Annotated in this window: 61 protein-coding genes (2 of these 61 only partly in view); 25 read left to right on the top strand and 36 right to left on the bottom strand. The window is 68.3% G+C overall.

Features of this window, described 5'->3' with window-relative positions; genetic code table 11:
• The 4 genes in view from AB4Z46_RS14145 to iaaH are tightly spaced (at most 39 nt apart) and all read right to left on the bottom strand, a layout consistent with a single transcriptional unit that may run on beyond the window.
• Positions 1-1,063, bottom strand: the 5' portion of a protein-coding gene (locus tag AB4Z46_RS14145) for a branched-chain amino acid ABC transporter ATP-binding protein/permease (protein ID WP_442284131.1). Its footprint begins 698 nt before the window's first position; the window shows 1,063 of its 1,761 coding nt (coding positions 1-1,063); it begins with the start codon at positions 1,061-1,063; its stop codon lies beyond the left edge, outside the window.
• A gap of 19 nt (positions 1,064-1,082) precedes the next feature.
• The gene (locus AB4Z46_RS14150) at positions 1,083-1,937 is read right to left on the bottom strand and encodes a branched-chain amino acid ABC transporter permease (RefSeq protein WP_442284132.1); all 855 of its coding nucleotides are present in this window, start codon (positions 1,935-1,937) and stop codon (positions 1,083-1,085) included.
• Positions 1,938-1,944: 7 nt separating this feature from the next.
• Positions 1,945-3,096, bottom strand: coding sequence for a substrate-binding domain-containing protein (locus AB4Z46_RS14155; protein ID WP_442284133.1), 1,152 nt, complete (start codon positions 3,094-3,096; stop codon positions 1,945-1,947).
• 39 nt (positions 3,097-3,135) lie between these two features.
• Positions 3,136-4,545, bottom strand: a complete 1,410-nt coding sequence (gene iaaH, locus AB4Z46_RS14160; RefSeq protein ID WP_442284134.1) for an indoleacetamide hydrolase — start codon at positions 4,543-4,545, stop codon at positions 3,136-3,138.
• 164 nt (positions 4,546-4,709) lie between these two features.
• Here iaaH and AB4Z46_RS14165 point away from each other — a divergent pair, with 164 nt between their 5' ends.
• On the top strand, positions 4,710-5,498 hold the full coding sequence (locus AB4Z46_RS14165; protein ID WP_442284135.1) for a helix-turn-helix transcriptional regulator: 789 nt from the start codon (positions 4,710-4,712) through the stop codon (positions 5,496-5,498).
• A gap of 4 nt (positions 5,499-5,502) precedes the next feature.
• Here the strand turns inward: AB4Z46_RS14165 and AB4Z46_RS14170 are convergent, their stop codons facing one another.
• A complete protein-coding gene (locus AB4Z46_RS14170; RefSeq protein ID WP_442284136.1) occupies positions 5,503-5,796 on the bottom strand; it encodes a hypothetical protein in 294 nt (97 codons plus the stop codon).
• 61 nt (positions 5,797-5,857) lie between these two features.
• Entirely contained in the window at positions 5,858-6,742 is an 885-nt protein-coding gene (locus tag AB4Z46_RS14175; protein WP_442284137.1) for a LysR family transcriptional regulator, read from the bottom strand.
• Between the two features lie 125 nt (positions 6,743-6,867).
• Here AB4Z46_RS14175 and AB4Z46_RS14180 point away from each other — a divergent pair, with 125 nt between their 5' ends.
• From AB4Z46_RS14180 to AB4Z46_RS14210, 7 genes are all read left to right on the top strand, one after another.
• Complete coding sequence (locus tag AB4Z46_RS14180; protein WP_442284138.1) at positions 6,868-7,845, top strand: tripartite tricarboxylate transporter substrate binding protein; 978 nt, start codon at positions 6,868-6,870, stop codon at positions 7,843-7,845.
• Between the two features lie 7 nt (positions 7,846-7,852).
• On the top strand, positions 7,853-9,028 hold the full coding sequence (locus tag AB4Z46_RS14185) for a M20 aminoacylase family protein (protein ID WP_442284139.1): 1,176 nt from the start codon (positions 7,853-7,855) through the stop codon (positions 9,026-9,028).
• A 262-nt stretch (positions 9,029-9,290) separates the two neighbouring features.
• Positions 9,291-10,160, top strand: a complete 870-nt coding sequence (locus AB4Z46_RS14190) for a hypothetical protein (RefSeq protein ID WP_442284140.1) — start codon at positions 9,291-9,293, stop codon at positions 10,158-10,160.
• Between the two features lie 77 nt (positions 10,161-10,237).
• A complete protein-coding gene (locus tag AB4Z46_RS14195; protein ID WP_442284141.1) occupies positions 10,238-10,534 on the top strand; it encodes a putative quinol monooxygenase in 297 nt (98 codons plus the stop codon).
• 240 nt (positions 10,535-10,774) lie between these two features.
• Complete coding sequence (locus AB4Z46_RS14200; RefSeq protein WP_442284142.1) at positions 10,775-11,131, top strand: hypothetical protein; 357 nt, start codon at positions 10,775-10,777, stop codon at positions 11,129-11,131.
• Positions 11,132-11,279: 148 nt separating this feature from the next.
• On the top strand, positions 11,280-11,726 hold the full coding sequence (locus tag AB4Z46_RS14205; protein WP_442284143.1) for an SRPBCC family protein: 447 nt from the start codon (positions 11,280-11,282) through the stop codon (positions 11,724-11,726).
• 81 nt (positions 11,727-11,807) lie between these two features.
• A complete protein-coding gene (locus tag AB4Z46_RS14210) occupies positions 11,808-12,287 on the top strand; it encodes a VOC family protein (protein ID WP_442284144.1) in 480 nt (159 codons plus the stop codon).
• Positions 12,288-12,333: 46 nt separating this feature from the next.
• Here the strand turns inward: AB4Z46_RS14210 and AB4Z46_RS14215 are convergent, their stop codons facing one another.
• Positions 12,334-12,747, bottom strand: coding sequence for a PPC domain-containing DNA-binding protein (locus tag AB4Z46_RS14215; RefSeq protein ID WP_442284145.1), 414 nt, complete (start codon positions 12,745-12,747; stop codon positions 12,334-12,336).
• A gap of 83 nt (positions 12,748-12,830) precedes the next feature.
• Between AB4Z46_RS14215 and AB4Z46_RS14220 the strand changes: the two genes are divergently transcribed.
• Positions 12,831-13,487 carry a DUF2238 domain-containing protein gene (locus AB4Z46_RS14220; protein WP_442284146.1) on the top strand — a complete coding sequence of 219 codons (657 nt, stop codon included), beginning with the start codon at positions 12,831-12,833 and terminating at the stop codon, positions 13,485-13,487.
• Here AB4Z46_RS14220 and AB4Z46_RS14225 read toward each other — a convergent pair.
• From AB4Z46_RS14225 to fliE, 25 genes are all read right to left on the bottom strand, one after another.
• A complete protein-coding gene (locus AB4Z46_RS14225; protein WP_442284147.1) occupies positions 13,457-14,569 on the bottom strand; it encodes a porin in 1,113 nt (370 codons plus the stop codon). The genes AB4Z46_RS14220 and AB4Z46_RS14225 overlap by 31 nt on opposite strands.
• A gap of 79 nt (positions 14,570-14,648) precedes the next feature.
• Positions 14,649-15,383, bottom strand: coding sequence for an RNA polymerase sigma factor FliA (locus AB4Z46_RS14230; protein ID WP_442284148.1), 735 nt, complete (start codon positions 15,381-15,383; stop codon positions 14,649-14,651).
• Positions 15,384-15,425: 42 nt separating this feature from the next.
• Complete coding sequence (locus AB4Z46_RS14235) at positions 15,426-16,298, bottom strand: MinD/ParA family ATP-binding protein (RefSeq protein ID WP_442284149.1); 873 nt, start codon at positions 16,296-16,298, stop codon at positions 15,426-15,428.
• A 10-nt stretch (positions 16,299-16,308) separates the two neighbouring features.
• Positions 16,309-18,801, bottom strand: a complete 2,493-nt coding sequence (flhF, locus tag AB4Z46_RS14240) for a flagellar biosynthesis protein FlhF (RefSeq protein WP_442284150.1) — start codon at positions 18,799-18,801, stop codon at positions 16,309-16,311.
• Complete coding sequence (gene flhA / locus AB4Z46_RS14245) at positions 18,798-20,900, bottom strand: flagellar biosynthesis protein FlhA (RefSeq protein ID WP_442284151.1); 2,103 nt, start codon at positions 20,898-20,900, stop codon at positions 18,798-18,800. Before flhA ends, flhF begins: the two co-directional genes overlap by 4 nt.
• Positions 20,897-22,036 (bottom strand): flagellar biosynthesis protein FlhB, encoded by a 1,140-nt coding sequence (gene flhB / locus AB4Z46_RS14250; RefSeq protein ID WP_442284152.1) that lies wholly within the window; start codon positions 22,034-22,036, stop codon positions 20,897-20,899. The genes flhA and flhB overlap by 4 nt, the downstream gene beginning before the upstream one ends.
• Before the next feature lie 119 nt (positions 22,037-22,155).
• Positions 22,156-22,797, bottom strand: a complete 642-nt coding sequence (gene cheZ / locus AB4Z46_RS14255; RefSeq protein ID WP_442284153.1) for a protein phosphatase CheZ — start codon at positions 22,795-22,797, stop codon at positions 22,156-22,158.
• Positions 22,798-22,802: 5 nt separating this feature from the next.
• Positions 22,803-23,192 (bottom strand): chemotaxis response regulator CheY, encoded by a 390-nt coding sequence (gene cheY / locus AB4Z46_RS14260; protein WP_442284191.1) that lies wholly within the window; start codon positions 23,190-23,192, stop codon positions 22,803-22,805.
• A 32-nt stretch (positions 23,193-23,224) separates the two neighbouring features.
• Positions 23,225-24,250: a protein-glutamate methylesterase/protein-glutamine glutaminase gene (locus AB4Z46_RS14265; protein WP_442284192.1), complete on the bottom strand. Its 1,026-nt coding sequence runs from the start codon at positions 24,248-24,250 to the stop codon at positions 23,225-23,227.
• 56 nt (positions 24,251-24,306) lie between these two features.
• A complete protein-coding gene (cheD, locus tag AB4Z46_RS14270; RefSeq protein WP_442284193.1) occupies positions 24,307-24,969 on the bottom strand; it encodes a chemoreceptor glutamine deamidase CheD in 663 nt (220 codons plus the stop codon).
• Positions 24,970-25,015: 46 nt separating this feature from the next.
• Positions 25,016-25,885: a CheR family methyltransferase gene (locus tag AB4Z46_RS14275; protein ID WP_442284154.1), complete on the bottom strand. Its 870-nt coding sequence runs from the start codon at positions 25,883-25,885 to the stop codon at positions 25,016-25,018.
• 63 nt (positions 25,886-25,948) lie between these two features.
• Positions 25,949-27,298, bottom strand: coding sequence for an EAL and HDOD domain-containing protein (locus tag AB4Z46_RS14280; RefSeq protein ID WP_442284155.1), 1,350 nt, complete (start codon positions 27,296-27,298; stop codon positions 25,949-25,951).
• Between the two features lie 75 nt (positions 27,299-27,373).
• Positions 27,374-29,419, bottom strand: coding sequence for a chemotaxis protein CheA (gene cheA / locus AB4Z46_RS14285; RefSeq protein WP_442284156.1), 2,046 nt, complete (start codon positions 29,417-29,419; stop codon positions 27,374-27,376).
• Positions 29,420-29,473: 54 nt separating this feature from the next.
• Complete coding sequence (gene motB / locus AB4Z46_RS14290) at positions 29,474-30,400, bottom strand: flagellar motor protein MotB (RefSeq protein WP_442284157.1); 927 nt, start codon at positions 30,398-30,400, stop codon at positions 29,474-29,476.
• Between the two features lie 18 nt (positions 30,401-30,418).
• Entirely contained in the window at positions 30,419-31,279 is an 861-nt protein-coding gene (gene motA, locus AB4Z46_RS14295; RefSeq protein WP_442284158.1) for a flagellar motor stator protein MotA, read from the bottom strand.
• Positions 31,280-31,347: 68 nt separating this feature from the next.
• The gene (flhC, locus tag AB4Z46_RS14300; RefSeq protein ID WP_442284159.1) at positions 31,348-31,956 is read right to left on the bottom strand and encodes a flagellar transcriptional regulator FlhC; all 609 of its coding nucleotides are present in this window, start codon (positions 31,954-31,956) and stop codon (positions 31,348-31,350) included.
• Positions 31,953-32,300, bottom strand: coding sequence for a flagellar transcriptional regulator FlhD (gene flhD / locus AB4Z46_RS14305; RefSeq protein WP_442284194.1), 348 nt, complete (start codon positions 32,298-32,300; stop codon positions 31,953-31,955). The genes flhC and flhD overlap by 4 nt, the downstream gene beginning before the upstream one ends.
• A 333-nt stretch (positions 32,301-32,633) precedes the next feature.
• Positions 32,634-32,912 (bottom strand): EscU/YscU/HrcU family type III secretion system export apparatus switch protein, encoded by a 279-nt coding sequence (locus tag AB4Z46_RS14310; RefSeq protein WP_442284195.1) that lies wholly within the window; start codon positions 32,910-32,912, stop codon positions 32,634-32,636.
• An 8-nt stretch (positions 32,913-32,920) separates the two neighbouring features.
• Positions 32,921-34,225 carry a flagellar hook-length control protein FliK gene (gene fliK / locus AB4Z46_RS14315; protein WP_442284160.1) on the bottom strand — a complete coding sequence of 435 codons (1,305 nt, stop codon included), beginning with the start codon at positions 34,223-34,225 and terminating at the stop codon, positions 32,921-32,923.
• 17 nt (positions 34,226-34,242) lie between these two features.
• The gene (locus AB4Z46_RS14320; RefSeq protein ID WP_442284161.1) at positions 34,243-34,575 is read right to left on the bottom strand and encodes a flagellar protein FliT; all 333 of its coding nucleotides are present in this window, start codon (positions 34,573-34,575) and stop codon (positions 34,243-34,245) included.
• Positions 34,576-34,604: 29 nt separating this feature from the next.
• Positions 34,605-35,027 (bottom strand): flagellar export chaperone FliS, encoded by a 423-nt coding sequence (gene fliS / locus AB4Z46_RS14325; protein ID WP_442284162.1) that lies wholly within the window; start codon positions 35,025-35,027, stop codon positions 34,605-34,607.
• Between the two features lie 22 nt (positions 35,028-35,049).
• Positions 35,050-36,501: a flagellar filament capping protein FliD gene (gene fliD / locus AB4Z46_RS14330; RefSeq protein WP_442284163.1), complete on the bottom strand. Its 1,452-nt coding sequence runs from the start codon at positions 36,499-36,501 to the stop codon at positions 35,050-35,052.
• A 44-nt stretch (positions 36,502-36,545) separates the two neighbouring features.
• Entirely contained in the window at positions 36,546-36,905 is a 360-nt protein-coding gene (locus tag AB4Z46_RS14335) for a flagellar protein FlaG (RefSeq protein WP_442284164.1), read from the bottom strand.
• A gap of 152 nt (positions 36,906-37,057) precedes the next feature.
• Positions 37,058-38,713, bottom strand: a complete 1,656-nt coding sequence (locus tag AB4Z46_RS14340; protein WP_442284165.1) for a FliC/FljB family flagellin — start codon at positions 38,711-38,713, stop codon at positions 37,058-37,060.
• Positions 38,714-38,882: 169 nt separating this feature from the next.
• Positions 38,883-39,200, bottom strand: a complete 318-nt coding sequence (fliE, locus tag AB4Z46_RS14345; RefSeq protein WP_442284166.1) for a flagellar hook-basal body complex protein FliE — start codon at positions 39,198-39,200, stop codon at positions 38,883-38,885.
• Between the two features lie 90 nt (positions 39,201-39,290).
• Here fliE and AB4Z46_RS14350 point away from each other — a divergent pair, with 90 nt between their 5' ends.
• The 16 genes from AB4Z46_RS14350 to AB4Z46_RS14425 all read left to right on the top strand — a co-directional run bounded on the left by AB4Z46_RS14350 (position 39,291) and on the right by AB4Z46_RS14425 (position 51,907).
• Complete coding sequence (locus AB4Z46_RS14350) at positions 39,291-39,491, top strand: hypothetical protein (protein ID WP_442284167.1); 201 nt, start codon at positions 39,291-39,293, stop codon at positions 39,489-39,491.
• Entirely contained in the window at positions 39,488-41,236 is a 1,749-nt protein-coding gene (fliF, locus tag AB4Z46_RS14355; protein WP_442284168.1) for a flagellar basal-body MS-ring/collar protein FliF, read from the top strand. Before AB4Z46_RS14350 ends, fliF begins: the two co-directional genes overlap by 4 nt.
• Positions 41,226-42,224: a flagellar motor switch protein FliG gene (gene fliG, locus AB4Z46_RS14360; RefSeq protein ID WP_442284169.1), complete on the top strand. Its 999-nt coding sequence runs from the start codon at positions 41,226-41,228 to the stop codon at positions 42,222-42,224. The genes fliF and fliG overlap by 11 nt, the downstream gene beginning before the upstream one ends.
• A complete protein-coding gene (gene fliH / locus AB4Z46_RS14365) occupies positions 42,211-43,014 on the top strand; it encodes a flagellar assembly protein FliH (RefSeq protein WP_442284170.1) in 804 nt (267 codons plus the stop codon). The genes fliG and fliH overlap by 14 nt, the downstream gene beginning before the upstream one ends.
• A gap of 149 nt (positions 43,015-43,163) precedes the next feature.
• On the top strand, positions 43,164-44,588 hold the full coding sequence (gene fliI, locus AB4Z46_RS14370; RefSeq protein ID WP_442284171.1) for a flagellar protein export ATPase FliI: 1,425 nt from the start codon (positions 43,164-43,166) through the stop codon (positions 44,586-44,588).
• A gap of 17 nt (positions 44,589-44,605) precedes the next feature.
• On the top strand, positions 44,606-45,061 hold the full coding sequence (fliJ, locus tag AB4Z46_RS14375; protein ID WP_442284172.1) for a flagellar export protein FliJ: 456 nt from the start codon (positions 44,606-44,608) through the stop codon (positions 45,059-45,061).
• A gap of 20 nt (positions 45,062-45,081) precedes the next feature.
• Positions 45,082-46,443 carry a flagellar hook-length control protein FliK gene (locus AB4Z46_RS14380; RefSeq protein WP_442284173.1) on the top strand — a complete coding sequence of 454 codons (1,362 nt, stop codon included), beginning with the start codon at positions 45,082-45,084 and terminating at the stop codon, positions 46,441-46,443.
• Between the two features lie 104 nt (positions 46,444-46,547).
• A complete protein-coding gene (locus tag AB4Z46_RS14385) occupies positions 46,548-47,033 on the top strand; it encodes a flagellar basal body-associated FliL family protein (RefSeq protein ID WP_442284174.1) in 486 nt (161 codons plus the stop codon).
• Between the two features lie 21 nt (positions 47,034-47,054).
• On the top strand, positions 47,055-48,056 hold the full coding sequence (gene fliM / locus AB4Z46_RS14390) for a flagellar motor switch protein FliM (protein WP_442284175.1): 1,002 nt from the start codon (positions 47,055-47,057) through the stop codon (positions 48,054-48,056).
• Positions 48,049-48,483: a flagellar motor switch protein FliN gene (gene fliN, locus AB4Z46_RS14395; protein WP_442284176.1), complete on the top strand. Its 435-nt coding sequence runs from the start codon at positions 48,049-48,051 to the stop codon at positions 48,481-48,483. The genes fliM and fliN overlap by 8 nt, the downstream gene beginning before the upstream one ends.
• Positions 48,480-48,887, top strand: a complete 408-nt coding sequence (gene fliO / locus AB4Z46_RS14400; protein WP_442284177.1) for a flagellar biosynthetic protein FliO — start codon at positions 48,480-48,482, stop codon at positions 48,885-48,887. The genes fliN and fliO overlap by 4 nt, the downstream gene beginning before the upstream one ends.
• Before the next feature lie 59 nt (positions 48,888-48,946).
• Positions 48,947-49,639: a flagellar type III secretion system pore protein FliP gene (gene fliP / locus AB4Z46_RS14405; RefSeq protein ID WP_442284196.1), complete on the top strand. Its 693-nt coding sequence runs from the start codon at positions 48,947-48,949 to the stop codon at positions 49,637-49,639.
• A 10-nt stretch (positions 49,640-49,649) separates the two neighbouring features.
• A complete protein-coding gene (gene fliQ, locus AB4Z46_RS14410) occupies positions 49,650-49,919 on the top strand; it encodes a flagellar biosynthesis protein FliQ (RefSeq protein WP_442284178.1) in 270 nt (89 codons plus the stop codon).
• A 16-nt stretch (positions 49,920-49,935) separates the two neighbouring features.
• Positions 49,936-50,730 carry a flagellar biosynthetic protein FliR gene (fliR, locus tag AB4Z46_RS14415; RefSeq protein WP_442284179.1) on the top strand — a complete coding sequence of 265 codons (795 nt, stop codon included), beginning with the start codon at positions 49,936-49,938 and terminating at the stop codon, positions 50,728-50,730.
• 100 nt (positions 50,731-50,830) lie between these two features.
• Complete coding sequence (locus AB4Z46_RS14420) at positions 50,831-51,112, top strand: hypothetical protein (protein ID WP_442284180.1); 282 nt, start codon at positions 50,831-50,833, stop codon at positions 51,110-51,112.
• A gap of 66 nt (positions 51,113-51,178) precedes the next feature.
• Positions 51,179-51,907, top strand: a complete 729-nt coding sequence (locus AB4Z46_RS14425; protein WP_442284181.1) for an MgtC/SapB family protein — start codon at positions 51,179-51,181, stop codon at positions 51,905-51,907.
• Between the two features lie 18 nt (positions 51,908-51,925).
• On the opposite strand, the gene AB4Z46_RS14430 is transcribed toward AB4Z46_RS14425, so the two are convergent.
• The 4 genes from AB4Z46_RS14430 to AB4Z46_RS14445 all read right to left on the bottom strand — a co-directional run.
• Entirely contained in the window at positions 51,926-52,873 is a 948-nt protein-coding gene (locus AB4Z46_RS14430) for a DUF5996 family protein (protein WP_442284182.1), read from the bottom strand.
• Between the two features lie 250 nt (positions 52,874-53,123).
• The gene (locus AB4Z46_RS14435; protein ID WP_442284183.1) at positions 53,124-53,978 is read right to left on the bottom strand and encodes a nitroreductase family protein; all 855 of its coding nucleotides are present in this window, start codon (positions 53,976-53,978) and stop codon (positions 53,124-53,126) included.
• 305 nt (positions 53,979-54,283) lie between these two features.
• Entirely contained in the window at positions 54,284-54,526 is a 243-nt protein-coding gene (locus AB4Z46_RS14440; RefSeq protein WP_442284184.1) for a hypothetical protein, read from the bottom strand.
• Between the two features lie 134 nt (positions 54,527-54,660).
• Positions 54,661-54,871, bottom strand: the 3' portion of a protein-coding gene (locus AB4Z46_RS14445) for a hypothetical protein (protein WP_442284185.1). It continues 455 nt past the right edge of the window; the window shows 211 of its 666 coding nt (coding positions 456-666); its start codon lies off the right edge, out of view; its stop codon occupies positions 54,661-54,663.

Here is a 54,871-nt window from a genome sequence, read left to right on the forward strand (position 1 = left end):
TGCGAACACCCCCCTGGGCGGAATGGACCTGCTCGAAGGCGAGGCCGATGCCCTCTACCTGGCGGCGCATCACCGGCGCGGGCGTCGACGGCACGCGGGGGCCCCCCCCGGACTCGCGCCGCAGCAGCCGGTGTCCCAGCCCGGCCAAGCCCTCGGGCAGGAAGCGCACCACCGCGATGAAGATCGCGCCCACCAACACCTCCCAATAGGCGAAATGGTCGCGCAGCTCGGAGGATGCATAGCCGACGAACACCGCCCCGAGCAGCGCGCCCAGCGGGCTGGCCTTGCCGCCGACCGCGGCCCAGATCACGAACTCGGTCGACAGCACGAAGCCCATCGTGAGCGGCGTGACGATGCCCTGGTGCAGCGCGAACAGCGCCCCCGCGACGGCGGCCAGCAGTGCCGAGAAGGCATAGGCGAAGGCCTTGATGCGGTCGGTGGCGTAGCCGAACAGCTGCAGCCGGTCTTCGTTCTGCGCCACCGCGCTCCACAGCAGGCCCAGCGGCCGCCGCAGCACCACGCCGAGCAAGGCGGTGCTGCCGACCGCGCAGGCCGCCACCACCCAATAGAACCCGCTGTAGCGCTCGATGCCCGACAGCTCGGGAATGTCGGCCATGCCGTTGAAGCCGCCGGTGACCGCGCTCCACTGCTGCGCCGCGAGGAAGCCGAGCATCGTCATCGCCAGCGTGATCAGCGAGAAGAAGGGCCCGCTGCGATGACTGCGCGCGAACACCAGCCGCGCCGCCACATAGGCCACGGCGGCCGGCAGCAGCAGCGCCAGCGGCAGCGCGGCGTACCAGGCCGGTTGCTGCTGCGCCGCCTTCAGCGTGCCGCCCGCCAGGTAGGCGCCGAGACCGAAGAACAGCGCGTGCCCCAGCGGCAGGAAGCCCAGCCGGCCCCAGCACAGGGCCACGCCCTGGGTCGCGATGCCGTAGACCAGGAACAGCGCGATCTGGTAGGCCACGAAGTCGTTGGTGAAAAAAGGCAGCGCCACCAGGGCGGCGCCCAGCCACAGCGCTTCCGCGCCCGGCAGCCGCCATCGGCGGAGGCGGAGGCGGCGCACGGCCGCGGGAGGCGGGAGGTCAGCGGCGTCCAAGGAGTCCATTCGGCTTCAGCCAGAGAAAGAGGATCGAGAGAATCAGCACCACCGCGTAGCCGCTGGTCTGGCCCGCGATGCTGCTGACCACCGACTGGGTGCCGCCGATCAGGCCGACGCCGCCGGCGAAGCCGCCCAGCGTTCCGAGCCCGCCGACCACCAGCACGAAGAAGGAGTCGAGCAGGTAATCGACGCCGATGCCCGGCTCGATGCGCACCAGCGGCGCCAGCAGCACGCCCGCCGCGCCCGCCAGCACCACGCCGATCACGAAGGTCTGCGAGGCCAGGCGGCGGGTGTCGATGCCCAGCGCCTGCGCCAGCAAGGGGTTGCCGGTCATCGCGCGCACGCGCAGGCCCATGACGCTGCGGCGGTACCAGAAGGCCAGCGCGACCATCAGCAGGATCGCGAAGGCGATCAGCGCCAGCCGGTATCCGGGGTACTGGATGCCGGCCAGCGTGACCGGCGTCGCCAGGCTGCTCTCGACATTGCGGTAGCCGCGCCCGTAGACCGCCTCGACCAGCTTGCGCAGCACCATCGCCAGGCCCCAGGTGGCCAGCAGCGTGTCGAAGGGCCGGGCATAGAGCGGACGGATCAGCCAGCGCTCCACCACGTAGCCCAGCAGCGCGCAGACCACGATCGCCAGCGGCATCGCGGTGGCGATCGGCCAGCCCCAGGCCTGCACGGTCACGACCGCGTAGGCGCCCAGCATCACGAACTCGCCGTGCGCCATGTTCATGACGCCGAGCAGGCCGAAGACCACCGCGAGGCCGAGCGTGGTCAGGCCCAGCGTCGTGAGCTCGTAGGCGAGGTTCAGCGCATGCAGCAGCCAGCTCGTGTCCATCGCGGTCTCAGACCTTGCAGGTCTGGCCCGACGCGATGCGCGGGAAGGTCTTGACGACCTTGAAACCCTTGTCGTCGACATCGGCCAGGTAGATGTCCTGTTCCACATGGCGCGCGTGCATGGTGACCGCGCCGCGCGGGCCGTTGTAGCTCGCGCCCTCGCTGGCCGGGTCCATCTTCGCGACCTCGAGCGACTTGGCCTTGGTGGCGATCGCGTCCAGCATCAGGAAGCCCTCGTAGACCGATTCGGCCAGGCCGTTGAGCGCCGGCGCCTGGGCGCCGAATTTCTTGAAGTAGGCCTCGGAGAAGGCCTTCGCCGCCGGCGTCTGGATGTTCGCGAAGTAGCCCGCGCTCGAATAGAGATTGCGCGCGTTCGCCACGCCGATGCCCGCCAGCGTGTTCTCCTCCAACAGGGTGCCCAGGCGGATCGCCTTGTCGGCCAGGCCGAAGCTGGCGAAGGCCTTGTTGAAGCTCACGGCGGAGCCGCCGACCAGCGACACCAGCACCGCGTCGGCGCCGCTGTCGCGGATGCGGGCCAGGCTCGAGTCGAAGTTGTCGACCGTGAACGGCAGGTACTCGTCGCCGACCACCTGGGCGCCGGTCTTGCCGATGTAGTCCTTGGCCGCGGCGTTGGTGTTGCGGCCCCAGACGTAGTCGTTGCCGATCAGGTACCACTTCCTGGGCTTGCGCTCCGCGGCCAGCCAGGGGATCACGGGCGCCAGCTGCTGCGCCGGGGTCTCTCCGTTGACGTAGGTGCCCCGCGCGCATTCGCCGCCTTCGTAGACCGGGGTGTAGAAGTACGGCACCTGGCCCTTGAACAGGCCCACCAGCGCGCCGCGCACCGCGCTGTCGTGCATGCCGATCACCACCTGCGCGCCCGAGCCCTTCCAGAGCTTGAGCGCGGTCTGCGAGGCTTCGGCGGGCGGCAGGCCGGCATCGCCGACCAGGAGGTTGATGTTGCGGCCCAGCACGCCGCCGCGGCCGTTGAGCGTCTGCACGGCCAGTTCGGCGCAGGCCTTGGCCGATGGACCGAACAGCCCCGCGGGCCCGCTCAGCGGCAGCATCACGGCCACGTTCAGCGGCGCGGCGGCGCGCACGGCCGATGTGCCGAGCGCGGCAGCCGCCGCTGCGGCGCCATGAAGGAAAGTACGACGGTCCATGGAATCTCCTCTGTTGTGATCAAGGGGCTGGCGGCGCCTTCAGCGCTGCCAGGGGGCGGAATGCACGGCCGGCAGGACCGACTCGATCGCCGCGGCCAGCGCCAGCAGGCGGCGGTCGCTGCCGGCCGGTCCATCGAGGCCGAGGCCGACCGGCAGGCCCGCGGCCAGGCCGGCCGGCAAGCTGATGCCCGGGATGCCGGCGTTGCTGCCCGGGTCGGTGTTGCGGATGAAGGTCGGGAAGGTCGGGCAGGGCCGGCCGTTCAGCAGCACCGTCTCGTCGTGGCCCACCGGCGCCGCGGTCAACGGCGTGGTCGGCATCAGCAGCGCCTGCACGCCCGAGGCCGCAAAGGTCTCGGCGTAGAGCGCCTGCAGCTTGCGGCGCACCTGCAGCGCCTCCTGGTAGGCGGCCTCGGGCACCGCGCCCTCGCCCAGCAGCGGGCGCGCGATGGCCGCGACATCGGGGCTGCCGATGCCCTCGACCAGGCGCCTGAAATCGATGCCGCGCTCGGCGTCGCGCAGGTACGCGCTCATGTCGCGCACGAATTCGTACAGCGCGATCGGGAAGCCGGCTGCCGCATCGAGCTCGAACACCCCCGGCAGCGAGACGTCGACGATCTGCGCGCCCGCGGCGCGCAGGCGTTCGATCGCGGCCTCGGCCACCTCCCGCACGCCACCCTCGAGGTCTTCCCAGAACGGCGCCCGCGCAAGGCCCAGGCGGACGCCCGCGAGCGACACCGCGCCGGGCGGCCCGGCATCGCCTCCGGCGAGCACGCTGTCCAGCAGCGCGCAATCCTCGACGCTGCGGGCGATCGGGCCCGCCGTGTCGCGGGTGGTGGAGATCGGGGCGATGCCCTGGCCGGACACGCGTCCCACCGTCGGCCGCAGGCCGACCACGCCGCACAGCGCCGCCGGGACCCGCACCGAGCCGCCGGTGTCGGTGCCGATCGCCGCGGGCACCAGGCCGGCCGCCACCACCACGCCGCAGCCACCGCTGCTGCCGCCCGGGATCCGCGTCGGGTCCCAGGGATTGCGGGCCGCGCCCGTGACCTGGTTGTTGTTGGTGATGCCGAAGGCCAGTTCATGCATGTTGGCCTTGCCCGCGATCAGCGCACCGGCAGCGCGCAGGCGGCGCACCACCTCGGCGTCCCGGGCCGGGTGCAGGCCCTGCAGCGCGCCGGTGCCGGCGGCGCTCGGCAGCCCCGCGGCGTCGATGTTGTCCTTGAGCGCCACCGGCACGCCGAGCAGCGGCAGGTCCTCGCCGGCCGCAATGCGGGCATCCGCCGCCCGGGCCTGGGCGCGCAGCGCCTCGGGATCGAAGGCCACGTAGCCTCCGAGCCCGGCATGGGCCTGCGTGCGGGCGATCAGCGCGTCGGCGACGGCGGCGCTCGTGACGGCACGCCGCTGGAGTTGGCGCCGCAGTTCGGCGACGCCGAGTTGTGTGAGGTTCATGGCCTGCTCCTTGTCGTTCAAGCGAATCGTAGGAATCGAAAGGAGGCCGCACACCTATCACGATTGATAGGGGGCCTACGGGTCGGCACCGATTTACCGGCCGGCGCTGCGACGGCTAGCATCGTCCTTCCATCCGCTTCGCACGGTCCTTGCTTTACCCCTCCATGTATCTCGCCACGGCCCAGACCCGCGCACTCGGTGATGTCATGCGCCTGCTGGCCGAGGCCAGCGACGCGGATTCGTTGCGCGGCGACCTCGCCCTGCCGATGCTCGACCTGCTGCGGGCCGACACCTACGTCTCCTTCACCTGGGACAAGATCGCCCGGCGCTTCGACCGCGTGAAGGCGCTGAACATGTCGATCGAGAACCTGCGCAGCTGGGACGAGTACTACCGTTTCGTCGACCCGCTCACCTTCCCGATGATGGAGCGGCGCCATCCCACGCTGGCAACCCAGATCCTCTGCCAGAGCGACCTTTCGCGCACCGAATTCTTCAACGATTTCCTGGCCCGCGACCACATGCACTGGGGCGTCAACGTCTATGTCTTCGCGCATGGCGAATGCACCGGCGACATGCGGATCTGGCGGCGCCGGGAGCGCGGCAACTTCGACGCCAACGAGATCGAGGCGCTGCGCCTGGTCGAGCCCGCCTTCGCCGCCGCGCTGGCGCGCTTCCAGTGGGAGGCCGAGCCGCTGCTGTCGGCGCCCGCGCGCGAGAGCGTGACCGAGCTGCTGCAGCGCCGCTCGGCGCTGAGCCAGCGAGAGGCCGAGGCGGCCTCGCTGGTGCTTTCGGGCTGCCCCGACAAGCTGATCGCCAAGCGCATGGCGGTGGGCCTGCCCACGGTGCGCTTCCACCTCGCCAACGCGTTTCGCAAGCTGCGGGTCGAGAACCGGACTCAGCTCGCGGCCCGGGCCCAGGCGCTGGTCAACGAGCCGATCGCGGCGCCGAACTGAATCGCTAGCGACGGGCCCTGGAGGCGCGTCCCTCCCAGGCGAACGAAACCCCGACCAGCAGGGCCACCCAGACGACACCCGAGAACAGCGCGCCGCCCCAGTGCGTGCCGCTGTTGCAGTCCAGCTCGAAGTAGCGCCAGAGCGCGCTGTTGCCCTCGGGAACCAGCAGCGCCAGCTTGGACGGCAGAAAATAGACGAACTCCAGCCATGCCATCAGGTCCGAGAACGTGAACCGCCCGCCCGAACCCAGCTCGGCCGCCACCTCCAGGCGCTTGCACTGGTCAATGAATATCGCCACTTGATCCCTCCGAGCGCTGAACGCAGCGCAGGCCGATTCTGACCTGAGCAAGACACGGCGTTCAGTCGTGCATCAGGTCCTCCATCAGCTCGCGAACGATCGACAGCCCGGGCGCGGGCGTGCGCCGGCGCAGGGTGACCAGGCCGAAACGGGCGCTGCGTTCCATCGGCGGCTTCATCTTCAGCTCGACCAGGTCGGGCGCCGCCGCGCGGATCGCCAGCAGCACGGCGTCGCTGCGGCGCGCCACCTCGACCAGGCTCGCGACCTCCTCGCACTGCAGCGTCACGCACTGCGCCGGATGCGCCTCGGGCCCGTAGGTCTCGATCAGGCTGCGGGCCACCTCGTCGCTGAGCGGCGTCGAGGCGATCGGGTAGCGCTGCACGGCCGCGAAGCTCACGCCGCCGCGGCTGCGCGCCAGCGGGTGGCCGCGCCGGCACATGAAGACGCCGCGCATCTCGCGCAGCATGCCGACTTCGAGATCGGCGCCGGGCGCCAGCGAGCGCGCATCGAGCACCAGCGCATCGAGCGTCCGCGCCCGCAAGGCCTGCGTCAGCATCTCCGTGCCGCCGCGCGCCACCACCACGCGCACCTTCGGATGGCGGGTCGCCATGTGCATCAGCAGCGGCGTCATCAGCATGGCGCCCGGGCCGGAGCCCATGCCGATGCGGATGGCGCCGCCCTGCCCCTCGCGCATCTGCCGGCCGCTGTCGCGCAGCTCGCCGGCCTCGAACACCAGTTGCCGCGCGCGCTCCACCACGTCGCGTCCGAAAGGCGTGAGCTCGCTGCGGCGCCCGACCCGGTCGAACAGCGGCATGCCGAGCTCGTCCTCGAGGGCGCGGATGCTGCGGCTGAAGGCCGGCTGCGTGATGCACATCGCCTGCGCCGACTTGCTGAAGGACCCGCTTTCGGCCAGCGCGATCAGGTGCCTGAGTTGAACCAGCGTCATGCGGGAGGCCTCGGAGATCCATGCATTGAAGTAATCGTTTGGCTGACAACAATGCATTGGATGTTCTCACGCGGCGCTCCTACGATGCAAGCGCATCCCGCCCACAGCCCATCGCCAGGAGCCCCATGAAGACCTTCTTCCAACGTTCGATCGCCGGCCTGTTGCTGCTGGCCGCCGGCGCCGCGTTCGCCCAGACCTACCCGAGCAAGCCCGTGAACCTCATGGTGCCGTACCCCGCCGGCGGCCCCTCGGATGCCGCGGCGCGCATCTTCACGGTGCCGCTGGGCAAGGAGCTCGGCCAGCAGGTGATCGTCGAGAACCTCGGCGGCGTCGCCGGCGCGCTGGCGGCGCAGAAGGTGCTGGCGGCGCCCGCCGACGGCCACTACCTGTTCCAGGGCTCGCCCAACGAGGTGATCCTCGCGCCGCTGGCCAACGCCGCGGTGAAGCTCAAGGCCGAGGATTTCCGGCTGGTCCATCCGGTGACCGATGCGGTGATGGTGGTGGTGGCCCGCAAGGAACTGCCCGCCAACAACATCGACGAACTGATCGCGCTGGCACGCAAGTCGGGCGACAAGCCGCTGACCTACGGCAGCGTGGGCATCGGCTCGCTCTACCACCTGATCCTGGAAGACGTGCAGCATCGCACCGGCATCCGGCTGATCCACGCACCGTACAAGGGCAACGCGCCGCTGCTGCAGGACATCGGCGGCGGCCAGGTCGACTTCGCGGTGCTGGTGTACAGCGCCGGCATGGGCGCGATGGCCGACCAGGGTCGGCTGAAGGTGATCGGCCAGCTCGGCGCCCAGCGCTCCGAACTGCTGAAGAACGTGCCGACCGTCAGCGAAGGCAAGGAACTGAAGGATTTCTCGTTCCAGATCTGGAGCGGCTTCATGGTGCCGAAGAACACGCCCGAAGACGTCGTTCAGCGCCTGCACAAGGCGATCGGCGCGACCTTGAAGGACCCCGGCGTGCGCTCGAAACTGGCGGCACAGACGCAGCTGGCGGCGCCGCCGATGACCCTGGCCGAGTCGGCGAAGTTCTACGAGAACGAGACGGCGCGCTATCGGGCGATCGCCAAGTCGATCAACCTGCAACCGCAATAGGGACACCATGAGCGCACTCCTCGATCAACTGCACCGGCAGTCCGATGAATTCATCGGCCTCAGGCGCGACATCCACCACCACCCCGAACTCGCCTTCGACGAGCACCGGACCTCGGCCCTGGTGGCCGAGAAGCTGCAGGCCTGGGGCTACGAGGTCGAGCGCGGCCTCGGCGGCACCGGCGTGGTGGGCCGGCTGGTGCGCGGCAACGGCCAGCGCCGGCTCGGCCTGCGCGCCGACATGGACGCACTGCCGATCGACGAGGCCACGGGCCTGGACTACGCCAGCCGCAATGCCGGCGTGATGCACGCCTGCGGCCACGACGGCCACACGGCGATGCTGCTGGCGGCGGCCCGCCACCTGGCCGAGCAGGGCCGCTACTCGGGCACGCTGAACCTGATCTTCCAGCCGGCCGAGGAAGGCGGCGGCGGCGCGGTCAGGATGATGGACGACGGTCTGTTCGACAAGTACCCGTGCGACGCGATCTTCGCGATGCACAACATGCCCGGCGTCCCGCAAGGCCGCCTGGTGCTGCGCGAGGGCCCGACGATGGCCTCGTCCGACTACGCCACGGTCACCCTGACCGGTGTCGGCGGCCACGGCGCCATGCCGCACCGCGCCGCCGACCCGGTCGTGGCCGCGGCCAGCATCGTGATGGCGCTGCAGACCGTGGTGTCGCGCAACATCGACCCGCTGCAGATGGCGGTGGTCACTGTGGGCGCGCTGCATGCCGGCAAGGCCAACAACGTGATTCCGCAACAGGCGACACTGGAGATCAGCATTCGCGCGCTCGACCGCGACGTGCGCGCCACGCTCGAGCGGCGCGTGAAGGCGCTGATCGCCGCCCAGGCCGAGAGCTTCGGCGTCACGGCGCGCGTGGACTGGCGGCCGGGCTACGCGGTGCTGGTCAACACGCCCGAAGAAACCGCCTTCGCGCGCGAGGTGGCGCTCGAACTGGTCGGCGCCGACCGCGTCACGCTGCAGGGTCCGGCCTTGCCCGGCAGCGAAGACTTCGCCTTCATGCTCGAGCGGCTGCCGGGCAGCTACCTGTTCATCGGCAACGGCGACGGCGACAGTGCCGGCGCCTGCATGGTGCACAACCCGGGCTACGACTTCAACGACGACAACGTGGCGATCGGCTCGGCCTACTGGGCACTGCTGACGGAGCGCTTCCTGGCCGCCTGAGGCACCGGCACCTCACGCGCCGGTACAATGGCGGCCTCCCTGGTCCCGCCCATGCCGAACGTTTCGCACGCCCACCGCCGCAGCCATGCCCCGCATGGCGCAACGGCGCGCGCGTGCACGGCCTGCGGTTCGACCGCCCTGCTTTCCCACGCCGTGCGGGGAAAGCAGGAAGCAACCACTTCCTGATCTCCCCCGCACGGCCGCCTGCACGCCTGCGCCGCGAAGGTTCGCGGCGTTCACCTTTGCACGCCCGGGAAACGTCATGGAACTCACCAAGAATTTCGTCAAGGCCAAGCGCCCCTGCGCCGACGGCTACCGCTGGTTCATCCGCCACGGACAGGACAACACGGACTACCAGCATCTGCTCGATGCCCTGGTCGCGGACGGCCGCATCGACGACGCCTGCTGGCTGCTGACGCAGTTCGGCCCGACCGACGCCGTGCTGGCGCTCGACGCCCTCGAGGCCGATGCGATCGTCTTCGCGGGCTCGCTGCAGGTGCGCACCGGCATCGATGTCGCAGGCATCGTGCGCGCCGGCCGCCTGATCCGCGCCGGCGGCGGCATCCGGGCCGGCGGTGCGATCGTCGCCGGCGAGGACATCGAGTCCGGCGCCGGCATCTTCGGCGGCGCCGCGCTCGATGCTGGCGGCCACATCAAGGCCGCCTGGGGCGTCGAAGCCGAAGGCGCGATCCGGTGCGGCGGCAACCTTCGCGCCGGCTGGGACCTGCGCGGGGCCGATGCCGTCGAGATCGCGGGCAGCGCGCTGATCGGGCAGGACCTGATCGCGCAAGGCGCGCTGCGCTGCGGCAAGGGCATCCGCGCCGGCGGCGTCATCGACGGCCGCGAGACGGTGCGCGCCGGCCACGGCATCGAGGCCGGTGGCTCGATCGACTGCGGGCGCCACCTGGAGGCGGGCTGGGGCATCCGCTCGCGCGGCGCGATCGTCGCCGAGGGCGCGATCAAGGCCGGCGAAAGCCTGCATGCGGAGGAAGAGATTCGCGCCGGCGCGGGCTACGGGATCTTCGCGGGCCTCGATGTGAGGGTCGACGCCTGGGAGGCCAGCGCGAAGGTGTTTGCCGGCGCGAAGCCCGAAGGGCTCATGAGCGGGTGGTGGGAGGGGTCGGCCGCGTAGCCTTCGCGCGGCGACGACCGGCTCATGCGCAACTTCACGGGGACGCGACTCGAAGCATCTACACCAAAGGCAACACCTTGACACTCAAAGTCATCGCACAGGACTTCATGCAGCACGAGTTTCTGGACATCGTCCGCCCGCTGTACCGGGAACTGGTCGAGAAGACCCGACAGGAACCGGATTGCATCGCCTACGACCTGTACGTCGACCAGAAGAACCCGGGCCATTTCATCTTCGTCGAGGAATGGCCGGACCGGCAGGCGCTCGACGCGCATTGCAGGACCGAGCATTTCAGGCGGCTGGTCCCGCAGATCAACCAGCACCAGGAGAAGGATTGCATCGTGCTGCTCATAGACCCGATGGCCGAACGGTAGTTGCGCCCCCAACGCCGTGGCGCTGGAGCGGTTCACTTCTGCGCTGCAGCAGACCGGCCGCCTCCACAACTTTGTGGAGACTTCGGCCGCGGCAATGCCTGACCCCTGGTCGGACCTGTGTGGTCAGGGCGCCTGCTGTTGCATGATGCGGCCTGGAGCGGTCGGGCGACGCATCCGTGAAGAATGAGCGAGCGCTGAATCGCCGTCGCGCCACACGGAGTGCTCCGGTTGTCGCCAGACATGAACGATGCCAATCCCTATTGGGCAATTCTCGAAGCCGCCTTCTCCGATACGTCGGAGATCATCGTGCCCGAAGGCACGGATGAGGCTGCGTATTTCGAGCGGCTTCGCTCGAGGATCCGAGAGCACGCCACCTGCGCGGAACTGGTATCGGCCTCGGTCCGGAAGCCAGGATTCCCTCATCGTGGGCTTGGATCGACGGTCTTCGGGTACACGGTTGCGAGATCGAATCTGGATGGCTACTGGCTGGTCTTCCAGCCCGATGAAGGCCGGTTCTACTGCTTTTCAGGCACGGATCGAGACAACCTTGGCGCCTTCGGCGTCTGTGGAAGTCCACTTTATTGCTGGTGGGCTTGAGAATGTCGAAGCCGTCTCCCGACGGCCGCATGCGGGAACTGCATTGAAGCTTGGATTCCCCTTCGTCTTGCGGTATATCGCGATTTCCCGCAGGCTCGTTCGTCGTGTCAGTGGAGGGTCGTCCTCTGCACTTCAGGAGATCACAGCCATGGCTACCAACACCGTTCGTCTGCATCGCGTGCTGCGCACCTCGCCGGACCGGCTCTACCGTGCCTTCGTCGAACCCCGCGCTTTCGAGCGCTGGCTGCCGCCCTTCGGATTTACCGGCCAGGTCCACACCATGGAGCCCGTGGTCGGGGGCGCCTGGCGCATGTCCTTCACCAACTTCGGCAGCGGCCACAGCCACTCGTTCGGCGGCAAGTACCTGGAACTTGTCCCCGGCCAGCGCATTGCCTACGATGCAACGTTCGACGACCCGAACCTGCCGGGCACCATGAAGACCACCGTGACGCTGACCCCGGTGTCCTGCGGCACCGACATGTCCGTCGTGCAGGAAGGCATCCCCGAGGTCATTCCGACCGAAATGTGCTACCTGGGCTGGCAGGAATCGCTGCTCGCGCTGGCCCAGTTGGTCGAGCCGAATATTCCGGGTTGAAGAGTCCGCGTTCGCGCCGAGGAGCAGACTTCAGGACGCCACCGTGGCGAGCCGGCTGCTCAACGTTTCAGGAGACACGAAATGACCAGCAAGAACACGATCTGTCTGTGGTACGACGGCACTGCCGTTGACGCCGCAAACTTCTATGCCGCAACATTCCCCGACAGCGCGGTCGGTGCCGTCATCCGCGCACCGGGCGACTATCCCGACGGCAAGCAGGGCGACGTCCTGGTCGTCGAGTTCACCGTCGCCGGAATCCCCTGCATCGGGCTGAACGGCGGCCCGCAGTTCAAGCACAGCGAGGCCTTCTCTTTTCAGATCGCGACCGACGACCAGGCCGAAACCGATCGCCTGTGGAACGCGGTCGTCGGCAATGGCGGCCAGGAAAGCGCGTGCGGCTGGTGCAAGGACCGCTGGGGTTTGTCATGGCAGATCACCCCGCGCGCCCTCACCGCGGCGATGGCCGACCCCGACCGCGCGGCGGCCAAACGCGCGTTCGACGCGATGATGACCATGACAAAGATCGACATCGCCGCGATCGAGGCGGCACGGCGGGGCTGAATCCCGCTCCCTTGGAGCGGAGCAAGCCCTCGGGCTGCAGTCGACTTCAAGGCTTGTCCTTGACTTGCCGACGGCGCGCGACCAGTTCGAGAAACCCGGTCGCCGCATCGTGCTCGCGCAGCAACTCCCATTGGGCTGCCTGCACAAGAAGCAGTTCGGCGGTGGTCCTGACCACATTGCCATACACGACGTGTCCGCCCCTGACCTCGCCTTCTGAAGACGCGATGCTCATGTGCAGATGGGCGCCTTGACGGGTCACGGTACCCGACAGCGTGAGGATTTCGAACGGGCCCTCGTAACAAGCCTCCTCGCTCTTTCCGGCCAGTCGAAGTCTTGGATCGATGAGACTGCCGATTCCGCAAAGGACGAAGGCGCCATTCTGGAATTGATCACGGACCAGTGACTCCAGCGACTGCCTGAGATCGCAGCCGGGCGGAAGGCGGACGGGCAGTGGGCGCATTCGCGAAGCGTACACGGTCGACCGCCAGGCCAGGCGCGCTCCGCGATACTGGCAACTTCGGCCTCCGCCACCCGACCCCACCCATGCCCGCCCACCGCACCCCCGCCCTGCTTCTCGCCTCGGCCGCGCTCGTCGCCCTGCTCCTGCTCTCGGGTCTGCACCCGCACGACCGCGCCACCTGGTGGATGGAGGTGGCGCCGGTGCTGCTCGCGCTGCCGTTGCTGTGGGCCACCTACGGCCGCTTTCCGCTCACGAGGCTGCTCTACGCATTGATCTTCGTGCACTGCGGCGTGCTGATGCTCGGCGGCGCCTACACCTACGCCCGGGTGCCGCTCGGCTTCTGGCTGCAGGACCTGATGCATCTGGGCCGCAATCCCTACGACAAGATCGGCCACTTCATGCAGGGCTTCGTGCCGGCGCTGGCGGCACGCGAGATCCTGGTTCGCGGCCAGTATGTGCGGGGCCGCAGGATGCTGGCCTTCGTGGTCGTCTGCATCGTGATGGCGATCAGCGCCAGCTACGAGCTGATCGAATGGGGTGCCGCGCTCGCGATGGGGCAGGGGGCCGACGAATTCCTCGGCACCCAGGGCGACCCGTGGGACACGCAGTCGGACATGTTCATGGCGCTGATCGGCGCGGCGATGGCCCTGCTGCTCCTCTCGCGCGTGCACGACCGGCAGATGGCGGTGCTCGCGGCGCCCCCGGCCGATCAGAAGCTGTGGCGCAAGCCCAGGTCGTAGCCGTTCGCGCTGCGGTTGGGTTCCGTGACAGCGCCGTTCAATCCCACCGCCGAGCCGCCGCTGTTGTTGACGTGCGAGTAGGTGGCATAGGCCACGGTGCGCTTCGAGAAGCTGTACACGTACCCCAGCGACAGCTTGCTCGCCGCCGGGTCGCCGACGGCGTCGGTGCCGTAGCGCGACCACGCGAACTTGATCTGGTTGCCGCCGACCGGCACGATCATGCCGAGGACATAGCCCGTGGCCTTCACCGGCACGAAGCTGTCGACCTTGTCGCGGTAGTAGCCGGCCGAGACCTCGACGAGCTTGAGATCGTAGGTCGCGCCGACATTGGCCACGGTGATGTTGCCGTTGGTCGGCGTGCGCAGGTAGTCGGTGCGGCCCGCCGCGACGGCGATCGAGAACGGGCCCGATCCCCAGCCGATGCGGCCGCTGTAGCCGGTGCCATCGTCCGAGGTCGGCAAGTGCGAGACGTTGTCGCCCATGAAGTACTGCACCTCGCCGAAGAAGCCGCCCAGGCCCGGAGGCAGGTAGTAGCCGACCATGTTCGAGACCCGCGTGGAGGTGGGGCCGGCGATCGATCCGACCTGCGGCTGGATGGTGCCGACGCCGTTGTTGTCGAACGGGTCGACGTCGCTGCGGTTGCGGTAGTGCGCCGCGAAGTCGCGGCCCAGGCGCAGCTCGCCCCAGAAGTCGATCAGGCTGACCGTGGAGCGGCGGTTGAAGCTCAGCGCGTCGGCCGATGTGGCGCCGTTCGGCTGGTTGTTGGTGTTGCCTGCGACCCCGGTGCCGGTATCGATGGTGACGCCGGCTTCGAGCCAGAAGCCCGCCCCCAGGCCGCCTCCCAGGTCCTCGATGCCGCGGACACCGAAGCGCGAGGCCGAATTGCCGCTGCTGTACAGAGAGCTGCGGTGGGAGATGCTGCCGCTGCCGTAGCCCAGCACGGCATCGGCGACGCCGAACAGCGTGACGCTGCTGCCGGTGACCGGGCCTTGCACGGCGCTCGACTGTGCGGCGGCGAGGCCCGCAGCGCAGAACGCGCCCAGCGCGAGGGTCGCAGACGTGGCCGACGTGACTCGTCTCATCTCGTTGTCTCCTCTGCGCATTGCGCTGCCGCTCCGCGCGAGATGATAGGCGAGTCCGAGGCGAGCGCCGCGCCCTCCCCTACAGCAGATCCTTCAGGCGCGCCCGCAGCCGGCTGATCGCCTGGCTGTGCAGCTGGCAGACCCGGCTCTGGCTCACTTCGAGGATGGCGCCGATCTCGCGCAGGTTCAGTTCTTCCTCGTAGTAGAGGTTCAGCAGCAGCTGGTCGCGCTCCGGCAATGCCGTGATGGCATCGATCAGCTGATGGCGGAAGCCGCTTTCGAGCAATTGCTCGAGCGGGTCGTCGCTCGCGCCCTGCCCCTTGCGTGCCTCCTGCGCGTGCAGATCGAGAAAGGGATTCTCCGATTCGCCCTTCGCGAAGTCCTCGACGTAGACCAGCTGGCAGCCCTGGATCTCCTGCAGCAGCGACTGGTAGGCCTCCAGTTCGATCTTGAGCTCCTTCGCGATCTCGCCTTCGGTGGGCGAGCGGCCCAGCCGGTGCTCGAGCGCGTGGATCGCCTTCTCGACCCCGCGCGCCGACTGGCGCAGGCCGCGCGAGCCCCAGTCGCTGGCGCGCAGCTCGTCGAGCATCGCGCCCCGGATGCGCTGGCTGACGAAGGTCTCGAACTGCGCGCCCTTGTTGTCCTGGTAGCGGCTCGATGCGTCCAGCAGGCCCAGCATGCCGGCCTGGATCAGGTCGTCGAGCTCGACGCTTGCGGGCAGCTTGGCGATCATCTGCAGCGCGATGCGGCGCACCAGCGGCTGATGCTGCTCCAGCAGGTGGGACTTTTCAATGGTGCCCTGTGCGGTGTACACGTCCGGTCCTTTGTTGCATGTGCGTTGTTCGATTCATCGGGCTCAGGCGACGGCCGCGCGCTGCGCCGGCGTCGCCCTTACCCATGGCGGGTCGACGCGCGGGCCCTGCGGCGGCGCCGCGACGGACCGCACGGCGCGCGCAGCGGGCCGCCAGGGCCAGCCGCCCATGTCGACCGCGACGCGGCGGAAATCCACCGCCGCCGGGCTGGCCGGAAAGGCCTCCACCACGGTCTGCCGCAGCCGCCGCGCGTCCGCCAGGTGCGGATCGGCCCGCACCCAGCCGGCCGCCTCGAGCGACACCGCGAGGTAGCGGCTGCCGGTGTTGGCCAGGTTGGTGGTGATCCGCTGCGCCTCTTCGGCGCCGGCGACGCCATCGACGAGGAAGCGCAGCTGCTTCAAGCCATGCGCGTAGTGCAGGCGCTTGATGCCCGCGTAGGCCGAGGTGATGGATGCGGCGCTCGGCTGCAGCACCAGCAGCAGTTCGTCCGCCATCCGGGCCAATGCCGACAGCCGGCCCTCGGCGTCGATCTGCGCGGCGATCAGCACCACGCCGCCGCGGCACAACAGGCGCGGGTCGATCTCCGCGTGCCGATCGCCGAGCGGCGCCGGCAGCACGCCGACGCCGCAGCCGGCACGCGCGACCGCGCCCTCGCAGCTCAGCCGGCGGTCGGCCACGTCGGCCAGGTCGCCGAGCGGATCGATGGCCCAGGCGGCGCAGATCGCCGCCGCCGTGCCACCGTGCTCGTCGAGCACCAGCACGTCCTTGCCCTGGTGGACCAGGGCCGCGCCGAGGTTCATGGTGGCTGCGGCGGCATCCTCGCCGGGCCCCATGCCCGCGACGGCAATGACGCGCGTCGGCGTGTGCGCCAGCAGGCGCCGCAATCCGTCTGCCTGATCGGCAACCAGCTTGGTCATGTCTTGCTCCTCAACCGTGCTGCTCGAGCGCCCGGGGCTGCTGGGTCGGCGCGGTGGACTCGGTGCCGAGCGCCTCCAGCAGCATGAAGAGCTTGCCGACCCCGAGATACAGCGCGTTGCCGGTCAGCGGCCGGCTCGATCGCACCGGCCGCCCTGTGAGCTGGTTCAGCAGCATGCGGGTGCGATCGGCCCACTCTCCCTTCGCATGCAGCAGGCGCCAGACCGTGGTGGTCACCTGGCCGGCGATCAGCAGGCGCTTCATCATGTCCGGGTCGCCCAGCTCGCCCATGCCGCCCACCAGCTGCACGCCCTGCCGGATGAGGCGGAAGCAGGGGTCGGCCTCGGCCGCCCAGCCCTGCCATTGGGCCAGCTGGCGTGCCGGCACCTCGCCGCCGATGTTCGACAGCAGGTAGCCCTGGGCCAGGATCTTCTGGCCGCGCTCGTCGAGCACGCGCGTGATCACGCAGCGCAGCACCGGCAGCGCGTCCTTGTCGACGGCCGCCGTCGAGCCCAGGCGAAGCAGCACCTCGGCATGGGCCTCGCACTGCAGCGCGGGCTTGCCGCGGAACACGACCGCCCGCGCTTCGCCGAACTCGACAGGCAGCCGCGCCAGCGTGCTCGACGCCTCGGAGACCGGGTCGGTCACCGCGGTCGAGCCCGGCGCGCGCGCCAGCCATCGCTGTCCCTGGGCTTGCCATTCGGCCATCGATTCGACGCCCGGCAACCGGGGCAGCACGTGCACCAGCGTGCGGCCGAGCGACTGCTGGCGCAGCCACTGGACCTGCCGCAGGCCCGGCTTGCGCCTGGCGTCCGGGCCGCCGCGCACCGCCGCGGTCGACAGCCACTGATTGGGCGCCGCGAGCGGCAGGCCGCTGCGGTCGGACAAGAGCAGGCTGCTCTGGCATTCGTAGGCGTCGCCGCCTTCGTTCGAGCGCAGGCCGACCTGCCCCGACAGGGCCAGCACGTGGGTGTCGCACCCGGCCACGACCTCGCTGCGCGCCTGCACCAGCAGGTCGTCCAGCACCGACTTGTGGCCGATGGCCCCGTCGCCCGCGTTGCGCCACAGGCGGCGCGCGCTCTCGAAGCCGATCTGCGCCCCGGCCAGCGCGCCGGCGGCGGTCGCGAGCTCCTGGGCGTCGTGGGCCATGGCGCGGATCAGGTTCTGGTACTGCAGCCGCAGCCGGTCGGCCTCGGCCTGCGCCTGGACGACCTGGGCCTGTGGCGCCGCGCCTGCGGACTCCTCCTGCATGTCGACCTCGGCCGGCACGAACAGCGGGTTGTGGCGGCGCGGCTGGAACACGCTGTCGACCAGCTGCGAGCGGTCGGCCAGCATCAGGTTCTCCGGCACCTTCTGGCCGCTGGAGATGTAGTGCACCGGCAGCCGGTGGCGGATCACGGTGTCGATCAGCGCGCCCGGGTGCGTGGACTCGTCGACCTTGGTGAAGATGCAGCCCGCCAGGTCGTTGCCGGCACCGCCGTTGCGATAGGCGTGCACGACTTCGTTGAGCGTATCGCCGTGGCTGGTCGCGTTGAGCAGCAGCAGCCGCTTGACCGGACGGTGGCTGTTGCACAGCATCGCGATCTGGTCCGACACCGAACGGTCGCGCTGGCTCATGCCGACCGTGTCGATCAGCACCATGTGCTTGTCGCGCAGGTCCTGCAGCACCAGGTGCAGGTCGGCCGCATCCTTGACCGCGAACACCGGCACGTCGAGGATCTGGCCGTAGATGCGCAACTGCTCGTAGGCGCCGATCCGGTAGCTGTCGGTGGTCACCAGCGCCAGCTTGTCGGCGCCGAAGCGCATCACGCAGCGCGCCGCCAGCTTGGCGGTGGTGGTGGTCTTGCCGACGCCGGTCGGGCCCATCAGCGCGTAGACGCCGCCTTGCGCGAGCAGCGCGTCCTCGTCCTCGTGCACCGGCACCGCGCGGATCAGCTCGGCCCGCGCGAAGGCCATGCCCTGCGCATAGGTCTGGCCGGTCGGCAGTTTCTCCAGCATGGCCTTGGACAGGCGCGCGCTGAAGCCGGCGCCGAGCAGCGTGCGCAGCAGGCGGCCGCGCACCGGGTCCTGGCGCTGGCGGTCGTTCCAGACCACGCTCGCGAGCTGCTCCTCGAGCATGCCGCGCATCGAGTGAAGTTCGTTCATGACCACGTCGGTGGGTGCCACCGGAGCGGCGACCGTGGCGGCCGGCGCTGGAGCCGAAGTCGGAGCCGGCATTGCCGCAGGCATCGGCATCGGCATCGGCATCGGCGTCGCCGGTGCGACCGGTGCCGGTGCCGGTGCAGCGATCGGCGCCTTGGCGGCCACCAGCGGCGCGGCGCTCGCCACCGCCTGCGTCACTTCGCTGTCGGCCATGGCCACGATCTCGACTCCCTCGGGAATCACGCGATGGTTCAGCACGATGGCTTCGGCGCCGAGCGCCTCGCGCACCAGCCGAAGGGCCTCGCGGCTGGTGGCGGCAACGAATTTGCGGGCCGTGGCCCGCACGTCTGTAGAAATGCTCAAACTCTTCCTCCGATGGTGGCGGTGATCTTGATGTTGCGAGAGTCAGGAATCTCCGCGTGGGAGAGCACCTTCAACTGGGGCAGGCTGCGGCGCAGGAAGCGCGACAGCAACACGCGCAGCGCGTGCTGCACGACCAGCACCGGCGCCAGGCCCATCTGTTCCTGGCGCACGATGGCGGCCTGGGCCTGGCGCAGCAGGTTGTCGGCCAGGCCGGGCTCGATGCCGCTGCTGCTGGTCATGGCCTGCTGCAGCACGCTGTCGAGCGAGCCGTCCAGCCCGATCACCTGCAGCTCGGTGTCGCCAGGGAACAGCTGCTGCGTGATCGCGCGGCCGAGCGCCAGCCGGACCAGCGTCGTCAATTCGGTCGCGTCCTTCACGGTCGGCGCATGCTCGGCCATGACGTCGAGGATGGTGCGCATGTCGCGGATCGGCACTTCTTCCTCGAGCAGGTTCTGCAGCACCTTGTGCAGCGTGCTCAGCGTGATGACCTTCGGCACCAGGTCCTCGGTCAGCTTCGGCGCGGTCTTGGCGATCTGGTCCAGCAGCTGCTGCACTTCCTGCCGCCCCAGCAACTCGGCGGCATGGGTCTGGATCAGGTGATTCAGGTGGGTGGCCATCACGGTGCAGGCGTCGACCACGGTGTAGCCGTGGATCTGTGCCTGCTGGCGCAGGTTGCCGTCGATCCACACCGCCGGCAGGCCGAAGGCCGGGTCCTGCGTCAGCGTGCCGGGCAGGCTGCCCGTGACCTGGCCCGGGTTGATCGCCATCCATTGGTTCGGGAAAGCCTCGCCGCGACCGATCTCGACGCCCTTCAGGCTGATCACGTAGGTGTTGGGCTTGATCTCGAGGTTGTCGCGGATGTGCACCACCGGGACCAGGAAGCCGATCTCCTGCGCGATCTTCTTGCGGATGCTCTTGATGCGGCCCAGCAGTTCGCCCTGCTGCGACTGGTCCACCAGCGGGATCAGCCGGTAGCCGACCTCCATGCCGAGCGGATCGACCAGCGAGATGTCGTCCCAGCTGGCCTCGGCGGCCTCGGCCACCGGCCCGGCCGCAGCCTGCGCGGCCTGGGCCGCGGCCGCTTGCGCCGCCTCCTGCCGCGGCTTGCGCTTGAGAAGGCCTCGGCCCAGCCACGCCAGGCCGCCCGCGATCAGCAGGAAGGCCAGGTTCGGCATGCCCGGGATCATGCCCATCAGGCCGATGATCGCGGCCGTCAGGAACAGCACCTGCGGGTTGGAGAACAGCTGGCCCGTGAGCTGGCTGCCGACGTCCTCGTCGGTGGTCACGCGCGAGACGATCACGCCGGCCGCGGTCGAGATCACCAGCGCCGGGATCTGGGCCACCAGGCCGTCGCCGATCGCCAGCAGCGTGTAGGTCTTGCCCGCGGTCGAGAAGTCCAGCCCGTGCTGCACCACGCCGACCACCAGCCCACCGATGATGTTGATGACCATGATCAGCAGGCCGGCGACCGCGTCGCCGCGCACGAACTTGCTGGCACCGTCCATCGAGCCGTAGAAGTCGGCTTCCTGCGCGACTTCGGTGCGGCGCTTGCGCGCGATGTCCTCGCCGATCAGGCCGGCGTTGAGGTCGGCGTCGATCGCCATCTGCTTGCCGGGCATGGCGTCGAGCATGAAGCGCGCGCCGACCTCGGCGATGCGCCCCGCGCCCTTGGTGATCACCATGAAGTTGATCAGCACCAGGATGATGAAGACCATCACGCCGACCGCGAAGTTGCCGCCGACCAGGAAGTGGCCGAAGGCCTCGATCACCTTGCCCGCCGCATCGGGCCCCGTGTGGCCGTGCATCAGCACCACGCGGGTGGAGGCCACGTTGAGCGACAGCCGCAGCAGCGTGGAGAACAGCAGCACCGCCGGGAAGGCGGCGAAGTCCAGCGCCTTCATCGTGTACATGCTGACCAGCAGCACCATCACCGACAGCGCGATGTTGAAGGTGAACAGCAGGTCGAGCAGGAAGGGCGGCAGCGGCAGCACCATCATGCTCAGGATCATGATGATGAGGATCGGGCCGGCCAGTCCCTTGAACGGGCTGCCGGAGAAGAACTGCGTCGGCAGACGCATCAGATTGGTCATCGCGTTCATGGAGCCACCGTGTATTGAAGTTCTTCGGGAACGGCGACGTCGGTCGGCGTGCGCGGCGCCTCGCCGCCTTCGGTCTTCCAGCGCTTGAGCTGGTACACCCACGCCAGCACCTCGGCCACCGCGGTGTAGAGGCCGGCGGGAATCTCGTCGCCCAGCCGCGTGTGTTTGTAGAGCGCCCGCGTGAGGGGCGGCGCCTCGAGGATCGCCACCTTGTTGGCGACCGCGATCTCGCGGATGCGCTGCGCGATCAGGTCGGTGCCCTTGGCCACCACGCGCGGCGCGCGCATGTCGCCGTCGACGTACTTGAGCGCGACCGCGAAGTGCGTCGGGTTGGTGACCACGATGTCCGCCTTCGGGACCTCGGCCATCATCCGGCGTTTGGCCATCGCCTGCTGCTGGCGGCGGATCTGCGCCTTGATGTGCGGGTCGCCTTCGCTTTCCTTGTGCTCCTGGCGCACGTCCTCACGCGACATGCGCAGCTTCTTGTAGTAGGTCCAGAGCTGCCAGGGCACGTCGACCAGCGCCACCAGCAGCAGCGCGGAAGCGATCAGGGCGCAACTGCGCGCCACCAGCATGATGGTGTGCGGCAAGGCGGTCGTTTCGGGCTGGCCCAGCAGCGCCATGACCGCCTCGAGGTCATCCATGATCACCAGGTAGGCGACGCCGCCGATCAGCAGCGACTTGGCCAGCGCCTTGACGAGTTCGGCCAGCGACTGGGAAGAGAACATGCGTCCGATGCCGGCGAGCGGGTCGAGCTTGCCGAAATTGGGCGAGACCGCCTTGCCCGACAGCAGCCAGCCGCCGAGCATCATCGGCGCCACCACCGCGGCCACGACCATCATCGCGAACAGGGGCGCGAGCGCCATCAGGGTCTGCATCCCCATCCAGGCGGTGCGGGCCAGCATCTGCGTGGGTTCGTAGGCGATGCCGCGCTCGAACTGCAGGCCGCGGCGCATGGCGGCGCTCAGGGTGCCGCCGAGCGACTCGGCGGTGAACCAGAGGCCGCCGATGGCGGTCGCCAGCATCACCAGCGTGGTCAGCTCGCGGGAGCGGGCCACATTGCCTTCTTCGCGCGCCTTTTCGAGGCGCCGCTCGGAGGCCGGTTCCGTTTTTTCGAGATCGCTTTCCTCAGCCATTCATGCTCCTGGAGCAGCAGGCGAGGAACGCCTGCACATGACTGATTATTCGATTCGAAGGGCCGGAACAATCGCCCGATCAAGAGCGCTAACGCCCTCCTTCTCGCCCAATGGGCAGGTCAGAAACCGAGGCTCTCCAGCAAGTCGTCGACCTGCGACTGGTCGGCCACCGCATCGGGGTGCCCGGCCACGATCTGCGGGCCGTTCTGCAGGCTGTTGTTGACGATTTCCTGCCGCTTCTCGAGCGGCGTGTTGTCGAGCAGGACCTGGAGCAGCTCGGTCTCCATGCCGTTGACCACTTCCATCATCTTCTTGATGACCTGGCCCGTCAGGTCCTGGAAGTCCTGCGCCATCAGGATCTCCATGAGCTGCGTGTTGATCGCATTGGCCTTCACCGGCACGTCCGCCAGGTAGCCCCGCGTGTCCATCACGAGTTCGCGCGCATGGTCGAGCTCGATCGGATTGGCGAACCATTCGTCCCAGCGCTTGCTCAGGCCCTTGGCATCGGTGGCCAGCCCTTCCTGCAGCGGCTGCGCGACGTCGATGGCGTTGAGCGCGCGGTGCGCCGCCCGCTCGGTGGTCGCGGCCACGTAGGCCAGCCGGTCGCGGGCATCGGGGATCGCCTGGGCCGCCTTGGCCACCTCCTTGTCGAGCCCCAGTTCGCGCAGGCCTTCGCGCAACTGACGCGTCAACTGCCCGATGCGGCCCAGCAACTCTTCGGCGGTGTTCCCCTGTTCGGCGTCGATCGCGTTCTTGCTCATGGTGCTCAACCTTTGCTGAGTTTCTCGAAGATCTTGGTGATCTTCTCTTCGAGCGTGGCGGCCGTGAAAGGCTTGACCACATAGCCGTTCGCGCCGGCCTGCGCCGCCGCGACGATGTTCTCCTTCTTGGCCTCGGCCGTCACCATCAGCACCGGCAGCTTGCTGAGCTCGGGGTCGGCGCGGATGGTCTGGAGCATGGTCAGGCCGTCCATGTTGGGCATGTTCCAGTCCGAGACCACGAAGCCGAAGTTGCCGCCGCGCAGCTTCTCGATGCCGGCGGCGCCGTCCTCGGCTTCGTCGACGTTGAGGAACTCGAGCTCCTTCAACAGGTTGCGCACGATGCGGCGCATGGTCGGGAAGTCGTCCACGACCAGGATCTTGATGCTCTTGTCAATCACGTTTTTCTCTCCACTCAAACAGTTCGTTGTCAAACCCGGTTCGTGCGCGCACCGAAGGTGCGCAGGTGCGCCAGCACGCGGCGCGCCATCTCTCCCAGCGGGGCCACCTCGTCAGCGGCGCCGAGCGCGATCGCTTCCTTCGGCATGCCGAAGACCACGCAGCTGGCCTCGTCCTGGGCGAAGGTGTGGGCGCCGGCGCGCTTCATGCGCAACAGCCCCTCGGCGCCATCCTTGCCCATCCCCGTGAGGATCATCCCGATCGCGTTCTTGCCGGCATGCCTGGCCGCCGAGTCGAACAGCACGTCGATCGAGGGGCGATGGCGGTTCACCGGCGGCTCCTGGTCCAGGTGGGCCACGTAGTTGGCGCCGCTGCGGCCGAGCGACAGGTGGAACCCGCCCGGCGCGATGTAGGCATAGCCCGGCAGCACGCGCTCGCCGTGCTCGGCTTCCTTGACCGTGATGCGGCACAGGCCGTCGAGCCGCTGCGCGAACGAGCGCGTGAAGCCCGCAGGCATGTGCTGCGCGATGAGGATCGCCGGCGAATCCGGCGGCAGCGGCTGCAGCACCTCGCGGATCGCCTCGGTGCCGCCCGTGGAGGCCCCGATGATGATCAGCTTCTCGGTGCTCAGCAGCGGACTGCGCAAGAGCGCCTCGGGCGCGCCGTCGGCCGCGCCGCGCGCCGAGGCGGCATGCCGCGACGGCAGCAGCCGGGCGCTGGCGGCCGTGCGGATCTTGCCCGCGATCAGCTCGGTGTAGTTGAGCAGGCCGTCGCGCACACCCAGGCGCGGCTTGGTCACGAAGTCGATGGCGCCTAGTTCCAGTGCGCGCAGCGCGATTTCCGAGCCGCGCTCGGTCAGCGACGACACCATGACCACCGGCATCGGCCGCAGGCGCATCAGCTTCTCGAGGAACTCGAGGCCGTCCATGCGCGGCATCTCGACGTCGAGCGTGAGCACATCCGGGTTGGTGACCTTGATGAGGTCGCGGCCCACCAGCGGATCGGCCGCCGTGCCGACGACCGTCATGTCAGGCTGGCTGTTGATGATTTCGGTCATCACGCTGCGTATCAACGCCGAATCGTCGATGCACAACACCTTGATCTTGTTTGCGCTCACCAGAATCCTTTGGTTCGTGCCACCGGCGTCGTCTCGCCGCCGGCGCAGTTGAATTTGCGCAGCTCGATCGGCGGGCGCTGGACGGACAGCTTGCGCAGCAGTTCGCCCTCCTCGCGCTGGATCGCCTGCACGTCGTTCTGAGCCCGCAGCTTGCGCACCACGGCCTTGCCGCTCGCCGGCATGAAGCACACGCGTCGCGCGTGCTGGCCGCGCAGGTCTTGCGCGGCGACGCTGATGCGCTCGGTCTGGAGGTAGCGCAGGACGAAGTCCGCGTTGCGGTCGCCGATGTTGAGGGTGGTCATGTTCGCCAGTACCGCGGCGCCGCCGAACACCTTGGCCTGCAGCCGCTCGCGCCGCGCGCCGGAGCGGATCAACTCGCGGATCAGCACGTCCATCGCGTAGGCGCCGTAGCGCATCGACTCGACGGCGTCGCGCGAGACCGCGTCGCCCTCCTCCGGCAGCATGAAGTGGTTCATGCCCGCGACGCCGTTGTCGATGTCGAGAATGCAGGCCGCAACGCAGGAGCCCAGCACCGTGGTCAGCACCGTGTCGGTGGTGGTCACGAAGTATTCCGACGGCAGCAGCTTGACCGCCATGCTGCCGACATCGCGGTCGAAGTAGTGGTGGTTCGCCAGCGACCCCGGCACCCCGGCGCTCATGCTCGCCCCCACGCTCGGCAGGTCCTGGGCCGGCTCCGCACTGCGCTCATGCAACGCCCGCCTTGGCCTTCACCCGCGCCAGCTCGTACACCGTGTGGCCGAGCGACTTGAAGCTCTGGTTGACCAGCGAGGCGTTCTCCGAATGGCCGGCGAACAGGAGGCCGTTGGTCTTCAGCAGCGGCGCGAAGCGGTCGAGCACCTTCTTCTGCGTCGGCTTGTCGAAATAGATCATCACGTTGCGGCAGAAGATCGCATCCACCGGCTCCTTCACCGACCACGAAGGATCGAGCAGGTTCAGGCGCGAGAACTTCACCAGTTGCGCGACCTCGGGCCGGATGCGGACCTTGCCGGCATTGGAGCCGGTGCCCTTGCTGAAGAAGCGGCGCAGCCGCTCGGGCGACAGCCGACTCACCTGCTCGGCCGTGAAGACGCCGGCCTGGGCCTTGGCCAGCACCGCGGTGTCGATGTCGGTCGAGATCACCCGCGCCGCGTTGGCCTTGTCGCCGAGCGCCTCGATCAGCGTGATCGCGATCGAGTAGGGCTCCTCGCCGGTCGAGGCCGCCGAACACCAGATCGTGACCGGGTCCCTGGCCTTGCGCACGTGCTCGGCCAGCACCGGGAAGTGATGGGCCTCGCGGAAGAAGGAGGTCAGGTTGGTGGTCAGCGAGTTGATGAAGGACTGCCATTCGTCGCCGTCCTGGCGCGACTCCAGCAACTCGAGGTAGGAAGAGAACTCCGGCAGCCGCAGCTCGCGCAGTCGACGCGACAGGCGGCTGTAGACCATCTGCCGCTTCTGCTCGCCCAGCGCGATGCCGGCCCGCCTGTGAATCAGCGTTCGGACCTTGGAGAAGTCGCTGTCGGTAAATAGGAATTCGGTGTTCACGGCCGGCGTCGGTGCATGCGCTTCAATGTACATAGCGAGCCTCTTTTCCAATGGTTCGATCAAGGGGACAAATACCTTGCAGCTCGCGTGACAGGCTCATCCTGTCGCCTCGTGCGCGTTCACCTCTTGCGACCAGACCATCGCCGCGAGGTGCGCCGCATTGACCTGGCTGGAGCTCACGAAGAGCGCCTCCGACAGCCGCGCCGCCTGGGCGCCGTCACCCTCGCAGGCTTCGGCCAGCGCGAGGAAGGGTGCATAGACGCCCTTGCGCTCCAGAATCGCCTGCTGGACCGACTCCGCGAGCTGTACCCGCGCGAGCACCTGCTCCATGGAGATCCCGAGCAGCTGGTCGATCAGCGAGAACATGCCGACCACGAACAGGTTGTCGGCCTCGCCGGCCGGCAGCATCCGCTGGCCCATCAGCTCGACGAAGCGCCCGCGCGTGATCGCCTTCTTGGTCATGAAGGGCGAGCTCGACTTGTTGCTCGTCGCCAGCAGCAGCGACAGCCAGCGGAACAGCGGCGCGTAGCCGAGCATCGCCACCGCATGGCGCAGCGAATGGATCTCGACGCCGGCGCCGATGGCGGGGGAATTGATGTGGCGCAGCAGCCTGTAGGTCAGCGCGGCGTCGCGCTTGAGCGCCGATTCGATCGCGCGCAGGTTCTCGTTGCGCTGGATCTTGTGCATCAGGCGCACGATCAGCATCGACTCGGGCTGCAGGGCGTCGCCGCCTTCCTTCACCAGCGGGTGCGTCAGCGAGCCGTCGACGAGCACGTCCACGCGGCGCTCGGCGCAGGACTCGGCCTGCTGCCAGTTGTCGATGCGCGTGGCGATCAGTTGCAGCGGCGCGCGTCCCGGCGGCTCGTCGCAGCGCATGCGCGCCACCCGGTCCGGATCACCGTCGCCGACGTCGACGTGGGTGATGATTTCGCAGAGCTCGGGGTCGCTCGGGAGCGCGTCGGCGTCGCGCAGCATGAAACCGAAGCCCTGCTCGCGCAGGAACAGAAGCATCGAACGCGTGTCGGCGTCCATCAGGTCGCCGACCCCCATGCACAGGATCACGTTTTCAGGCGGCAGCGACTGGAGCTCGGCCAGGAACAGGGCATCGACCGTGACATCGAGGAAGATCACGAGGCGGCCGAGGCGCCAGCCGGTGCGCGTCGGGTTGAGATGCTTGCAGATGTTGTCGAGCAGCGCCTTGAACTGGCTCGACGCGTCCGGCGTCGCCTCGGCGCCGGGTGCCGGCAGCCAGGCCATGCGATAGCCCTTGACCCGCTTCTGCGCGTCCAGCTGCAGGGCGTAGCGCACATAGCCGCTGGCCTCGCTCGGCTCCAGCGGATCTTCCTCCTGTTCACCGGCATCGCGCGCGGCGGCGAAGCTGTCGGCGGCGCCCTCGCCGGTCGCGGCCGGGCCCGAGCCCGGTAGTTTGAAGAAATCAAAGTGCATTGCAAATGTCTCCGTCTGAAGCTTGTGTCAAGCATCCCCGTCTGCGGGATGTCCGGGGCATTGCATGGAAAAGCGTCAGGCCGCGATCGCCTGCGGCCTGGCGGCGCCGGCCAGCGCGGCGGCGCTCGCGGCCTGCGCGCGCTGGATACGCGGCATGGCGCCGACGTCGATGATGAAAGCCACGCTGCCGTCGCCCAGGATCGTCGCGGCCGAGATGCCCGGCACCTTGCGGTAGTTGGTCTCGAGGTTCTTCACCACCACCTGGTGCTGTCCGAGGAGTTCGTCGACCAGCAACGCGAAGCGCGCGTCGTCGGCCTGCACGATCACCAGGATGCCCTGGGTCGGGTTCACCTGCGCGCCCGCGACGTCGAAGACGCGGTGCAGCTCGATCAGCGGCAGGTACTCGCCGCGCACCTTGATGACGTGGCCCTCGCTGGTGATCGAATGCAGGTGATCGGCGAGCGGCTGCAGCGACTCGATCACGTAGCTCAGCGGCAGGATGTAGGCCTCGGCCCCGACCTTGACCGACATCCCGTTGAGGATCGCCAGCGTCAGCGGCAGCACGATGCGGGTGGTGGTGCCGTGGCCGCCGCGCGACTGGATCTCCACGTGGCCGCCCATCTCCTGGATGTTGCGCTTCACCACGTCCATGCCGACGCCGCGGCCCGAGATGTCGGTCACCTGCTCGGCAGTCGAGAAGCCGGGCGCGAAGATCAGCTGCCAGACTTCCTCGTCGGGCATGGTCTCGCTCACGGCCAGGCCCTGCTGCATGGCCTTGGCCAGGATCTTCTCGCGGTTCAGGCCGGCGCCGTCGTCGCTGACCTCGATCACGATGTTGCCGCCGTGGTGCTGCGCCGACAGCAGCAGCTGGCCGGTGGCGTCCTTGCCCTTGGCGAGGCGGATGTCGGGCGTCTCGATGCCGTGGTCGAGGCTGTTGCGCACCAGGTGCGTGAGCGGATCGACGATGCGCTCGATCAGCCCCTTGTCGAGCTCGGTCTCCTTGCCGTAGGTGTCGAGGCGAACCTGCTTGCCCAGCTTGGCGCTGACGTCGCGGATCACGCGCGGGAAGCGGCTGAAGACGTAGTCCATCGGCATCATGCGGATCGACATCACGGACTCCTGCATGTCGCGCGCGTTGCGCTCCAGATGGCCGAGGCCGCTCAGGAAGCGCTCGTAGACCACCGGGTCGAGCATGGTCGCAGCCTGTGTGAGCATCGACTGCGTGATGACCAGTTCGCCCACCAGATTGATGAGCTGGTCGACCTTCTCGACATCGACGCGGATCGAGCTCGACTCCTTGGCGGCGGCGGGCGAGGCGGCGGCCTGCGCCTTGGCGCCGGGCTCGGCGCTGGGCGGCACGGGCGCGGGCACGGGTGCCGCTGGCGCGGCCTGCACTTGCGCCTGTGCGGCCGGCTCCTCGACCGGCTCCTCGGCCGCTTCGCGCGAGATGTCGATCTGCGATTCGTCGATCACGAAGCAGCAGACGGCGACGATGTCCTCCGGGTTGCAGGTGGTCTCCAGCATCACGGTCAACTGGTCGTTGCTGCGCGTGCGCGAGACCAGCCGGCCGAGGTTGGCCAACTCGTCGGCGAGCAGATCGCATTCGCTGTCCGACAGCCGGGCGAAGCGGATGCGCAGCGCACCGGACGCCAAAGGCGCCGCGGCGGCCACGGGTGCCGGTGCGGCCGACACCGCGGGCGGCGCGGCGGGCGTGGGTGCAGGCGCGCCACCGGCGCCGTTCTCCATCGCCAGTTGCTGGAGCACGGCGCAGATGTGCGCGACGCGGGCGGCTTCAGGCTCTTTGTTCGCCTGGTAGGCAGTGACTTGTTCTTGCAAGGCGTCCTTCGTTTCCAAAAAGGCATCGATCATCGGACCGCTCAGGCGCAACTGGCCATGGCGTGCCCGGTCCAAAAGTGTCTCGAGCAGGTGCGTCGTCTCGGTCAGCGCGGTGAAGCCGAACGTGGCGGCGCCGCCCTTGATCGAGTGCGCCGCCCGGAAGATCGCGTTGAGCTGCTCGCTGTCCGGCGACTCGACGTCGAGTTCGAGCAGCAATTGCTCCATCTGTGCCAGAAGCTCGATCGCTTCGACAAAGAATGCTTGGGAAAACTGGCTGAGGTCCATCTGTTTGCTCCGATCCCGGCCCCGAAGGGCCGTGTGCTGGGTCTGTCGTCTCTGTTACTGCGTCGGGGCCTGGGGCTTGAAGGCGGCCGGCTTCAGGTCGTCGCTGCTGCCCGGTGCGACGGCCCGCGCCGCGCTCACCCGCGCGGCCGCGCCGTCGCCGCTGTTCTCGCGCTCGATCCGATCCTGCGTCTGGCGATTGAGCAGGATGATGCTGATGCGCCGATTGATCGGATTGCGCGGCTCCGCGTTGTCCAGGTGCATGCTGTCGGACAGGCCCACCACGCGCAGCACCTTGGTCTCGGTCATGCCGCCGATCACCAGCTCACGCCGCGAGGCGTTGGCGCGATCGGCCGACAGCTCCCAGTTGCCGTAGGCCTTGTCGCCGTTGGTGTAGACGAAGGCATCGGTGTGGCCTGACAGCGTGATCTTGTTGGGCAGCTCGTTGAGCTTGGGACCGAGCTCGCGCAGGATGGCGCGCATGTGCGGCACCACGCGGGCACTGGCGAGATCGAACATCGGCCGGTTCTCGCTGTCGACGAGCTGCAGGCGCAGGCCCTCGGTCGTGATGTCGATCAGGATCTGCGAGCGGAACTGCTTGAAGACCGGGCTGTTCTCGATCAGCGCATCGAGCCGCTTCTTCATCTCGGCCAGGCGCGCCGCGTCGGCCTCCTCCTCGCTCTGGCTGACCTGCTGGACCTCGCCCACGGTCTGGATCGGGTCGGCGCCGCCGCCCGGGATCATGCTGGTGCTCAGGCTGCTTTTCTCGCCGCCGCTGATCGCGACCTTGAGCGGCATGCGGAAATGCTCGGCGATGCCTTCGCGCTGCTTCGGCGTCGAGATGGACAAGAGCCACATCACGAGGAAGAACGCCATCATGGCGGTCATGAAGTCGGCGTAGGCGATCTTCCAGCCGCCGCCATGATGGCCGCCGCCGCCCGCGACCACCCGCTTGATGACGATGTGCTTCTTTTCTGCGCTCATGTCCGCGCTCCGTGCCGGTCAGCGTGCCTTGACTTCCCGAACATGGTCATCCAGTTCGGTGAAGGAGGGGCGCTCGGTCGAGAACAGCACCTTGCGGCCGAACTCCACTGCGAGCTGCGGCGCATAGCCGTTGAGGCTGGCGAGCAGGGTGACCTTGGCGCACTGGTAGACCTTCATGGCCTCTTCGACCTTCTGGCCGATCAGCGATGCCAGCGGCGACACGAAGCCGTAGGCGAGCAGCACGCCCAGGAAGGTGCCGACCATCGCGTGCGCAATCAGCGCGCCCATCTCCGAGGGCGGCAGATTGGCGGAAGCCAGCGCGTGGACCACGCCCATCACGGCCGCCACGATGCCCAGTGCGGGCAAGGCATCGGCGACGCCGGCCAGGCTGTGCTGGGGCACCTCGGCCTCGTGGCGGATGGTCTCGATCTCGTGGTCCATCAGGGCCTCGATCTCGAACGGGTCGGTGTTGCCGCTGATGACCAGGCGCAGGTAGTCGCAGAGGAACTCCATCAGTTCGCTGTCGGCAACGATGACCGGGTAGCGCCCGAAGATCTCGCTCTCGCCCGGGTTCTCGACGTCGGACTCCAGCTTCATCATGCCGTCCTTGCGCGCCTTGGCGAGCAACTCGTACAGCAGCGCCAGCAGGTCCATGTAGAGCTGCCGGTTGTGCTTGGACGAACGCAGCAGCAGCGGCAGCTCCTTCATCGTCGCCTTGATGGTCTTGCCGTTGTTGCCGGCGATGAAGGCGCCCAGCGCGGAGCCGCCGATCATCAGCAACTCGACGGGCTGGAACAGGACGCCGAAATGCCCGCCCATCAGGGCATAGCCGCCGAAAACGGCCCCTATCACTACCAGGTATCCAACCAGCACGAGCACGCGCGTCCCCTTTTGCCCGCAGGCGTCAAATCAAGAAAAACTCTGAAATCAATGAAAAATTACCGTTTTCAATGAACTCCGTTCGCGCTCAGTGCGGAATGCGCGGCGAGAATCGAAGGCTGCGATGACGGCAGGCTCTCAACCGGTTCCTCGACGCGCTTCGGACCGCGCGCCTTGCCGGCCCGCGAAGGTGGACGGCACAGCACGCACACATAGCCGTGCTTGTGGTCGTGCGCATGGGCAACGAAATGCCCGCCGCAACGGCTGCAGGTGCTCAATTGCAGCATGTCGCTGTCGAAAAACCGGACCATCGTGTAGGCACGCGTGAAATCCAGGACGATTTCCCCGCCGTGGGCCTCGATCTGCTCCGAATAAAGACGGTAGCTCTTGATCAGCGCCTGCAATTCGCCTTCCTGGGCCTCGTGCAGCATGAAGCGGTACATGTTGTAGAACATCGACGAATGGATGTTGGCCAGCCAGGTCATGTACCAGTCGGTCGAAAAAGGCAACAGGCCCTTGGGCGGCGAAACGCCTTTCAGTTCCTTGTAAAGGCGGATCAGCCGCTCGCGGCTCAATCCGACTTCCGCCTCGAGAAATTGGAGACGGGCGCCGAGCTCGATCAATTCAACCGCCAATTGAACCTGCCGGACCTCGCCGAGAACGCTTTTCGCAGTCATACCACGGCATCCGCTTCGCGTGTCTGGAGCTGGCGCGCCGCCATCAGGATCGACATGTGAGCCTGCTGCAGCGAGGTGTCCTTGCCTTCGCCGAAGACCGCGAACATCGGGTGGTCATCGAGGCGAAAACTGCAGAGCAGAAAATTCGATGTCGCCAATTTGACAATCTGCGTCAAAGACATGTTGGCCAGCAAGTCGGCCAATTCACGTCCGACGCCGAGGCGGTACATGGCCGCCGCGCGATCCTGTTTGGCAAGCTTTTGAGCGAGCAGCATATAGGCCAGGTTAATGTCGCCAATCTCTTTCGAGATGTCGCCATTATTGCCGCCGCCATCGATATCCATTTCCACTCTGAACTCCATTCAAAATCTAGTCTGCAGTCTATACACAATTTTTAACAACTTTGTCGGTGCACCCGCGGCCGTTGCGGAAAGTGAGACTTATCTGACACGCCGTTGGAATCGACTCACAATCCGGACTGTTCTTCCAATGGAAAGTAGTCCAAACTGTTTACGTTCGAAATAGGCGCTTCCGTTCAATTGATACACTAATTAGTATTAAAAATCGGACTGCACTACAAAGTATTAATATCAACAAAAATCTATTAACTCAATGAACATTCATTGAAACTGAAACAAAAAGTATCATTTCATTATTCAGAAATATTTCAGGATCTTTCATGACGGGCTGGCCTGCACCTCGGCGCGGCTTTCGAGCCCGTGGATCCAGGCCATCACCTCGGCCACCGCGAGATAGAGCTGCGGCGGAATCTGCTGGTCGAGATTGACCTGCATCAGCAGCTTGACCAAGCCGGACGAGGCGTGGACGTAGAGCCCGTTCTGCCTCGCCTCGCGCATGATCGACTCGGCCACCACGCCGTAGCCCTTGGCCACCACCACGGGGGCCCGGGTCTTGTCGGCGTAAGACAGCGCCACCGCGACGGGCCGATCGTCCATCGGCGTGCTCACGATGCGCCCTCCGGCCGCTCGGTCGATGGCGGCGCCATCGGCGCCACCTGCAGGTCCTGCACGCGCAGGCCGGCGGCTTCCAGCCGCTGCACCAGCGCGCCGCCATCGGCGCGCAATGCCGTCACCGTGCTCGGCTCGCTGGCCGCCAACCGGGCTTGCAGCCCCGGGCCCGCAAGACTCAGGCGGAGGTCCACCTCGCCCAGTCGCGGCAGTCGCATCGAGACCGTGGTCGACCAGCGCTGCGCGCCGTCGTCGGCGACCGCTTCGCCCGAGGGTTCGGCGGCTTCCTTCTCGACCGACCAGTTCATCGCCACGCCCGGCCAGGCCTCGCCGTTCCAGCGGAAGACCGCCGTCGCCAGCAGGTCGAGCTGTTGATGCACCAGACTCACGGCCTGCGGATGGATCACTTCGGCAGCCGGGACCACGGCTCTGGCCGCAGACGCGGCGGCGTGATGGACCGGGGCGGACTCTTCCAGTTGAGCGGACGCGGTCGCTTCCGGTGCCGGGCGCGCGGCCTCGCCGCGTCCGTAGGCGGCCTGCAGCCGTGCGGCATCAGCGGGCACGCCGGCATCGTCCTGCGGGGCGGCGCCATCCGCCGGCACGCCGGACTGGGCGGCCGGCAACGCGGCGCGCGACAAGGACGCGGTCTCGCCCTGCTCCGGATCGGCGGCGGGCGCCGCGGTCTCCGGCAGGGGCGGCGCCAGGGTGGCGGCCGCGGGGGCCACCGGGAGCGTTGCGACGGGCAACGGGACGGCCGCGGGGATCACCGGGAGCACCGTGGCGGCCGCCGGTTCGGCCGCTCTTTGCGCGGCCAGCGGTGTCGCCCAGCGCGCCTGGGGCTCCTCCATCAATTGCGCCAGCGTGCGGGTGCCGGATGCGAAATCGACCAGATGCGATTCGTAGAACAAGCCGCTGCGGGCCACGGTCTGCGACAGCGCACTGGCCAGCACGGGGGCCGACGGCACCTGCCGCGAGGGCCAGGCGGGCGCCGTGCCGCGCACCGGGCCGGCATCCGTTTCGAGATCGGCCAGCACCGCGCTGATGACGCGCGCCGCCACCGACAGCTCGGCCTCGGGCGGCTGCTGCGCCGCGGCGGCGGACGGCAGGCTCGGCGAACCACCGGGAAGCACGCGATCGAGTGCGGCCTTCGAGGGCAGGCGCACGTCGTTCTCGACCTTCAGCACCTGCGGCACCGCGCCGGGCGCGCCGATCTGGGCTTCGGCCTTGATCGCGAGGACGTCGAGCCGCGGCGAAGCCCTGACGGCCAGCAGCGCATCGATCAGTCCGGTGAGTCCACTCATGGCCAGCTCTCGCCCGCTCAGTGCGGCGGCCCGTAGGCCTTGCCCAGGCTGCGCTGCTGCTGCAGGTAGCTCATGCGGGCGATCAACTGCTCGATCTGCGGCTTGACCAGCCCGCAGACCTCGTCCTGGTCGGCGCGGATCTGATCGATCAGGCGACACGCCTGCTCGAACTGGCTGGGGTCCAGCACCTCCAGCGGAGCCAGTGCCTTCAGGCGCTCCACGAGCGCGGCGCACTGTTCCTCGAGTGCGGGAAGCAGGCCCCATTCCCTGGCCCGGGCCAGTTCCGCCATGCGTGCAACGCCCGAGGCGAGCTGCCCGTAGCAATGCACGACTTCACTCCTGGCTGCCATTTTGTCCCCTGTGGTTCTCATCGGGCGCATCAGGTGCGCGCCGGGCCGGCGTCGATCTCGCGCCAGGCCGATGCAATGTTTTCAAGAAGGCCATCGGCTTCGTCGAGCGCCTGCACATCGTTGCGCAGGTTGGCGTAGAGGAGCCTCTGGATGATGTAGCCGTAGAGCGCCGACAGGTTGGCCACCAGGGCCTCGCCTTCCGGGCCCGCGGTCTTGGCGTCGAGCACGGCCTTGAGGCCGTTGTCGACGATGTCGATCGCCTTCGAGATCGCCTGGCCCCTGGCCCCGATGTCGCCGACCGACAGGTGATGGCGGGCCATGCCGATGGACGACTTGGCGCCATCGAACAGCATGCAGATCAGCTGGTGCGGCGAGGCGCTCATGACGCCGGTATCGACGCCGATGCGCGCGTAGGCGCCGGCGCCGGTCCTGAAGCTGTGAGGTGTGTACATCGGCGGCTCTCTCTTGGCTGGATTACTTGCCCTTGCCGGCGTTCATCGCATCGAACTGCTTGGTGAGGTAGCTCAAGGTGGTGTTCATGCTGCTCATCAGCACGTCGAGCTGGTTGAACTGCTTGCGGTAAAGATCCACCTTGGTATCCACCCGCGTCTGCATCGCGTCGTACTGCTTGTCGAGTTCCTTGATCGTCGAGGTCACGCCGTCGGTGGCGACCTTCAGCGAACCGCCGGTGCGGTTGAGGTCTTCCACCAGCGCGTCCAGCTGCTTGCCGTAGCCCGCCGTGCTGCCGGTTGCGCTGGCGAAGAGTTTCGAGACGCCCGCCAGGTTGGCGTCGAGCGCCTTGTCGAGCTTGACCGAGTCCACCGCCAGCGTCCCGTCCTTCTGGAAGCCGACGCCGATCTCCGTCAGCACCTTCATCTCGTTCGGGCCGCCGATCTGCGGCGTCGTGAGCGCCTGCCGGATGCGGGTCTGGAGGTTGCGCAGGGTCGAGTCGCCCATCAGCGCGGCACCGGTCTTGGTGTCGGCGTCATAGGCGGTGAGCGAGCTCGCCGTGCTCTGCAGGCTGTTGTAGGCCTTGACGAAGTCGTTGATCGCGGTCTTCACCGAGGCCGTGTTGGCCTTCATCGAGAGGCCGGTCGTTCCCGCCCCCACCAGCGTGAGCGTGGTGCCCTGGATCGCGTCCTTGACCGTGTTGCCGGCGCTCGTGATGGCGATGCCGTTGACCGTGAGCTTGGCGTTCTGCCCCGCGACCGTCTGCTGCAGGTTCTGCGTGCCGGCCGGGTCGTTGTTCAGCAGGTTCTGCAGCGCGGCGTCGCCGTCGACCGAGATCCGCATGCTCGAGGTCTCGCCGGTCTGCGTGGAGACCAGCACCAGGCGATTGGGCGTGCCGCTGCCGTCGTTGACGATGCTGGCCGTGACGCCGGCATCGGCCGCGTTGATCGCATCGCGGATGCCGCCCAGCGTATTGTTGGTGGCGTCGATGGTGATCGGCTTGGCGACGCGCGAGGCGTCCGGGGTGAACCCGGCGCCGCTGTACTTGCCGGTCGCGGCGTCCAGCGTGCCGCCGGTGATGGTGCCGAAGTCGATCGTGATCTTGCCGCTGCCGATCGCGGTGGTCGTGCTCGCTTGGCCCGCCGTGATCGCCGACTGCGCCTGCGCCAACTGCGAGACCGTGATGTTGTAGCTGCCGGCCGAGCTGGAATCGGTGGACGAAGCCGAGAGGATGCCGCTCACGCTGGGCGTGCCCGTGACGGTCTGGAACAGCGCCGGGTCGGACAGCTTCTTGGCGGCGCTCTGCAACACGCCGAGCGCGCTTTGCAGCGAGCCATAGGCCGACAGCTTGCTGGTGTAGCTCTTCGCCTTGGCGCTCAGGGCCACCAGCGGCTGGCTTTCGGCCGTCTGGAGTTGCTTGAGCAGGTCGCCCAGGTTGAGGTTGGAGCCGACGCCCAGGCTGCTGATCGTTGCCATGTGAATGAATTCCTAGTTGATGAATGAAGAGGCGGGGGCGGCCTTCAGGCCTGCTGGCTCACCAGCAGGCCGGTCGATCGACCCATCACCTTGGCGAAACGAACCACCTCCTCGTTCGGGATCTGGCGAATCACTTCGCCGCTCGTCCGGTCGACCACCTTGACGATGACCTTGTCGGTGTCCCGGTCGACCTCGAACTGCAGGCTGATGGAGCGGACCGCGAACGACGCGTTGACTTCCTGCACCGCCGCCTCGACCTGCGCAGGCGTCGCCTCTTCGACCGGATCCGACACGGCGGCCGCGCTGGCGAATGCCTTCGCGATCGCGGCGCCGCCGGTGCGACCGGCGAGCAGTTGCGTCCATGGGCTTTCCATCGCGAGGGCGGCAGGCACGGGGTTCGACATGTTTTCCACCTTGGTTCTTCTTGACTTCGTTGTCCTCTGCGGCCTCGCCGTCGGCATGGCCGCAGAGGACAACGCAGGCCGCGAGGCCTGCGGGCGCCAGGGCCTTCCCTTGCGGGAGGGACCCGGCGTTCCTTTTCCTTTCTGCTAGTCGATCAACGCAGGAGGGAGAGCACGCCTTGCGTGGTCTGGTTGGCCTGCGACAGCACCGAGGTACCGGCTTGCTGCAGGATCTGGGCGCGCGTCATGTTCGACACTTCCACCGCGTAGTCCGCGTCTTCGATGCGCGAGCGCGACGACGACAGGTTGGTGATGGTGGTGCCGAGGTTGGCGATCGTCGAGCCGAAACGGTTTTGCACCGCACCGAGGTTGCCGCGCAGGCTGTCGACCTTGGCCAGGGCCGCGTCGATGGCAGCCAGCGGGTCGACAGTCTTGCTGCCCTTGCTGGTCGTATCCGTGGTCAGCTTGCCGGCCGAGTTGACATAGGCGGTGGCGCCAACGGCAGCCGCGTACTTGCCGGTGCCGGTCGTCGAGGCCACGGTCACTTCACCGTTGACTGCGTTGACTGCGTAGGTCGTGGTGTAGGCGCCGCCAGCGATCTTGGTCAGCTCCTTGTCGTTATCCATCCAGGTGTTGTTGGAAATGCCACCGACTGCGGCGAAGCCAACCGACGATGCGAAGATGCCCGAGCCGAGATTGACCGTCGCCGCGGGGGCAGCGTCGATCGCGGCCGTGACCTGGTCCTTGGTCGCCGTCTTGGTGTAGGTGAAGCCAGAGCCGGCAGCGGCGCCGAAGTTGTAGGTCGTGCCGTTCAGCTTGATGCTCGAAGCGCCGGCGGTGGTGTCAGCGCTGCCGAACAGCGTCGCGGCCGTGGCGGCCGGAGGAGCACCGACGTTGTTGGTCGTCAGGTTGCCGGCGGAGATGTAGGCCGCCTGGCCGCCGATCGTGATCGCGCCCGTGCTGTCGACTTCGAAATCGGTGGAACCGGACGCGCCGGTGAACGTGCCCGAGAACTTGTTGCCGGCGGTCGGCAGCAACGTGGCGGCGAAGGCCGTCGTCGGAGCACCGGTCAAGACCGTCATCGTGGTCGTGAAGTTCCCTGCCGCTTCGTCGAACTTGTAGGTCGTGGCACCCACCACGGCCGTGTTGCCGTCCTTCATGGCGTCGACGGCTTGAGCCGAAGTCACCGCGGCGAAGCTGGTCGTGACCACGTTCGCAACCGCGCCCGCCTTGGCGAGGTCGTTGACGTTGGCCTTGGCGTTGGCGGAAACGCCCTTGCCGTTGATGTTGAAGCCATCGAGGCCCAGGGTCTTCGCGGTGATTTCCTTCAGGTCGATGTCGATGGTTTCGCCATCGTTGGCACCGACTTGAACCGTCAGCTTGCCGGCGTCGGCCGACAGGACCTTCACGCCGTTGAACTGGGTCTGTTCCGAGACGCGGTTGATTTCGTCGAGGCGTTGCTTGATTTCACCCTGGATCGAGTCGAGGTCGCCGGCCGAGTTGGTGCCCGTGGCAGCCTGCACCGACAGTTCGCGAACGCGCTGCAGGTTGTTGTTGACTTCGGTCAACGCGCCTTCAGTCGTTTGAGCGATCGAGATGCCGTCGTTGGCGTTGCGCGAGGCTTGCGTCAGGCCCTTGATGTTGGCGGTGAAGCGGTTGGCGATGGCCTGGCCGGCGGCGTCGTCCTTGGCGCTGTTGATGCGCATGCCGGAAGACAGGCGCTCGATCGCGGTGTTCAGCGACGTTTGCGACTTGTTGAGGTTGTTCTGCGTGAGCAGCGAGAGACTGTTGGTGTTGATGACTTGCGCCATGCTCGACTCCTAATTGACAAAGGTTGTGGACTTCCGGCCTCTGGCCGTAACGCTGGACCTGCTCTCGCCGTGAGACTCAGGCCACCGTTGGATCAGTTATCGGCAGGCCCCTGGAAACATTTAGGGCCCGGCGCAAAAAATCGCCGGCCCCGTCCACCACCCTCGCGGCTCAAGCCGGCAGGTTCATCACCTCTTGATACGCGCTCACGAGCCGATTGCGCACCTGCAACCCGGTCTGGAACGCCACGTTGGCCTTCTGCAGGTCGACCATGACGTCGTTCAGGGCGATGCCGGGCTTGCCGAGCTCGAAGGCCTCGGCCTGGCCGTAGGCCCGGGTCTGGGCGCCGCTGATGTTGTCCAGCGAGCGCTTGAGTTCGGCCGCGAAGCCACCGGTCTCGGTGGGCGCGGCGGCGGCGGGCGTGAACCCCGCCTGGAGCGAGGTGACCCGCATCTGCTGCAGGACGGATTCGATGGCGGCGATCGACATGAGGAACTCTTTCGTTTGTTGAACTTTGGTGTTGCTAAAGAAGCGCCCAGGCGCTCCGTCGTCCTTTCAGCGTAGCAAGGGAAGTCCCCCATGCAAGCCACCAACAGACGGCAAAAACCCCCGCTGTTCGGTCCATCGAATTTGTTACGACTGCTCACAATCAACCGCGAAACGACAAGCCCGCTGACGACTTCTACGGCCTCCGGCATGACCTCTGAACAACAAACTTCCTACTTCCGCCTGACGACGCACCTTCCCGGCGCACCGGCCATGGCGAGGATCCCCGCATGAGTTCGACGGCACCCGCGAGCGCTGCGCCCGCAGCCCCCTCGCTCCCCTCGCTCCCTCCGATGCTCGAGCGCCTGCGCGCCCAGCCGAAGCTGCCGATGATCATCGGCGCGGCTGCGCTGGTGACCGCCGCGGCGGCCTTCACTCTCTGGAACCGCGGCCCCGACTACAAGGTGCTCTACACCAACGTGTCGGACCGCGACGGCGGCGCGATCATCGCGTCGCTGCAGCAGATGAACGTGCCCTACAAGTTCGCCGAGGGCGGCGGCGCGATCCTGATCGCCGGCGACAAGGTGCCCGAGGTGCGGCTCAAGCTCGCGGCCCAGGGCCTGCCCAAGGCCGGCGGCGTCGGCTTCGAACTGATGGACAACCAGAAGTTCGGCACCAGCCAGTTCGCCGAGCAGGTGAACTACCAGCGCGCGCTCGAAGGCGAGCTGGCGCGCTCGATCGAATCGGTCGGCACGGTGGAGTCGGCGCGGGTCCACCTGGCGCTGCCGAAGCCGTCGCTCTTCGTGCGCGAGCAGAAGAAGCCCTCGGCCTCGGTGGTGCTGACGCTGCAGCGCGGCCGCAGCATCGACGAGGGCCAGGTCAGCGCCATCGTCCACATGATCTCCAGCAGCGTGCCGGAGCTCGACCCCAAGAGCGTCACGGTGGTCGACCAGCGCGGCAACCTCCTCTCGGCGGCCAACAGCGGCGCCCGCGGACTGGACGTGAGCCAGCTCAAGTATGTGCAGGAGATCGAGCAGGGCTACATCCGCCGCATCGAAGCGATCCTGCAGCCGATCGTCGGCGCCAACAACGTGCGCGCGCAGGTGGCGGCCGACGTCGACTTCTCGGTCATGGAGCACACGGACGAGAAGTACCGCCCCAACCAGGAGCCCGGCAAGGCCGCGATGCGCAGCCAGCAGTCGAGCGAGTCGCTGCAGCAGGGCGGCGTGCCGCCCGGCGGCGTTCCCGGCGCCCTGTCGAACCAGCCGCCGGTCAACCCGAGCGCGCCGATCACGACCGCGCCCAAGCCCGGAACCCCTGGCGCTCCGACCGCCCCCGGCGCGGCGAACGGCGCCCCCGCATCGGTCGCGACCGCCGCGGTGGCCACCGGCCCCGCCAGCTCGCGCAAGGACGTCACGACCAACTACGAGCTCGACCGCTCGATCCGCCATGTGCAGCAAGGCGCCGGCGGCATCAAGCGGCTGTCGGTGGCGGTGGTCGTCAACTACAAGGACGCGACCGACGCCGCCGGCAAGACCAGCCCGCGCGCGCTCACGCCGGTCGAGATCGAACAGATCCGGAACCTGGCCCGCGAGGCCATGGGCTTCAGCCAGGACCGCGGCGATTCGCTCAACGTGGTCAACAGCGCCTTCGCGGACGACAACCGCGAGCCGGCCACGGCGGACGTCCCGTTCTGGCGCGACCGCGAGAACCTCGATCTCGGCAAGTCCATCGGGCTGTACCTCCTGCTGGCCTTCCTTGCGACGTTCGCCTGGTTCGCGGTGCTGCGGCCGCTGCTGCGCAAGCACCTGGCGCCGCCGCCGGCCCCGGTCCCGCCCGTGGCGAGCGCGCCGGACGAAGCCGCCGTCGAGGAGCCGACGCTGCCACAGGAGCCGACGATCTCCGCCGAAGAGAGCCTGCGCCAACGCGAGGCCGCCCGCCAGAAGGCGGATATGGAATACGCCCATCAACTCGCCGACCAGGATCCCAAGCTGGTGGCCACGCTGATTCAGCACTGGATGAACGCCCATGATCAGTGAAATCGGAACCCGCAAGAGCGCCATCCTGCTGATGGCGCTCGGTGAAGACCGCGCCGCCGCGGCGCTGGCCCACCTCGCCACCAGCGAGGTGCAGACCCTGGGCCTCGCGATGGCGAAGCTCGCCGCGGTCTCCAAGGACGAGCTGAACTCGGTGCTGTCCGAGTTCCGCGAGGAGACCGAGCAGCTGTCGGCGCTGCACCTGGGCTCGAGCAGCTACATCCGCGCGGTGCTCAAGAAGGCACTGGGCGACGACCGCGCCAGCAACCTGCTGGAGGACATCCTGCAGGCCGACGAGCCGCACAGCGGCATCGAGCGCCTGAACCAGCTCGAGGCCAGCGAGGTGGCCGAGCTGATCCGCGACGAGCACCCGCAGATCCTGGCGACCGTGCTGATCCACCTGGACCGCATGAAGGCCTCGGAAGTGCTCGAGAAGCTGCCGGCCCGCCTGCGCCACGACGTCATCATGCGCGTGGCCACCTTCGGCGGCGTGCAACCCTCGGCGCTCATGGAACTGACCGACGTGCTGACCGAGATGCTGTCGGGCCAGGGCCTGAAGCGCAGCCGCCTGGGCGGCGTGCGCACCGCGGCCGAGATCGTCAACCTGATGGCGAGCGCGCAGGAAGAGGAAGCCATCGCCCATGTGCGCGAGCACGACGAGGCGCTGGCGCAGCGGATCATCGACGAGATGTTCGTGTTCGAGAACCTGCTGAGCCTGGAAGACCGCAGCATCCAGCGCCTGCTGAAGGACATCGAGTCCGACTCGCTGATCATCGCGCTCAAGGGCGCGCCGCAGGAACTGCGCGACAAGTTCCTGACCAACATGTCGACCCGTGCCGCCGAGACGCTGCGCGAGGACATGGAACTGCGCGGACCGGTGCGCGTGTCGCAGGTCGAGACCGAGCAGAAGTCCATCCTGCAGGTCGCCCGCCGCCTGGCCGAAGCCGGCGAGATCGTGATTGCCGCGCCGGGTACCGATGACTTCGTCTGACCGCCCCTCCCCCTTCGGCTCGCGGGCCCGGCTGGCCGCGGCCTACCCGCTCGGCGCCGGCGCCACCGGCGCCGCGTCGACCCGACCGGCCCGGCCGCTGCTGTCCGCCTGGCAGCGCTGGGAGATGGACACGCTCGTCGAGCCCGCGGAGCCGGCCTCGGCGCCAGGTGCCCGCAAGAACATCCCCGCCCCGGAGGCGCCGCCCTCGATGGCGCTGCTGCATGCCGCCGAGCTGGCGGCACTGCGCCGCGAAGCGCGCAGCGCCGGCGAGGCCGAGGGCCGGCGTGAAGGCCGCGCACTGGGTCGCTCCGAAGGCCATGCCGAGGGCCGCACCGAAGGGCTGGCCGCCGGCCTGGCCGCCGCCAGCGCGCATGCCGAACAGCTGCGCGCCCTGGCCGCCAGCCTGCCGGCGGCGCTGCGCCGCGCCGAGACCGAGCTGGCCGACGCGGTGCTGACGCTGGCGCTCGACGTCGCGCGCCAGGTGGTGCATCGCACGCTGCGCGCCGAGCCCGAATGGGTGCTGCCGCTGGTGCAGGACCTGCTGCACACCGATCCCGCGCTGCAGGGCGAGCCGCGCCTGCTGCTGCATCCGGAGGACGTGGCGCTGGTGAAGAACAGCCTGGGCAACGAGCTGCAGGCCGCGGGCTGGCAGCTGCGCGCCGACGAGACGATGAGCCGCGGCAGCTGCCGCGTGCAGTCGGCCAGCGGCGAGCTGGACGCGAGCCTCGAAACGCGCTGGAAGAGCGTCACCGCCGTGCTCAACCGCGACATCGACGCCCAAGAGAGCTGAAATGAAACACCCCCGAAGCGCCTGCGGCGCCTCCCCCTCAAGGGGGCAACACCAGCGGCCCGGCAAAGCCGGTTCCGCGGTGTTCCTGGCCTTTGACTGCGCCGGTTTCATGCGTCGTGGGTCACTACATAGCGCGGAGGAAAACTGAGATGCCTGCACTCCTTCAAGACGCCACGGCCGCCAATCCCCACCTGCAGTCCTGGCTGGCCACGCTGGCCCAGGCCCGCAGCGACGTCAGCCGCTGCGCGATGACCACCCAGTCGGGCCGCCTGACCCGCGCGGTCGGCCTGGTGCTGGAGGCCGTCGGCCTGCAGTTGCCGGTCGGCAGCGACTGCCTGATCGAACTGCCCGCCGGCCATCCGCAGCGCCATGCCGAGGCCGAAGTGGTCGGCTTCGCGGGCGACCGGCTGTTCCTGATGCCGCAAAGCGAAGTGGCCGGCCTGGTGCCCGGCGCGCGCGTCTTCCCGCGCCCCGGCACCACCGGCTCCGCGCTCACGGGCGACGCCCACACCAAGCGGCTGCCGGTCGGCATCGGCATGCTGGGTCGCGTGGTCGACGCCGCCGGCCGCCCGCTCGACGGCCTCGGCCCGCTCGACGTCAGCCGCAAGGTGCCGCTGTCCTCGCCGCCGGTGAACCCGCTGTCGCGGGCGCCGATCGACTCGGTGCTCGACGTCGGCGTGCGTGCCATCAACGCCATGCTCACGGTCGGCCGCGGCCAGCGCATGGGCCTGTTCGCGGGCTCCGGCGTCGGCAAGAGCGTGCTGCTCGGCATGATGGCGCGCTACACCAGCGCCGAGGTGATCGTGGTCGGCCTGATCGGCGAGCGCGGCCGCGAAGTCAAGGATTTCATCGAGAACACGCTCGGCGAGGAAGGCCTGGCGCGCGCCGTGGTGGTCGCCGCGCCGGCCGACAACTCGCCGCTGCTGCGACTGCAGGGCGCGGCCTATGCGACCTGCCTGGCGGAGCACTTCCGCGACCTCGGCAAGGACGTGCTCCTGATCATGGATTCGCTGACCCGCTACGCGATGGCGCAGCGCGAGATCGCGCTGGCCGTGGGCGAGCCGCCGGCCACCAAGGGCTACCCGCCCTCGGTGTTCGCGAAGCTGCCGGCCCTGGTGGAGCGGGCCGGCAATGGCGCCCGCGATGCCGAAGGTCGCGGCGGCTCGATCACGGCGTTCTACACGGTGCTGTCCGAGGGCGACGACCAGCAGGATCCGATCGCCGACTCGGCCCGCGCCATCCTCGACGGTCACGTGGTGCTGTCGCGCACGCTGGCCGAGGCCGGCCACTACCCGGCGATCGACATCGAGGCCTCGATCAGCCGCGCCATGACCGCGCTGATCACGCCCGCGCAGTTCGACACCGTGCGCCGCTTCAAGCAGATGCTGTCGCGCTACCAGCGCAACCGCGACCTGATCAGCGTCGGCGCCTATGCGCCCGGCCACGACCTGCAGCTGGACCAGGCGATCGCGATGTACCCGCGCATCGAGGCCTTCCTGCAGCAGTCGATGGAAGAGCCCACCGACTACGCGGCGTCGATCGCCCGCATGAGCCAGCTGTTCGAATCCGCCTGAGCAAGCAAGGAACCCCCATGGCCCAGAGACTCCCGCTCGACACCCTGACCGACCTGGCGCGCACGCAGACCGACGATGCCGCGCGCCGCCTGGGCGCGCTGCAGACCGCGCAGCTCAGTGCCAACCAGAAGCTCGACCTGCTGCTGCAGTACCGCCAGGACTACTACGACCAGCTGCACGCGCTGATGAACAAGGGCCTGCCGACCGCGCAGTGGCGCAACTACCAGGCTTTCCTGGGCACGCTCGACGGCGCCATCGAGCAGCAGCGCGCGATCGTCGCCCAGGCGGCCAGCCGGCTGGACCACGGCCGCGTCGACTGGCAGCACCACAAGCGCCGCCTCAACTCCTTCGACACCCTGGCCGAGCGCGTGCGCCGCCAGGAGATGCTGGCGCAGGCCAAGCGCGAGCAGCGCGACAGCGACGAACGTTCGGCCCGCAAGTTCTTCGACCGCGCCGCCCACCCGACTCTTTGAAGTCCTTCCCGGATCCGCCCATGCCCACACCCATTTCGCCTTCCGTCAATCCCTCCGGCCAGCCGGTCTCGCAGGCCGGCACCCGCGGCCGCGGCGCCGAGCAGCCCGAAGGCCGCAGCTTCGGCGCGGTGCTGGACCGTTCGCGCGCTTCCAGCGGAGCGAAGACCTCCGCGTCTTCCGACGCCCCATCCGACACCGCGGCGGCGCGGCGCCCGAGCCGCGACGGCGAACGCAAGAGCGAACTCAGCGCCGCCGACGTGCTGGCCTTGCTGGCACCGCTCGCGGCACCGATCGCAGCGCCGATCGTCGCCACCGCGGCCGATGCCCGCGCGGGCGCGGACGCCGCGGCGTCCACCGCCAAGGGCGCGGCCATCGCCGGCGCCCTGCCGGACGGCGTCGCAGCGGACGCCTCCGCCAATGCGCTGCCGGCGGCCGACGCCGCGACCGCGCAGGCCGCCGGCACCGACGAGGCATCCCTGGCCGTGGCGCAGGATGCACCGGCGGCGGACGACGCTCCGGACACCCCGCACGCGGCCAAGCCGGCCGCCGCCATCGCTCCGGCCGGCAAGTCCGCCCTTGCGCAGCCTGCCGCCGAGACGGCCGCAGCCGCCGCGCCACAGGCCGCCGCCTCGCCGGCCTCCTCATCGGGCATGCCGCCGATTCCGGGCGCCAGAGCCACGGCACCGTCCGCCGGCCAAGCCGGGGCGGCCTCCGCTACGGCACCCACCGACACACCCAGGACCGCCGCGGTCCAGGCCGCCGCCGGTGCCACGACCTCGATCGCCGCCGGGGCCGCGCCCAAGAGCGCCGAGCCGCTCGACCCCGACACCGCATCGAGCCCGCAAGCGCTGCAGCCCCTCGCCTCGGCGATGCCGACGGCGTCCGACCGTGCCGCCGCGACCCGCAGCGCCACGCCGGTGCTGTCGGTCGCGCCGCCCGTGGGCAGCCACGAATGGGGCCCGGCGATCGGCCAGCAGATGATCCGCATGAGCGCCAGCGGCCACCAGACGGCCGAGCTGAACCTCAACCCGGCTGGGCTCGGCCCGCTCAAGGTGACGCTGACGATGGGCGACAACCAGGCCCAGGCGATGTTCGTCTCGGCCCACGAAGGCGTGCGCCGCGCGGTCGAAGCCGCCTTGCCGCAGCTGCGCACCACGCTCGCCGAGCAGGGCATCAGCCTGGGCCAGACCTCGGTCGGCGCGGACCCCCGCCAGCCCTCGCAGCAGGGCAGCTTCGCCGAGCAGAACCCGGGACGCTCCTCCGGCCAGTCCGACTATCCGGGCGCCGGCCGCGGCACCGACAACGCCGCGGCGCCGCAACGCGCCGCCTCCCGCCCCGATGCCGTGCGCGCAGCGAGCGCCGGCCTGGACACCTTCGCCTGAAGCGCGTCAATGAACGGATCTGAGGCGCTTTTCCACGCCTGATCGACCGTTCGCCAAGCCTTCAGTTCGCAAAGAATAGACCGAACAAGAAATCGAGCTTCACCATGGCCACCAACACTTCCGTCACTGCCGCCGCCCCTGCCGCCCCTCGCTCCTCGAAGCTGCTGATCGGCCTCCTGGTCGGGGTCAGCCTGCTGGCCGCCGGCGCGGCCGCCTATGTCTTCGTCGGCCCCAGGGCCATGCAGGCCGAAGCCGCCAAGCCGGCGCCCGAGAAACCGATCTTCGTCACGCTGGAGCCGCTGACCGTCAACCTCCAGGGCGGCGAAGGCCGCGGCAAGTTCCTGCACGTCGGCATCGCGCTGAAGGTGCGCGGCGAGCCGTCGAAGGCGCAGATCGTCGAATTCATGCCCGAGCTGCGCAGCCGGGCCCTCATGCTGCTGTCGAACCGGACCGCCGATTCGCTCGTTTCGCCCGAGGACAAGACCAAGCTGGCCGATGAAATCCGCGCCGAGCTCAACCGCCCGCTCAACGGCGAGTTGCCCGAGCAGGGCATCACCAGCGTCGCCTTCAACACCTTCGTGGTGCAGTGACCCCCACCAGGCAAGCCACCCATGGCCTATGAACAGGTCCTCTCGCAGGACGAGGTCGATGCACTGCTGCAAGGCGTCACCGGCGGCAGCGTCGACCAGACCGCATCCCCGGCTCCGCCGCCCGACGGCCTGCCGGCCTACGACCTCGGCGCGCCCGACCGCGTGGTGCGCAGCCGCATGCACACGCTGGAGGTCATCAATGACCGCTTCGCGCGCGGCCTGCGCAGCGCGCTGCTGAACTTCATGCGCCGCAGCCCCGACATCTCGGTCGGGCCGGTGCAGATCCAGCAGTACGCCGAGTTCGTGCGTCACCTGCCGGTGCCCGCGAACATCAACATGATGCACATGAAGCCGCTGCGGGGAACCGCGCTCTTCGTGTTCGATCCGAAGCTGGTCTTCCTGGTGGTCGACAACCTGTTCGGCAGCGACGGCCGCTACCACGTACGGGTCGAGGGCCGCGACTTCACGCGCACCGAGCAGCGCATCATCAAGCGCCTGCTCGACCTTTCTCTGCAATGCTACGGCGAGGCCTGGCAGCCGGTGTTCCCGCTGGCCTTCGACTACGTGCGCGCCGAGATGCACGGCAAGCTGGCCAACATCGTGGCACCCAACGAGGTGGTGATCAACACCACGCTGCAGATCGAGTTCGGCCCCATCGGCGGCTTCCTGCACGTGTGCATCCCCTACTCGATGATCGAGCCGATCCGCGACCTGCTGTCCAACCCGATCCAGGACGAGGTCGAGGTCGACAAGCGCTGGGTCAAGCAGATGTCCAAGCAGATGCAGGCGGCCGACGTCGAGCTCACCGCGGACTTCGTGAAGATGTCCTCGACCATCGGCGAGATTCTCAAGCTCCAGGTCGGCGACGTGCTGCCGATCGAACTGCCGACCACGGTCGTCGCCAAGGTCGATGGCGTGCCGGTGATGGAGTGCGGCTTCGGCACCTCGAACGAGCGCTACGCCCTGCGCGTGCAAAACATGATCACCCACCAAGACAGCGATGTGAAGAACGACCATGACTGACAACACCTCCTCCGCCAGCGACGCGGACGACTGGGCCAGCGCGCTGGCCGAGCAGACCGCCGCCGCCCCCGCAACGCCGGCCGCCGAGCCGGTGCCGGCCCCTGCCGCCGCCCAGGTCTTCCCGCAGATCCAGGAGCCGACCGCCGCCGCCGGCGTCTCGGCGGTGGACATCGCGCGCGTGATGGACGTGCCGGTGCAGCTCACCGCCGAGATCGGCCGCACCCGCATCACGATCAAGAGCCTGCTGCAACTCTCGCAAGGCTCGGTGGTCGAACTCGACGGCCTGGCCGGCCAGCCGCTCGACGTGCTCATCAACGGCTACCTGATCGCCCAGGGCGAAGTGGTGGTGGTCAACGACAAGTACGGCATCCGCCTGACCGACATCATCACGCCCTCCGAGCGGATGCAGAAGCTGGCGCGTTCATGAGCCTTCCGACCGTGCCCTCCCATGCGGTCGAAGTGGCGCCGGTGGTCGGCGCCTCGGGTCTGCTGCAGGCCGGCCTCGGCATGCTGATGGTGCTGGGGCTGATCTTCGCGTGCGCCTGGCTGGCGCGCCGCTTCGGCCTGCAGCGCTTCGGCGGCGGCGGCCAGGTGGTGAAGGTGGTCTCCAGCGCCAGCGTCGGCCAGCGCGAGCGCGTGGTGGTGGTCGAGGTCTCGGGCACCTGGCTGGTGCTGGGCGTCACTTCCAGCCAGATCCACACGCTGCACAGCCTGCCCGCGCAGTCGCTGCCGCAAGCCAGCGCCGCCGAGCCGGCGACGTTCAAGCCGATCGACCTGTTCGCGCAGAAGCTGCGCGAATCGCTCACCGGCAAGGCACGGGCGGCCTCGTGAGCCACGTCCTTCGACGCGGCCTTCGGGCCGGCCTCGTGCTGCTCGCCGCCACGCTGCCGATGGCGGCCTGGACCCAGGGCCTGCCCGGCCTGGTCAACACGCCCGGTCCGGGCGGCAGCCAGACCTGGTCGCTCAGCGTGCAGACGCTGGTGCTGCTCACCTCGCTGTCCTTCCTGCCGGCGCTGTTGCTGTGCATGACCAGCTTCACCCGCATCCTGATCGTGCTGGGCCTGCTGCGCACCGCCATCGGCACGCAGTCGTCGCCGCCAAACCAGATTCTGGTCGGCCTGTCGCTGTTCCTGACCTTCTTCGTCATGTCGCCGGTCTTCGACAAGGTGTACACCGAGGCCTACAAGCCTTTCTCGGAGAACAAGATCAGCACGGAAAAGGCGCTCGAGCGCGGCATCGAGCCCTTCAAGGCCTTCATGCTTCGGCAGACGCGCGAGAACGACCTGGCGCTGTTCGCCAAGCTCGCCAAGGTGCCCGAGATGCAGGGGCCGGAGGACGTGCCGCTGCGCATCCTGCTGCCGTCCTTCGTGATCAGCGAGCTGAAGACCGCCTTCCAGATCGGCTTCACCATCTTCATCCCGTTCCTGATCATCGACCTGGTGGTGGCGAGCGTGCTGATGTCGATGGGCATGATGATGGTGCCGCCCGCCGGCATCGCCCTGCCCTTCAAGCTGATGCTGTTCGTGCTGGCCGACGGCTGGCAGCTCCTCATCGGAGCCCTGGCCCAAAGTTTCTATACCTAGGTGAACTGACATGACTCCAGAAACCATCATGTCGATGGGCAACCAGGCGATCCAGGTGTCGCTGGTGCTCGCCGCGCCGCTGCTGCTGGTGGCGCTGGTCGTCGGCCTGATCATCAGCATCTTCCAGGCCGCGACCCAGATCAACGAAGCCACGCTGTCCTTCATTCCGAAGCTGGTGGCAGTGTTCGCGACGGTGGTGGTCGCCGGCCCCTGGATGCTCAACCAGATGCTGGACTACATCCGCACGCTGTTCATGAGCATTCCGCAGCTCGTGGGCTGAACATGTCCGCAACCTGATGCCGCCGGTCTTCGAGGTCACGTCGGCGCAGCTGACCGCATGGATGACGGCCTTCCTGTGGCCCTTCATCCGGATGCTGGCGCTGGTGAGCACCGCCCCCATCTTCAGCGAATCGTGGGTGCCGCGGCCGGTCAAGGTCGCGATCGCGGCGCTGCTCGCGCTGGTGATCGCGCCGACGCTGGGCCCGATGCCCGAGGTGCCCGTGGTCTCCGCGGGCGGAGTCTGGATCATCATCCAGCAGGTGCTGGTCGGCGCCGCCATGGGTTTCACGATGCGCATGGTGTTCATCGCGGTGCTGGCCGCGGGCGAGTACATCGGCCTGCAGATGGGCCTGTCGTTCGCGTCTTTCTTCGATCCGATGAACGGCGGCGCCACGATGGTGGTGGCGCGCTTCCTCAACATGCTGGCGATGCTGATCTTCGTCGCGGTCGACGGCCACCTGCTGATGATCGCCGCGCTGGCCCGGAGCTTCGAGGCGCTGCCGATCGCCGACGCGCCGCTGGCCGCGCAGGGCTGGATGTTCCTGGTCTCGGGCGCCAGCCAGATCTTCGCCAGCGGCATGATGCTCTCGCTGCCGCTGGTGGCCGCGCTGCTGATCCTCAACCTCGCGATGGGCATCCTGAACCGGGCCTCACCGCAGTTCAGCATCTTCGCGGTGGGTTTCCCACTGACGCTGCTGGCGGGGATCGGGATGCTGCAGCTGCTGATGCCGCACCTGGGGGCGTTCCTGGAACCGCGCTTCGCGGCCGGGCTGGATGCGATGGTGCGCTTCGCGGCGGCATTGCGGCGCTGAACGAATCGACCGCCTCCGACACGGGCCTTGCCGGTCGAACTGCAGATCGCGCACCCGGCTGCCGATATACCGGGGTTGCAGCCCCCGAAGACCGAACCACATGCTCAACACCACCCAGAAAGCCGGCATCCTGCGCCGAACCGGCGTCGACGTGCCGTCCAGGCCAAGTGCTTTCGAGGACATGGATCCGACGGGAGCCGACACCGCAAGAAGCCCGGCCTTGGTGGAATGGGCCGCGGCGGTCGACCGCCTGTTCGTCAGCTACGGCGCCGCGCGCGCGGCCAAGAGCCTGAGGGATGCCGAGGAAGCCCAGCAACTCGACCGGCTGCGGCGGATGGCGGTGAGCCCGGTGGGACGGCGGCGCGCGGAGTGGGCCACTTAGGGCAGGTACAGTCCAGGGGCTTCCGACCAACTGCCGCTTCGGCTCGCCCCGACGACTCGCTGCCCCATGCAAGCCATCCAGTACTTCAACCCGACGGCCCTGATCGACACCGTGGTCAGCCTGGTCTTCGCCTTCATTCTGGGCGCGATGATCGGCTTCGAACGGCAGGTGCGTCAGCGCACTGCGGGCTTGCGCACCAACACCCTGGTGGCGGTCGGCGCCGCCATCTTCGTGCTGCTGGGCGATCGCCTGTTCCAGATCCATGGCGGCAACCAGGGCCCGATCCATGTGGTCGCCTACGTGGTGTCCGGCATCGGCTTCCTCGGTGCGGGCGCGATCATGAAGGAAGGTGCGAACGTCACGGGCCTCAACACCGCCGCCACGCTCTGGGGCTCGGGCGCGGTGGGCGCCTGTGCCGGCGCCGGCCTGATCGGCGAGGCCATCATCGCTGCGATGTTCGTGCTGGCCAGCAACACGCTGCTGCGCCCGGTGGTCAACCGGATCAATCGCCAGCCCGTCAACGAAGAGGCCAGCGAGGCGATGTACACCGTCTACGTGATCTGCAGCAGCCAGAGCCAGGCCGACGTGCGCGAGAAGGCGATCGAGTTGCTGGAGGCCGCCAACTATCCGGTGCGCGAAGTCGACCAGCATCCCTTCGGCCAGACGGAGATCGAGATCGATGCCCGGCTCTATGCCACCGCCGTGGAGGCGGAGGAACTGGACAAGGTCACGGCTGCGCTCGAGGCCCATCCGGGCGTCTCGCAGGCGTTCTGGAATTCGAGCGGCGAGGAATAGTGCCGGGGCGTCGTGCCCTCACCCGTCGCCCCGTCGCTCCAGCACGGCGCGATCCCATTTGCCGAGTTCCGCCGCAGCACCATAGGTGCTCTGCAGGAACTCCAGCAGGTCGAGCTCCGGAGTCGCAGCCGTGCGCACGGCGTCATACGGCAGGATGAACTCCCGTGCCTGGGGGTGGTAGAAGGCAGCGGACGGCCGCACCCGCTGCGCTCCGTATCCCGGCGGCTCCGGGTATGCGTAGGCGTAGAACGCGGGCTCCTCGAAGGCGCCGCCGCCTGGCCAGAAGCCGGCGCTGCTGCATTCATGCGAGTAGGCCTCGACCATCACGCGTTCGGGGCAGTTCGGAGCGCCCCCGGGGTGGCGCGGTGCCGCCCGACCCGAAAAGCGCGTGCTGGCAAGGTCGAAGCTTCCCCAGAAGAAGTGAACCGGACTCTGCTTGCCTGCAAAGCCGCTGCGAAAGCGCTTGAAGACCCTGTCGACCTGCAGCAAGGCACGCCACCAGCGGTTGACGGCCGCTGCGTCGTACGCGGCGTGCGCCACGTCCTGTGCAAAGGGAATGGCGGTTTCCACCTCCACGGGCCTTGGCATCAGCGCCGGCGTCACGCCCAGCGACTTCAATGCGTCGGTGTACTTCGCGTAGAAGGCCGCCACCGACATCGGCGCAAGCGCCAGCCTGCCCGCTTCGCCCTCGCTGGTGCGCAGCACGAGCGCATGGTCGACAAAGTCGAACTCCACCACCAGGAGCTTCGAAAGCCAGGGCATCGGCGATGTGGTGAGTCCTCGTTCGCTGAGGTACAGCGTGACCTGCCACCAGTGGTTCTCCATGGGCGCGAGCGCGAGCCGCGTCTTGCCCACGATTTGCGTCCACATGTGGAGCGTGGCATACGTTTCGCGCCACTGCGCCAGCGACAGTTCGGGCCATTTCGGGCCAGGGCGCGTGTCTCGGACGGGTGTTGAATCTGACATGGCTGGCTCCTGATGAAGCGGGCGCCGAGCGGGGCTCGCCGTCGTCCCCGGTGTCGGTGGCACATGGTCATCGTGCTCGGCCAGGGCGAATGCCCAGCGTACGGCCGAGCACACCGATGGTCAAGCGCGTGGCAGGCCGGTCAGGCCGAGGGCCGCGCCCCAGGTTGCAGGACAGAGCGGGCACAGGGACGCCATGCGAAGAGGGACATCGAAGGACTCCGACGCTCCGGTCGACATGGAGCCTCGTTTCTCATGGTGCACCTCGGACGAGTGACGTCGTGTCCCGGCGGGCCGGAACCCAGCAGCTCCACGCCTCCTGGGACAGCGGCCGCGCGAGGTCGGGCGGCGTCTGCAGCACACTGCCGACGCTGACGAAGCCCGCCAGGAACTCTTCTTCCTGAAGGCGCAGCTCGCTCTTGAGGCGCGCATCGAAGCAGCGATCGCCGCTGAGGACGATCGCGCCGAAACCCAACGCATGCGCGGCATTCAGCAGATTGCCCAACGCCGCGCCGGCGGCCAGGACTTGCTCCCGCTCGGGAACGCGCTTGCGCTGACGCGGCGAGACGACGAATCCGAGGAGGCACGGCGGCTGCGTCGCGTGCTCGCGGGCCTTTCGCAGATCGGCGACGCTCGCCAAGGGATCGCGCCGCAACTTCTCCTGTTCGAACAAGGAGGCGAGCGCCTCGCGGCTCTCGGCTCCAAACTCGATCACACGCCAGGGTCGCAGTCGTCCGTGGTCCGGCGCCGACAGCGCCGCCTGGACCATCAGGTCGATCTGCTCGGGATTCGGCGCCGGTGCCCCCAGACGCCGAGGCGCGACCGATCGCCGTTCGAGGAGCCTGGACAGCGGCGCCTCGGGCTGCGTCGCCCGGCGCAGCATTTCGACGTCGCCGAAAGCAAGATGGCGCAACGAGCGATCGGCCAGCGGATGCGTCACCAGTGCCCAATAGGCGCCGGGCATCTCCGGGGTTCGTGCGGCGGCGATCCACTCCGCACGGAGCGCCTCGTAGCCGACCTCGCGGCCGAATTGTCGAAGCGCCCGTGCGTGCAGGGTGTTCAGGGCGGCATCCAGCCGGTCGGCACGCGAGTCCGCCGCCAAGGCCATGGCGCAGGCAGCATCAATCAGCGCCGCGGGCCCTCCGCCTGAAGACGGCACTAGTCCGCGGAGTGTCTCGAGGGGTAGACAGGTCCTCAGAACGGAACGCTGCAAGTGACGCCCGAGGCTCGCCAGATGGCGGGGTTGGATGGACATGGCCGCGGCACCAGGTTTCAAGTCGACACTCCTTGTGCGTTCGACTGTCGCGAAGGCATCAAACGCTATTCAAAACAGGAATAGCGCAGTGTAGACGCGTTGCATCGCTCTTGCGCGGCCCCGCGCATCGGTCGCGCTTGAAAGCGCCAGCCCGCAGCCTAGGAATCCAGCGGCGGCGGCCGCATTCTCGGGAGTTCTTTTTCCGCCGCCTTGCCGGCTGCCGTCCCCTGGCGCACGGTGTCTTTGCGGCCGGACGTGTTCGACGAGGAAATCGCGAACGAGACGGCGGACAACCCGATCACGAAGGTCGTCATCATGAGGTTTCGCTCGATGGCATGCTTTCCCTCGTTGAAAAGCCAACGCAAGCCTGCAAGCAATTTGTGCCCTTCAGAAAATCGCATCGCGGTACTCGTGAATCTCGTTGAACTTCTTGCGTGCTTCATGACAAATCATATTTCCAAGTCCATTTCGCTCGCAAGCGTTCCTTCGGTCCACGAAGCGTCCGGGTGTCGAACAGTGTTGTGAAGTCGCACTCTCACTCTCCGCGGGGCGGCCTCGCCAACCAACCCGCCAGCGCGCAAACCGACAAAAGAACCGCCCAGGAACTGGCTGCCATGACCCGCAGTGAGGGCGGAGGCGGCGCCATCGTCATGCCGACGATCGTGAAGACCAGAAGCACCAGAGTCAGCGCGGTGAGGGCCATCCGCTTGCCGCGGGACAGGCGGCATCCGGGGATGAACAGGCAC

Origin of the sequence: Variovorax sp. M-6 (genome assembly GCF_052114385.1) — a bacterium.
Lineage (GTDB): Bacteria > Pseudomonadota > Gammaproteobacteria > Burkholderiales > Burkholderiaceae_C > Variovorax.

Bases quoted from the DNA above. Each gene is read 5' to 3' on its own strand.
- AB4Z46_RS14150 (WP_442284132.1), bottom strand. From the start codon at position 1,937: ATGGACACGAGCTGGCTGCTGCATGCGCTGAACCTCGCCTACGAGCTC.
- AB4Z46_RS14155 (WP_442284133.1), bottom strand. From the start codon at position 3,096: ATGGACCGTCGTACTTTCCTTCATGGCGCCGCAGCGGCGGCTGCCGCG.
- iaaH (WP_442284134.1), bottom strand. From the start codon at position 4,545: ATGAACCTCACACAACTCGGCGTCGCCGAACTGCGGCGCCAACTCCAG.
- AB4Z46_RS14165 (WP_442284135.1), top strand. From the start codon at position 4,710: ATGTATCTCGCCACGGCCCAGACCCGCGCACTCGGTGATGTCATGCGC.
- AB4Z46_RS14175 (WP_442284137.1), bottom strand. From the start codon at position 6,742: ATGACGCTGGTTCAACTCAGGCACCTGATCGCGCTGGCCGAAAGCGGG.
- AB4Z46_RS14180 (WP_442284138.1), top strand. From the start codon at position 6,868: ATGAAGACCTTCTTCCAACGTTCGATCGCCGGCCTGTTGCTGCTGGCC.
- AB4Z46_RS14185 (WP_442284139.1), top strand. From the start codon at position 7,853: ATGAGCGCACTCCTCGATCAACTGCACCGGCAGTCCGATGAATTCATC.
- AB4Z46_RS14190 (WP_442284140.1), top strand. From the start codon at position 9,291: ATGGAACTCACCAAGAATTTCGTCAAGGCCAAGCGCCCCTGCGCCGAC.
- AB4Z46_RS14200 (WP_442284142.1), top strand. From the start codon at position 10,775: ATGAACGATGCCAATCCCTATTGGGCAATTCTCGAAGCCGCCTTCTCC.
- AB4Z46_RS14205 (WP_442284143.1), top strand. From the start codon at position 11,280: ATGGCTACCAACACCGTTCGTCTGCATCGCGTGCTGCGCACCTCGCCG.
- AB4Z46_RS14210 (WP_442284144.1), top strand. From the start codon at position 11,808: ATGACCAGCAAGAACACGATCTGTCTGTGGTACGACGGCACTGCCGTT.
- AB4Z46_RS14215 (WP_442284145.1), bottom strand. From the start codon at position 12,747: ATGCGCCCACTGCCCGTCCGCCTTCCGCCCGGCTGCGATCTCAGGCAG.
- AB4Z46_RS14220 (WP_442284146.1), top strand. From the start codon at position 12,831: ATGCCCGCCCACCGCACCCCCGCCCTGCTTCTCGCCTCGGCCGCGCTC.
- AB4Z46_RS14225 (WP_442284147.1), bottom strand. From the start codon at position 14,569: ATGAGACGAGTCACGTCGGCCACGTCTGCGACCCTCGCGCTGGGCGCG.
- AB4Z46_RS14235 (WP_442284149.1), bottom strand. From the start codon at position 16,298: ATGACCAAGCTGGTTGCCGATCAGGCAGACGGATTGCGGCGCCTGCTG.
- flhA (WP_442284151.1), bottom strand. From the start codon at position 20,900: ATGAACGCGATGACCAATCTGATGCGTCTGCCGACGCAGTTCTTCTCC.
- flhB (WP_442284152.1), bottom strand. From the start codon at position 22,036: ATGGCTGAGGAAAGCGATCTCGAAAAAACGGAACCGGCCTCCGAGCGG.
- cheZ (WP_442284153.1), bottom strand. From the start codon at position 22,797: ATGAGCAAGAACGCGATCGACGCCGAACAGGGGAACACCGCCGAAGAG.
- AB4Z46_RS14265 (WP_442284192.1), bottom strand. From the start codon at position 24,250: ATGACCGAAATCATCAACAGCCAGCCTGACATGACGGTCGTCGGCACG.
- cheD (WP_442284193.1), bottom strand. From the start codon at position 24,969: ATGAGCGCCGGGGTGCCGGGGTCGCTGGCGAACCACCACTACTTCGAC.
- AB4Z46_RS14275 (WP_442284154.1), bottom strand. From the start codon at position 25,885: ATGTACATTGAAGCGCATGCACCGACGCCGGCCGTGAACACCGAATTC.
- AB4Z46_RS14280 (WP_442284155.1), bottom strand. From the start codon at position 27,298: ATGCACTTTGATTTCTTCAAACTACCGGGCTCGGGCCCGGCCGCGACC.
- cheA (WP_442284156.1), bottom strand. From the start codon at position 29,419: ATGGACCTCAGCCAGTTTTCCCAAGCATTCTTTGTCGAAGCGATCGAG.
- motB (WP_442284157.1), bottom strand. From the start codon at position 30,400: ATGAGCGCAGAAAAGAAGCACATCGTCATCAAGCGGGTGGTCGCGGGC.
- flhC (WP_442284159.1), bottom strand. From the start codon at position 31,956: ATGACTGCGAAAAGCGTTCTCGGCGAGGTCCGGCAGGTTCAATTGGCG.
- flhD (WP_442284194.1), bottom strand. From the start codon at position 32,300: ATGGATATCGATGGCGGCGGCAATAATGGCGACATCTCGAAAGAGATT.
- AB4Z46_RS14310 (WP_442284195.1), bottom strand. From the start codon at position 32,912: ATGGACGATCGGCCCGTCGCGGTGGCGCTGTCTTACGCCGACAAGACC.
- fliK (WP_442284160.1), bottom strand. From the start codon at position 34,225: ATGAGTGGACTCACCGGACTGATCGATGCGCTGCTGGCCGTCAGGGCT.
- AB4Z46_RS14320 (WP_442284161.1), bottom strand. From the start codon at position 34,575: ATGGCAGCCAGGAGTGAAGTCGTGCATTGCTACGGGCAGCTCGCCTCG.
- fliS (WP_442284162.1), bottom strand. From the start codon at position 35,027: ATGTACACACCTCACAGCTTCAGGACCGGCGCCGGCGCCTACGCGCGC.
- fliD (WP_442284163.1), bottom strand. From the start codon at position 36,501: ATGGCAACGATCAGCAGCCTGGGCGTCGGCTCCAACCTCAACCTGGGC.
- AB4Z46_RS14335 (WP_442284164.1), bottom strand. From the start codon at position 36,905: ATGTCGAACCCCGTGCCTGCCGCCCTCGCGATGGAAAGCCCATGGACG.
- AB4Z46_RS14340 (WP_442284165.1), bottom strand. From the start codon at position 38,713: ATGGCGCAAGTCATCAACACCAACAGTCTCTCGCTGCTCACGCAGAAC.
- fliE (WP_442284166.1), bottom strand. From the start codon at position 39,200: ATGTCGATCGCCGCCATCGAATCCGTCCTGCAGCAGATGCGGGTCACC.
- AB4Z46_RS14350 (WP_442284167.1), top strand. From the start codon at position 39,291: ATGCAAGCCACCAACAGACGGCAAAAACCCCCGCTGTTCGGTCCATCG.
- fliF (WP_442284168.1), top strand. From the start codon at position 39,488: ATGAGTTCGACGGCACCCGCGAGCGCTGCGCCCGCAGCCCCCTCGCTC.
- fliG (WP_442284169.1), top strand. From the start codon at position 41,226: ATGATCAGTGAAATCGGAACCCGCAAGAGCGCCATCCTGCTGATGGCG.
- fliH (WP_442284170.1), top strand. From the start codon at position 42,211: ATGACTTCGTCTGACCGCCCCTCCCCCTTCGGCTCGCGGGCCCGGCTG.
- fliI (WP_442284171.1), top strand. From the start codon at position 43,164: ATGCCTGCACTCCTTCAAGACGCCACGGCCGCCAATCCCCACCTGCAG.
- fliJ (WP_442284172.1), top strand. From the start codon at position 44,606: ATGGCCCAGAGACTCCCGCTCGACACCCTGACCGACCTGGCGCGCACG.
- AB4Z46_RS14380 (WP_442284173.1), top strand. From the start codon at position 45,082: ATGCCCACACCCATTTCGCCTTCCGTCAATCCCTCCGGCCAGCCGGTC.
- AB4Z46_RS14385 (WP_442284174.1), top strand. From the start codon at position 46,548: ATGGCCACCAACACTTCCGTCACTGCCGCCGCCCCTGCCGCCCCTCGC.
- fliM (WP_442284175.1), top strand. From the start codon at position 47,055: ATGGCCTATGAACAGGTCCTCTCGCAGGACGAGGTCGATGCACTGCTG.
- fliN (WP_442284176.1), top strand. From the start codon at position 48,049: ATGACTGACAACACCTCCTCCGCCAGCGACGCGGACGACTGGGCCAGC.
- fliO (WP_442284177.1), top strand. From the start codon at position 48,480: ATGAGCCTTCCGACCGTGCCCTCCCATGCGGTCGAAGTGGCGCCGGTG.
- fliP (WP_442284196.1), top strand. From the start codon at position 48,947: ATGGCGGCCTGGACCCAGGGCCTGCCCGGCCTGGTCAACACGCCCGGT.
- fliQ (WP_442284178.1), top strand. From the start codon at position 49,650: ATGACTCCAGAAACCATCATGTCGATGGGCAACCAGGCGATCCAGGTG.
- fliR (WP_442284179.1), top strand. From the start codon at position 49,936: ATGCCGCCGGTCTTCGAGGTCACGTCGGCGCAGCTGACCGCATGGATG.
- AB4Z46_RS14420 (WP_442284180.1), top strand. From the start codon at position 50,831: ATGCTCAACACCACCCAGAAAGCCGGCATCCTGCGCCGAACCGGCGTC.
- AB4Z46_RS14425 (WP_442284181.1), top strand. From the start codon at position 51,179: ATGCAAGCCATCCAGTACTTCAACCCGACGGCCCTGATCGACACCGTG.
- AB4Z46_RS14430 (WP_442284182.1), bottom strand. From the start codon at position 52,873: ATGTCAGATTCAACACCCGTCCGAGACACGCGCCCTGGCCCGAAATGG.
- AB4Z46_RS14435 (WP_442284183.1), bottom strand. From the start codon at position 53,978: ATGGCCTTGGCGGCGGACTCGCGTGCCGACCGGCTGGATGCCGCCCTG.
- AB4Z46_RS14440 (WP_442284184.1), bottom strand. From the start codon at position 54,526: ATGCGATTTTCTGAAGGGCACAAATTGCTTGCAGGCTTGCGTTGGCTT.